The sequence below is a fragment of the Floridaenema evergladense BLCC-F167 genome (assembly GCF_041929205.2).
Classification (GTDB): Bacteria; Cyanobacteriota; Cyanobacteriia; order Cyanobacteriales; family Aerosakkonemataceae; genus Floridanema; species Floridanema evergladense.
In genome coordinates this window covers 4,931,427-4,988,140 of sequence record NZ_CM171625.1, presented here as the reverse complement: position 1 = coordinate 4,988,140, position 56,714 = coordinate 4,931,427, and the positions used below count along the sequence as shown (strand labels likewise).

Below are 56,714 nucleotides of genomic sequence, written 5' to 3'. Positions count from 1 at the left end.
CCCAGGACGTAAGGGGCATGCTGACTTGACGTCATCCCCACCTTCCTCCGGTTTGTCACCGGCAGTCTCTTCAGAGTGCCCAACTCAATGCTGGCAACTAAAGACGAGGGTTGCGCTCGTTGCGGGACTTAACCCAACATCTCACGACACGAGCTGACGACAGCCATGCACCACCTGTGTTCGCGCTCCCGAAGGCACTCGAAGCTTTCACTTCGATTCGCGACATGTCAAGTCCTGGTAAGGTTCTTCGCGTTGCATCGAATTAAACCACATACTCCACCGCTTGTGCGGGCCCCCGTCAATTCCTTTGAGTTTCACACTTGCGTGCGTACTCCCCAGGCGGGATACTTAACGCGTTGGCTCCGGCACTGTGAGGGTCGATACTCACAACACCTAGTATCCATCGTTTACGGCTAGGACTACAGGGGTATCTAATCCCTTTCGCTCCCCTAGCTTTCGTCCTGTGAGTGTCAGTTGTGGTCCAGCAGAGCGCTTTCGCCACCGGTGTTCTTCCCAATCTCTACGCATTTCACCGCTACACTGGGAATTCCCTCTACCCCTACCACACTCTAGCTCTTCAGTTTCCACCGCCTGTCAGTAGTTAAGCTACTGGTTTTAACGGCAGACTTGAAGCGCCACCTACGGACGCTTTACGCCCAATAATTCCGGATAACGCTTGCATCCTCCGTATTACCGCGGCTGCTGGCACGGAGTTAGCCGATGCTGATTCCTCTGGTACCGTCAGTTCTTCTTCCCAGAGAAAAGAGGTTTACAACCCAAGAGCCTTCCTCCCTCACGCGGTCTTGCTCCGTCAGGCTTTCGCCCATTGCGGAAAATTCCCCACTGCTGCCTCCCGTAGGAGTCTGGGCCGTGTCTCAGTCCCAGTGTGGCTGGTCATCCTCTCAGACCAGCTACCGATCGTCGCCTTGGTAAGCTTTTACCCTACCAACTAGCTAATCGGACGCGAGCTCATCTTCAGGCAATTAATCTTTCACCTTCCGGCACATCGGGTATTAGCAGCGGTTTCCCTCTGTTGTCCCCATCCTGAAGCTAGATTCTCACGCGTTACTCACCCGTCCGCCACTTGTACCGAAGTACCCGTTCGACTTGCATGTGTTAAGCAGACCGCCAGCGTTCATCCTGAGCCAGGATCAAACTCTCCATTTGATTACTCTTGACTCTATACTTTTATTTCTTTGACGAGCTTGGCTTTTTTTGGCTTTCAAACTATACTTTTTTCTAGGTTCGGGCGCGTCTTGAGTGCTTCACTTGCGTTTGGCTTTCTCTCGACCGCTTTACTAATCTACCAATCCCTACAGGGTTTGTCAACCGTTTGGGAAAACTTTTTTGGAGAAGTCCTCAAAGTCACATCTGGAGGCAGTTTTAGGGCAGAATGGTTGAGTCAGAGAAGTAGAGGACTTAGGCACTGACACTAAATAGGGCATGGCGCAATGGTGCGTTACGTTAGCACTAACGCACCCTACAAGTAAAATCTTTGCGTAAATCCTAAAGTAGTTAGAGTACTCAGGTAAGGAAAAGTTGTGAATTTTCAATCAATTATTGCTACTCTAAATCGGTTTTGGAGCGATCGCCATTGTCTGATCGCTCAACCCTACGATATTGAAAAGGGCGCTGGGACAAAGAATCCTCATACTTTTCTGAGGGCACTAGGGCCAGAACCTTGGTCTATTGCTTATGTGGAACCTTGTCGTCGTCCAGGTGATGGACGTTATGGGGAGAATCCGAATCGGTTTCAATATTATTATCAGTATCAAGTTCTAATTAAGCCATCGCCAGATAATATTCAGGAAATTTATCTTGATTCTTTGAGAGCTTTAGGGATTCGCCCGGAAGATCATGATGTGCGATTTGTGGAGGATAATTGGGAAGATGCTGCGGTAGGTGCTTGGGGGACTGGGTGGGAAGTTTGGTTGGATGGGATGGAAATTACCCAGTTTACTTATTTTCAACAGTGTGGTGGAATTGATTGTCGTCCGGTTTCGATCGAAATTACTTATGGATTAGAACGGTTAGCAATGTATCTCCAGCAAAAGTCGGCAATCACTGAAATTCAATGGACAGATGACATTACTTATGGAGATGTGCATCTGCAAGGGGAAATTGAACAGTGTACTTATAACTTTGAAGCTTCTAATCCAGAGTTGCTGTTTACTTTGTTTGGTTTGTACGAACAGGAAGCAGAACAGTTGATTGCTAGAGGATTAGTTCTGCCTAGCTTGGATTATGTTTTAAAGTGTTCTCATACATTCAACTTGTTGGATGCTAGAGGTGTGATTTCTGTCACTGAAAGGACTCGCTACATTGGCAGAATTCGGAATATGGCAAGACAAGTGGCACAGCTTTACGTGCAACAAAGAGAAAAACTTGGTTTTCCTTTATTGAGGTCACAACCATCTCTGCAATTACCTGTAGAACTGGTATCCTAATTACTTGGTGAAGTAAGCTGGAAAAAATTTTGGGGAAAGCTACTCACTGTTGGTTATTGATGGGATAGTTAGGAAGTATGGCTAATCTGAATGAGCTTTTAGAACCGATCGCTTCACAGTTTAGAGCATTGGGTATTCCCGAACCGATCGAGCATTGGGGACATCCGGTTATGATGGCGATCGTTATCTTTGTGATGGGTAGCTTTGTCGGGTTAGCGGGATGGCGGGGACGGGTAGTTGCCGATCGAGAAACTGCTCTCAAAAGTCGCTCCGATCATCGTAAACTAGCACCTTGGATGTTTTTATTCTTGGCATTGGGGTACACTGGGGGACTCTTATCACTGGTAATGCAGCACAAACCAATTTTAGAAAGCCCTCATTTCTGGACAGGTTCAATTGTGTTAATTTTATTGGGCATTAATGGCGCAATTTCTATCAGTAAGTTTGGGGGTAACAAATCTGTACTTCGCACAATTCATGCTTACTTAGGAAGTGCAGCACTGTGTTTGTTATTCCTTCATGCAGTGTTGGGATTAAAGTTGGGTTTGTCAATCTAAAATTGAACTTTTTCCATGAATTCAGCCACTATTGCTTTTATTCTTTGTTTAGCCTACATCATTGGCTTGCTTTCTACAATACTTCCTTTACCTTGGGGAGGAATTGTTGTACTAATTTTAGGAATTATAGCAACGTTTTTTGTGCCTAGATTTTGGCGCAAAGGGCCGAAACGTTGGATTTGGTTAGTAGCTGGATTGGTGGGATTAGCAGCAACTTTATATTTTCAGGTGAGAATACCCCGACCTCCAACTAATGATATTAGCCGAGAAACTGGTGCTATGGAACAGTTGGTCACTGTTAGAGGTACTGTGGAAAGTATGCCTCGCCTAACTCGCACCAGAAAGGCGCAATTTTGGTTGGAAGCGACTCAGTTGAATGAGATAATTGGTAAAGATAGACCAGTACAATTGGGTAAAGAAGTTTCGGGAAAATTGTATGTAACTGTGCCTTTGCTACAAGCAACTGGGTTACATACCGATCAAAGAATTGCTGTTATGGGTAGGTTGTATAAACCTAAATTAGTTAGTAATCCGGGTGGTTTTGATTTTCGTAATTATTTAGCACAAGAAGGTGCTTTTGCTGGTTTAGCAGGTCAAAAAGTTGAGTTTTTGACGGAGGAACAAGGCGCTAAAATTGGTTGGTGGGCAATTAGACAAAGAATTATTCGTTCTCATACTCTTGGTTTAGGGGTTCCTGAAGGGCCTTTGGTGAGTGCGATGGTTTTAGGTAGTCAATCTGTTAATTTTTATCTGCCTGTGGAGCTTAAGGATCAGTTTACCCGAATTGGTTTGGCTCATACTTTGGCGGCTTCAGGTTTTCAGGTATCGTTAATTTTATATGTGGTTTTGTTGTTAACTAAGGGGTTGTCTGTTCGATCGCAATTCATCGCTGGAGTCATAGCTTTAGGAATTTTTTTAGCTTTGACGGGGCCGCAACCACCTATATTAAGAGCAGTGGTAATGGGAGTTGCAGCTTTAATTGCTCCCTTGCTGCAAAGGAAAATTAATCCTATAGGTTCTCTGTTACTTGCGGCAACTTTTCTACTTTTGTTAAATCCTACTTGGATTTGGGATTTAAGTTTTCAATTGAGTTTTTTGGCAACTTTGGGATTGGTGGTAACGGTACCAGCAATTAGTAAAAGATTGGACTGGATGCCACCAGTTTTAGCGGCAGCTATTGCTATTCCAGTTGCTGCTTCTATTTGGACTTTGCCTTTACAATTGTATGTTTTTAAAATCATTTCTCCTTATAGTATTCCGATTAATATAATTACAACACCATTTGTAACTATTCTTAGTATTGGTGGCTTTATTAGTGCGATTTTAGGTGTGCTTTGGCCGATCGCAGGTGGTAGAATTGCTTGGTTACTTTATTACCCTACTCATTGGTTGATTGGATTGGTAGAATTCTTTTATGAGTTACCGGGAAATTCGGTTGCGGTAGGGGCAATTTCTCAATATCAACTATTAGTTTTGTATATTTTAATTGCTTTAGTTTGCTTGTTCAGGTGGTGGCGAAATTATTGGTGGTTCGCTGGTTTATTGGCAGCAACTGTGATTGTAATTCCGGTTTGGCAAACGCAAACTGCTTTGTTTCAAGCCACTATATTGGAAGCTGGTAAACAACCAGTTTTAGTAATACAAGATAAGGGAAAAGTGACTCTAGTTAATAGTGGCGACTCGAGTACAGGGAAATATGATATTATTCCCTTTTTACAACATCAGGGAGTGAATCAGGTTGATTGGGCGATCGCTACTAATACAACAAATGATAATAAAAGTGGTTGGTTAACCATCCTTGGATATTTGCCCATTGCTAACTTTTATAGTAATTCATCTGCGGAAAATGGTACGCCGGGACAAACAGAAATTCAAAAAGTTTTGCAAGCACGTAAGGGAAATTATCAACCTTTAATTCCAGGTCAAATTATGACTTTTGGGACAACTTCAGTTCGATTGATTAATGCTGAAGTTCCTATGTTACAGCTTTTAATTGATGGACAAAATTGGTTATTCATTGGCGCATTGAAATCAGAGGAACAAAAGCAGTTATTAATCACAGAAAAATTCCCCAAAGTTGATGTGTTATGGACATCTGGAGAAAGAGTTACAGCAGAGTTGTTAAAGGTAGTACAACCAAAAGTTGTGATTGTTTCTGCGGATAAGGTTGATTTAGAAACCTTAGCAAATGTTAATCAAGCTAAAATTAACTTGTTTATTACTGGTAAAGATGGCGCAGTTCAGTGGAAACCGAGTGGTAAATTTGAAACATCTTTGGAATTAACAGAAGGTTACAATGCTTTGCTGTAAAATCAAGTAAGTTAATGATATAATGGATCAAGCTTGCCTTTGGAGAGGTGGCAGAGTGGTTGAATGCGGCGGACTCGAAATTCGCTATGGCGGCAACGTCATCGTGGGTTCAAATCCCACCCTCTCCGTTGGATTTGAAAATGGGATGGCTCTCTTTATCTAGATGTGATAATTAAATAATATTTCGGATAATAACTTGTGACACCAAGATTTTGAATTATCCCCATGTACAGACAATCTGGTAATGAGTGAAAAACCGGGTTTCTGCAAGGCAAATTTAATTACTGAGTGAGCGATCGCACATACACTACCAAAATCCTATTAAGTCTTAACAATGAAGTGCGATCGCCATTTTGCTCATTATCTAAAAACCCCCGCCTTTTCAAAGATTGAATTGTATTTAATATAATTTCTGGATTGTAATTGTTTGGCTTTTCCTGTAAAATTTGGCTCAAAGTTACAGCTTTTTCTTGTTTAGCTAAATAGTTGATAATCTGCTTTTCTGCTTCAGTTAATCTTACCCAGATTCGCTTTAGTTGTGAGCAAATCTCATTACTTAATATCAACGACGAATCAGATAAAAACTCACTGACACTTCCAGCAAATAATTCTTGAATCATCGTCGCTGTCACTTCTAACCATAAAGGATTACTTTGATATTTTGCAATCAAAATATCCCACATTGGCTCATCTAACAACTCTTTATCCTTTAATATTTCTTTAGCAGAATCGCCCAAACCTGTAAGTTTCAAACAATGGATAAATTTGTGACGATTGGCGTTTATATCTTCTGGTTGTTCGCTAGTAATCAACAACAAACTACTTGCATGAGACAATTTAGCGATTTGTTTAAATAACAGATAATATCCTTCAAATTCTGCTTGATAGTGACCTGCAAATTCTCCAGATTTAAATAACAATTGCAAGTCATCAATAACGATTAAGCAGCGATGTTTGCGGAGGAATTTAAGTAGTAAATTGATTTGGCGATCGATCGTATTAGGAACAGCAGCAGGAGAGACAAAGCTTTGTAGTAAATCAGTTAAAAAACTATCTATACTTGGACAATAGCGAAGACTGCGATAAACAATATATTCAAATTCTGTTGCTACTTCTTCAATTAGCTTTACAGCAAGTGTCGTTTTGCCAATTCCGATCGTACCAAATAAGGTAATAATACGGGTACGCTCTTGGATTAGCCAATTTTTTAAAGTATTTATTTCATCATTTCGTCCGTAAAATTCGGTAATTTCTGGGGCGTTATCTATGTCTAGATGGAGTTTTTCGGATGGTTTAGATATAGGATAAATTTTCGGTACTCGCCTTCGTTCTGAACAAATACTTACTTTATTACCACCAATAAAATCTCCTATTGAAACACTATTAGAAATAATAACTTTTTCTAAAATTTTACGCACATTTAATTTATTAATATTTTCCCCTAAAGCATCCGATAGTTTTTGCCATAATTCCGATGCAATATCTCGAATATGACCTTCACTTAAATGTTTTTCCGAGGCAATTTTCGCGTATCTTTCACCTTGTAAAGTCATTTTAAGAATTGTTTCTTGCAGATTGTCTAGATGTTCGCCTGTATGAGTGAAAAGTAGCTCATCCGCAAGTTTCAAAATTTCTGCAATATCCATAATCAGACAAATAACTACAATTATTGTTACATTATCCGATCTTTCCGACATTTTCCCGATCGATCAGGGATTTTTTGGGGAAAAGTTCCGATGTTCATCCGACTGACAGAGCGATCAGGCTTCGGTTTTGATTGAGTTAAAGCAGAGCAAAAGTATTTCAAACTGTTCGGATTTAAACCGCTGATGTGGGGGATAAGCCGAGCAGAAAGAGTATTGTACTGCAACTGCGGGACAATTAATAGTTAGACCGCTAGGTTATCTGTCAGGGTGCAATTGAAAGTTATCAGTGGGATGCAAACTTAAAGTGAGTAATTCAAACATACACTTAATCTCAAAGCCATATATGCGAAAGAAATCGTTCAGTTATGTTTGGAGAGTTGTGACTTTGGCTATATTAGCCAGCCCTCTAACGGCTCTATCCCCAGCCGAAGCAGTGCCAGCAGGAGTCCCTAATCAACCGTGCGGAACTTTGAGTAACCCAAGACCTGGAACTCTTTGCTACACGGTTACTCCGGGTGGCGGCAAGGCTAGTGCAGGCGGAAGTTCTCAGGAATTCTCAACAATCATTCAGGCAACTGAGCCGGAATACGTCATTGCTTCTGTGGTTGTTGAGGTCACAAGTGCTGCTGGTGAGAGAAACGGTCCGACTGTAAGTCAGATTTCGCCAGGAGGAACTGCATCTATTGTCACTGTAGCTACTAATAAGTTGCGAGAGCTAACGCAAATCAAAGGTGAGCTTCAAGCAAAAGCAACAGTGCTTTCTGGTCCAGCCCTAATTGAAGCACAGGCAAAACTGAGTGCTCTTTCGGAACAAGTACGCACTTTTGAGGAAGTTGTCACAAAAACTACAGCAGCGGGACAGGATGCGGGCAAGTTTCAGGTCACTGGGTCTGCAAGACCTAGAAGGTGTGGAACGTTTAATGCAGACAAGTGTGGCTCATGGATTGAGTACAACATCTACGTAGTCAGGAGGTATGTAGGGAATCCTATTGCCGCATACAATAGAGCGTTTGCAGTCGCTGAGGATGCTAAGAACACAATCAACAGATTAATTGCCAGCCAGTCAACCCCTAGTCAACAGCCGTCACAACCATCCAATTCAGCCTGTGTTACTGTCGATTCAAGAAACGGATGGCAGCATTTTAACTTACCAGGCAGTTTTACTAGAGTCGCAAGTATCAGTGGAGGTTGGAGTGTTGATGCTCGAAATTACTCTCCTGTTCGTTCTGGAGGACATACAGGACAGGATGCTGAACGGCTTGCTCCATATAATCAGTACAAATTCGATCAGAGATTTCCATTCGGTGCTTTGTTAATGGGAACAGGTGGCGGGACTTTATGGGTTCAGAATCCAGTATCTTTCACAAGTGGCTTTGGAGCTGTAGACATGAGAATTAATGATGCTGATAATGCACTTGGCGATAACGGAGGAACTCTTCAAGTGTGCTTCGGTAACTAAGTTATGTATTAGTAGTCCGTAGGGTGCGTCAGATAATCAAACTATTGATTAGATAATTAACTTAAAAATCTAACACACCCTACGACTCTATTTTGAGAGGCGATATGCCTACGTTACGCTACGCTAACGCTCTTTACCTTTTTTCACCCAAAGATCGATCGCTCCTAAGTTTTTTATAGATAGGCGATCGCATCCACACAAAGAGTGCGATCGCCTAGCCAATACCCAGCTTACCCATTAGGATAAGAAGCAGGAGGATTTGCCATGTCAACCACTGTTCAAGAACTTTACGATCGAGTTGTTTGTACCCTTTCACCAACTGAAAGACTGCGCTTGGCAACTCTTATCCTCAACGATTTGGTGCAGCAAAATCTGTCTATCGTCGAGCAAAGCGATACTTGGACTGAGCAAGATCAACTTGATGTAACCGCCTTTTCCTTACAATACGCAGCTACCCTCTTTCCTGAAAATGAGGAGATATAACAGTGTCGTTTAATCCTGGTGATGTAGTGACTGTAGATTTTCCTGGTGTCACAGGTATTAAACGTCGTCCTGCTGTAATTCTATCGTCGGATACTTATAATACAACCCGCCCTGATGTAATAGTTGGACTCATTACTACCCAGACAGATGCTTTAGGTGCAACTGATTACATACTGCAAGATTGGGCAATAGCAGGTTTACGAGTTGCTTCTGTTTTTCGCAGTTTTATTGTTACTCTACCCCCATCTGCTAACTTAGTTCTAATTGGTCATCTTTCAGAACGAGATTGGAAGGAAGTTCGTGCTTGCTTGAAAGTTGCTTTTGCAGATTTAGAATGATGAATAATTTAATAAAGACTCTTTAGGGTGCTTCAGACAATCAAATTTGTTGATGAGATAATTAACTTAAGAATCTGACGCACCCTACCACTTTATTTGAAAAGCGATATGCCGTTCGTCAGCTACGCTAACGCACTTTACCTTTTTTCACCCAAAGAGCGATCGCCCTTTTCTATACAGTTAGAAAAGCTATAATGACAAAAGCCATAAATATTGAAATTGAAAATGCCAGAACCAAAATTAGAAGAAAGAGTTGCTCAATTAGAAGCCGAAGTAGCCCATCTCAAAAGTTTAATTTCCCCCAGCAGTACTACTTCAAATCCTTGGTGGATAAAAATCACAGGAACCTTTGCTAACAGTACAGCTTTTGAGGAAGCAATGCAGCTAGGTAAAGAGTATCGCCAGTCTCAGCAAGAGGATGACGAACAACGAATCCCACCCCCAACAGAGGGCATTGTTATTATTAAGTAAAATATTGAGTCAAGAAATTGCTCTTCAGTCTCAGCAACAAGATTCCGAACAGTCTTCTATCGATTAAAATGTACCTTTTAGATACTGACCATTTGAGCATCTTACATAGTTAAATCCTGATGATTAGTTCTATCCAACAACTCACATTGCAAGACTTCTTGAAGCGTCCCAATATTGAGGAGTCGCCAGCTTGGGAGTTTGTGGAGGGACAAGCAACTCAAAAACTGATGCCCACAGCTTACCATAGCATTTTACAGAAGCGATTGACTGCGGCGATCGATCTATCAAATTCACCCTACGAAGCTTTTCCAAAACTGCGTTGTACTCTCAGCAACAATTCTGTCGTTCCTGATATTACAGTTATCCACAAAAGTCGGATTCCTGTCGAGAATACTGCTGTTGAAGGCGCACCAGATTGGATGATTGAAATCCTCTCTCCTGACCAAAGTACTACTAAATTGATTGCCAAAATTCAAATCTGCTTGAATGAGGGAACAAAGCTAGGATGGTTGATCGATCCTACGGAACAGCTGATATTAATATTGTTACCTGATGGTCGGATTTCTTTGCTCAAAAATAGCGATCGCTTACCCGTATTACCGGAAATAATGTTAGATTTGACAGCTATGCAAGTATTTAGTTGGTTGCGCGATCGATGACAATTGGTAGACTTTCTTTGAGTGTACTTGCTAACCTGGCTGCAATCCCGATCGAAAAACTTGTTCAGCAGTTAAATTAAAGTTAGGAAATCCTGGTGATTGAATCGGATTGTTACCCTGAAATTGACTAACTTGATACTCGTCTTCAACCAATTGATAAACTGAGAAAGTCGGCTGTTTCGGATTACCAATAAATCGCCTACCACCTAAACCCAAATAATCAACAATCCAATATTCAGCAATTCCCATTTCTTCATAATCTCCAGCTTTGACGAAATAATCATTGCGCCAATTAGTACTGACTATTTCTACAATAAGACGCACTGACGAACCCATTGTAATAATAGATTCTTTTGCCCAACGCGGTTCATTAGCTACAGCTTGTCGATCCAAAACAATAATATCTGGTTCGTAACCAGACTCGTCACGAAAAGGTTTAACTACGCATTCTTTCGGTACAAAGCAGTTCAACCCTTGATTTTCAATTGCAACATTTAATTTGTAGGAGAGAAAGCCTCCTAATTCTGAATGTTCGCCTGTTGGTTTTGGCATTTCAATAATTACCCCGTTGTGCAATTCATAGCGATGTTCTGAGTTTTCTGGATACCAGGCGATGAATTCATCAAATGTGACTTTTTTGGGAATAGCTTGTGTCATAGCAAAGGCTTCTTTTTTAGTCAATTATTATTGTAATCTAATTTCAAATTCAATTATCTCTCGATCGTACTTATTCATAAATCTCTGTGTCGATCGCACCTCTCCTTCTCTTTTTCCGCCAAGCACATCTTCACGATGCAAAATTTCTCAACTCAACTCTCCCCAATTAGACGATTTGTTATAAAATTTTAATAAAGGGCAAATGGCGTGATTTACTAACAGCACGCTGCGCGATCGCAAACACAAAAAATAGACCAATGGCTTACTATATCTCTCCCAAGTTTCTTGACAAATTAGCAGTTCATATCACTAAAAGCTTTCTCGAAATTCCAGGGGTAAGAGTTCCCCTGATTTTAGGAATTCATGGACGTAAAGGAGAAGGGAAATCCTTTCAATGTGAATTAGTTTTTGAACGCATGGGTATCGAAGCAATTCACATTTCTGGCGGCGAATTAGAAAGTCCAGATGCCGGAGATCCAGCACGTTTAATTCGGTTGCGCTATCGAGAAGCAGCTGAATTAATTAAAGTAAGAGGCAAAATGGTTGCCTTAATGATTAACGATTTAGATGCTGGTGCAGGTAGATTTGATGAAGGCACTCAATACACAGTAAATACTCAGTTAGTCAACGCTACACTGATGAATATTGCTGATAATCCAACTAACGTACAACTTCCCGGAAGTTATGACGCAACACCTTTACATCGCGTGCCAATTATTGTTACTGGAAATGACTTTTCTACTCTCTATGCACCATTAATTAGAGATGGACGGATGGAGAAGTTTTATTGGGAACCAAACCGCGAAGATAAGATTGGCATTGTGGGTGGTATTTTCTCAGAAGATAAACTTTCGTCTAGAGAAATCGAACAATTAGTTGATACTTTTATTAGTCAATCAATTGACTTTTTCAGTGCTTTGAGAGCGAGAATTTATGATGAACAAATTCGCCAATTTATTCATGAAGTTGGTTTTGATAAAGTCTCTTCTCGTGTGGTAAATAGTTTAGAAGGCCCACCAATTTTTCAAAAGCCTAATTTTAGCTTGTCTCGCTTAATTGAATTCGGTAATTTTATGGTGCAAGAACAGCAAAGAATTCAGGATTTAAGATTGGTGCAAGAGTATAATGTGTTGCGTCGTTCAAGTGGCAATACTATGCCAAATGTAACGATTAGCCCTCAACCACAAACTGAAAAACCAAAAGCTGAAAATGCCAAGGTTGTTAATAGTAATTATGGCAATGGTAATGGTCAAATTTCTAGCAATAAATTGAATTCCGAAACTCTCGAACAGGTGCGACAAATTTTGGCACAAGGTTATCGTTTGGGAATAGAATATGTAGATGAACGACGGTTTCGGATGAATTATTGGCAGAGTACTAATTCGGCAATTACTGAAGAATCGGAGGCGATCGCAGCTGTAGAATCATCTTTAGCTGAACATAATGGCGAATATGTGCGTTTAGTTGGTATCGATCCAAAAGCTAAACGGCGCATGGTAGAAACAATAATTCAACGTCCGAATAAGTAAGTTATTTTGGCTTTAATTAATGTTAGCGATCGCTCCTTTTAATGTGAGATGATGGAGGAGCGATCGGATTTCTTTTGATTATTACCAAATTTTCCACATCTCCAATAATGACTCGCTTTATCCACGATCAATTTGCCAAAGATTATCTAGAGGAATTACTAACTCCTTACGGACAAGTAAAACCAGCTCAAAAAGTTTTATCAGAGACAAGAGAAATAGATGTACTATTCATTCCCAATGCTTCCCCCGAAACCCTTTCCCAAGATTTAGGATTATTGGGAAAATTGGGAGAAACATCTGCAATCTTTGAACCTTTTCGCAATCCCGTCGATCCAGATGAAATTTGTAGTTGTCTCCTGAAAGCATTAGAAGTTAGAGAAAGTATTCAAAGACAAGCAAAGCGGAAAAATGCACCCAATGAACCCATCAGCTTACCTTACTTATGGATTCTTACTCCTACCGCTTCAACCTCTATCTTAGAAGGATTCCACGCTATACTAGAGGAAAATTGGGGTGGAGGAGTTTATTTTCTTCCCTATTATTTAAGAACAGCCATTGTAGTAATTCATCAATTACCCAAAACTCCAGAAACACTTTGGCTGAGAATATTGGGAAGGAAAAAAGTACAACAACAAGCAATTGATGAATTGGAAGCATTACCAGCAGACAATGTATGGCGAGAAAGAATCTTGGAATTGTTTTATCAATTACAAGAAAATTTAAACGTTAATCAAACTTTAGATGCAGACGATCGGGAGTTAATTATGAGATTACAACCTTTGTGGCAAGAAAAGTTAGCCCAAGTTGAACAACAAGGCATTCAGCAAGGCATTCAGCAAGGTATTCAGCAAGGCATTCAGCAAGGTATTCAGCAAGGCATTCAGCAAGGCATTCAGCAAGGTATTCAGCAAGGTATTCAGCAAGGTATGGAACAGGGAGAGCGTTTAGTAGTGGAGAATTTATTAAGAGCAAAATTTGGAGAATTAGATCCAGAATTATCTGCTTTGATCGACTCGATTTTGACCTTACCTCCAGAAGAATTTGCTTTCTTACTATTACAATTGTCTCGTGAGGAATTGCTAAGAAGATTTGGAAATCAATAGCTTTAGTTTGCGCTATTAACTATTTAACTAAAGATTAATTATGAGATTGCGCCGTCTGTATCAGGAAACGCTAACACAGCTTGAACAACAAGCGATTCAACAAGGCATTCAACAGGGTATTCAACAAGGAATTCCTCTAGGAATGCGTTTAGTAGTGGAAAATTTCTTAAAAGCAAAATTTGGAGAATTAGATCCAGAACTATCTGCTTTGATCGACTCGATTTTGACTTTACCTCCAGAAGAATTTGCTCCTTTATTATTGCAATTGTCCCGTGAGGAATTGTTAGAAAGATTTGGAGGTTAAGTAAAAATTGCGATCGCACTTACAAGCAAGTAATACACGCCTCCAATGCTATTGAAGCCACTCAACTTTTTTTTGCTAGAATGTTTCCCCGTAGGTTAAATAACTTGATTTTTTAAAATGGACATCAAACCATTATCTTATCAAACTCTTGAGGAAGCAATTGCCTTAGTGGATAAGATTTTTCCATACCAGAAAGATAGTATGTATGAAAATGCTAGAATCGCCTTTAGCGCCAGCCTCGAAAAAAATAATCCATTATCTAAATCGCTTCTTGAGCAAATGCAAATAATGGAAGCAAATTATTGGGTTTCTATTGATGAAAATTTAGGTAAAGTGATAGGAACTACCGGATTATATACCTACGCTGAAGATGAAGCTGAAGCATATTGGTTGGGTTATACTTGTGTAGATCCAGATTTCCGAGGTCAACGAATAGGAGCAAAATTGGTTGATTTTGCCATTGAGAAAGCGCGAGAAGCAGGCAAAAAGTTTCTCCGATTATACACATCAACTTTTCCAGACCAAGCAGTTGCTCAAATTCTCTACGAAAAGCGTGGTTTACGAATTATTGGTGAAGAACAGATTGAGGGAAGCAAATTTAAAAAGATATACCGGGAACTGAAGTTATAGCACTTTTATTGATTAGCGATTCTTCAACTGTTCGATAAAAGCTTGATGTTCTGGGGTTGCCAAACCTAACTGTAAAGCTGACTGAACTTCAACTAAATTACCCGCTAATAAAGCGGAAACTGCTAACCATAAACCTCTATGATTTGCTGTAATTAATGGTTACTATATTACCCAATAAAAAATCGGGGCAATTTAAAAATTACCCCTACTTAAAAACTTGTAATTATTCTATTACGCAATAGCAGAAATTAGAATCTGCCGGTGTTTGGTTTGTGAACGATGAAGCTGAGAACTTGGCACTGCTTCACGTTATCAAAACCCATCACGCGGATAAAGCAGTTGGAATTCTCAGAACGGCAAGCTTTGATTTCGTTCAAAATTTCATTGGTGCTGTTAGCGTTGAACAAAGGTAGTTTCCACATTGTCCAGTAGTGCTGTTCGGGAGCAGAGCTTTCGCTGAATTCTACACCAGGAATGAAGCCATTATCCAAAATGTATTGGAGTTGTTTGCTGATTTGACCATCAGAGAGGGGTGGCAAATAGGAAAGAGTCTCGAAACGACGCTCTTTAGGTAAAGTTTGCATGGCTGTGTAAAAATCCTTAAATTACGAATGTCTGGAAAACTGTGAATTTAGCGATCGGAATTATCCTAATTTGGCTCAGAAGAATCCCTTTCCTGTTCTGGATAATTACTGGAGTCAGAAATGGTTAGTTGCGTAATTCGCTCTAAATGCCTTCGCCGATGTTCCATATTGGCTTGCTCAATATTACTGCGAACCATCTCCGGTAAAAAGTCTGTCACTTCCTCTGCCAAATGCTGTCGCAAGGTCATTAACCGTAAAGCTAAATCCTGTTTCTCATGCAGCAAAGCTTCTAGAAAAGCTTCCCCATCTTGAACGCTATTTCTAGTGGCAAAGTCGTTCAACCAATACGCTAGAGGAGGATTAGTTTCACTAAGCTGAGCCAATACAGTCCGCAGCGCTTGGTAAGTTAAATAACTACTCAGCACCTTAGCTGTGTCTTTCGCAACTTTTTTTAAGTCCATGTCGTGACCCCAGCCGATAAATTTTAGATTTTAGATTTTAGATTCTAGATTTTAGACTAGGTATTCCTGCCGAGCAACAAAAAATGTTGTCAGATCTAAATATCCCCAAAATTCACCAATCTAAAATCCAAAATCCAAAATTGTTACAGGGTGTCTACGGCTTGGAACTCGAACTTGATTTCTTTCCACAGTTCGCAAGCAGCAGCCAATTCAGGTGACCACTTGCAAGCTTCGCGGATTACGTCGCCGCCTTCACGCATTAGGTCACGACCTTCGTTACGTGCTTGAACGCAAGCTTCTAATGCTACACGGTTAGCAGTTGCGCCAGGAGCATTACCCCAAGGGTGTCCCAGAGTACCACCACCGAACTGTAAGCAAGAATCATCACCGAAGATTTCTACCAACGCTGGCATATGCCATACGTGGATACCACCAGAAGCAACGGGCATTACACCAGGCATGGAAGCCCAGTCTTGGGTGAAGAAAATACCACGAGAGCGGTCTTCTTCAACGTAGTTTTCGCGCATCAAGTCAACGAAGCCCATTGTGATGCCTTTTTCGCCTTCCAGTTTACCGACAACGGTACCGGAGTGCAGGTGGTCTCCACCAGACATCCGTAAGCACTTGGCTAATACGCGGAAGTGAATTCCGTGAATCCGTTGACGATCGATCACCGCGTGCATAGCCCGGTGGATGTGGAGCAGAATACCGTTACGACGGCACCAACGAGCCAATGTGGTGTTAGCGGTAAAACCACCAGTCAGGTAGTCGTGCATGATGATCGGGGTTTTGAGTTCTTTAGCGAATTCTGCCCGTTCCATCATTTCTTCGCAGGTGGGGGCGGTAACGTTCAGGTAGTGACCTTTGATTTCGCCTGTTTCTGCTTGAGCTTTTTCGATCGCTTCTTGAACAAACAAGAATCGATCGCGCCAGCGCATAAATGGCTGAGAGTTAATGTTTTCGTCGTCTTTGGTGAAGTCCAAACCACCGCGCAGACATTCGTAAACCGCACGTCCATAGTTCTTCGCAGACAAACCGAGTTTAGGTTTGATCGTGCAACCTAACAAAGGACGACCATACTTGTTCAACTTGTCGCGCTCAACCACAATCCCGTGTGGAGGGCCTTGGAAAGTCTTCAGGTAAGCGACTGGAATCCGCATATCTTCCAAACGCAATGCCTTCAGAGCTTTAAAACCAAATACGTTACCTACGATCGAGGTAAGCATATTGGTGACAGAACCTTCTTCAAACAGATCTAGAGGATAAGCAACAAAGCAGAAATATTGATTATCTTCACCAGGAACTGGTTCGATATCATAACAACGACCTTTGTAGCGATCTAGGTCTGTCAATAAGTCAGTCCATACTGTTGTCCATGTACCAGTAGAAGACTCAGCAGCTACCGCAGCGCCAGCTTCTTCTGGAGGAACTCCTGGCTGAGGCGTAACCCGGAAACAAGCCAAAATATCTGTATCTTTTGGTGTGTAATCTGGAGTGTAATATGTAAGCCTGTAATCTTTTACCCCTGCTTGATACCCAGATTTGCTCTGAGTCTTAGTTTGAGCGTAAGACATAATCTACTGTTCCTGGGAATGACTTGAATTTTTATCTGCCTTTTTTGGCTGTCGTTTTAAACTATATCAACAAATGTATTCTTTAAACTTCAAATTTTTTTTAGCTTTTCATAACCTAAAGTTATATTATGCTGCTAACTATGAATTTTTGTTGCAAAGTTCATCTAAAAAGTTACATTTTATGGTTAAGCGATCGACGATCGATCAATCTATTTCCCCGACTAAATTAGTGTAGAGAACGAGAATAAACATTTGGTAAAAACATGAGAAAACCGCATCAACTGATGAGTTTAAGTCTTAGCTTGTTAGGGTTAGGAGTGATTTTGGGACAAAGCAACTTTGGTGTATTTGCTCAATCGGTATCTAGAGATCGATCGACCCCATATTATATAGATGGAGCACCACCTCCGGGAGTAGCACCCTTGCCTGTTCAACCTTTACCTGCCAGACAAACAGAATATCGCGTCGGAGCGCTGCAACCAGATTTTACTGGTAGTCTTTGGGTAGGTTCCTGGCGAGGTTTAGCCAGAATTGATCCTAATACAGGGCGAATTTTAGCTAGAGTTGCTTTACCTGATTATGCGATCGCTGCCTTAGCTCAAGATAAAGTAGGTAGAATTTGGGTAGGGACTTATCAGGGTTTACAACGAGTCGATCCTCGCACTAACGAAATTACCGCGCAAAATTATGTAATACCTTCTAAAAGAGTTTTATCACTGTTAATTGACAAAAGAGGCTATTTGTGGGTGGGAGGCGATCGCGGTTTAGCATTAATTAGTCCTGACGAAGGATTATTAATGACAACTCTGCAAAAACTACGCGGTGTCAGTGCTAACGCCCTCAGTCTCGATCCTGAAGGTCAACTTTGGGTAGGAACACTAGATGGTTTAGTTAGAGTTGACACTGCTAGTGCATTTCCCATTGCTGATGTTACTAATCTTCCAGGTACTACCGTACAAGCTTTAGCTTTAGACACTAGAGGTAGTCTTTGGGTAGGAACACCCAGCAGTTTAATTGAACTCGATCCACTTACCGGAAACACGATCCGTGTGGTTCCAGAGTTTAACCAGCGCAATATTACAGCTTTAGCAGTTGACAAATTAGGTAGTCTTTGGATCGGTACAGATAATGGTGTCTTTCGCTACGACCCTTACCGAGCTAGATTGGTTGGTCAAGTGTCAGGTTTACCCGCTGCTAGAGTCCTTTCCCTCTCCCCAGACACAGGCAATAAACTTTGGGTAGCTACAAGCGAAGGGTTAGCTTGGGTAAAAGTAGATACAGGTGTTGCTACCGCCCATCGTGGGTTTAGTCGCCAGTAGGAGATGGGGGGATGGGGAGATGGGGGGATGGGGAGGTGGGGAGGTGGGGAGATGGGGGGATGGGGGGATGGGGAGATGGGGAGATGGGGGAAACTCAAAACTTGCTTAATTCCTAACTCAAAACTCAAAACTCAAAACTCAAAACTTTTATTTCTAATGGCAGTCACGACTCAGCAACTAATTCAATATAAACAGCAAGGGCGTTCAATTGTAACGCTCACAGCTTGGGATTATGCTATTGCTCAATTGTTGGATTTAGCTGGGGTAGATGTGATTTTAGTGGGTGATTCTTTGGCGATGGTAGCTTTGGGTTATGAAACTACATTGCCAATTACGCTTGAGGAAATGATTCATCATGCTAAAGCTGTTCGTCGGGGTGTAAAACAAGCTTTAGTAGTTTGCGATTTGCCGTTTTTAAGTTATCAAGAAAGTCCGCAACAAGCGATGCGATCGGCAGGAAGAATTCTGAAAGAAACGGGAGTGCAAGCAGTAAAATTAGAAGGGGGATATCCAGCGATCGCGCAAACAGTTTCCTTCTTAGTTCAAGCGGGAATTCCTGTCTTAGGTCATGTTGGTTTAACACCGCAATCGGTACATAAATTAGGATATCGAAAACAGGGGAAAAGTGCTGAGGAAGGAGAGCGAATTTTTCAAGAAGCGATCGCCTTAGAAGCAGCCGGAGCTTTTGCTATAGTATTAGAACATATTCCTAGCGAATTAGCATTAAGAATCACCGAAAAACTTTCAATTCCTACCATTGGAATTGGTGCAGGTATTCATTGTGACGGACAAGTTTTAGTCACTGCGGATATGTTAGGAATGACTCTCAAACAACCACCTTTTGCCAAAGCTTATATCAATTTACAAGAAATAATTACTCAAGCCGTGCAAAATTATAGCAATGAAGTCAAAGAGCGAAAATTTCCTTGAATAACCACCACTTTTTTTGAACCACAGAGACACAGAGAACGCTCCAGAAAAGAGAGAGTTTATAGCTTAGATAGAATTGTCCTTTTATCTTAATGTCGCAATTCATCTCCCGTTACAACGAAGTTTAACGGGAGATGAATTGTGACCAACAACTCAAATTGAGCGTAGCGAATCGATATAATTAGTGATATACTGTTAGGTATTCCCGGATTCATCAAGTGATGTTAACAGCTTTAAAGGCAAGATTGTATCCAAATAAAGAACAGCAAATAGCCCTAGCTCAAAACTTCGGCTACTGCCGCTTTGTTTGGAACCATTACCTAAATAAAAGCAACACTCAATACCAAGAAACCGGGAAAGGATTAAGCTATTGTGACATGGCGAAAGATTTGACGCAGCTAAAGAAGCAAGAAGAATTCTTGTGGTTAAAAGATGCGTCATCTTCGGCATTGCAACAATCGCTGAAAAACCTAGAAGCAGCATTTAAAAACTTCTTTGAACAGCGAGCTAAGTTTCCGAAGTTCAAAAGTAAGCACAAAAAGCAATCTCTGAGATACCCAGCAGGTTGCTCAGTAAAAGGCAATGGCATTCAACTCCCTTACTAGACAAGATTTCCTCCATAAACTCTCTCATCAGTTAGTGGGTGATAACCAAGCTGTTGTAGTAGAAAACATGAGTGTAAAGGGACTAGCACGAACCAAATTAGCTAAATCTGTATTGGATGCTGGATTTGGTATGTTGGTTAATTTCTTAGGCTACAAACTGAAAAGAGTTGGCGGAATTCTCGTAGAAGTTGACAGATTCTTCCCCAGTACCAAGCTTTGTAGTTGCTGCAAATACAAGAATGATTCTCTCACTCTAAAAGATAGAGAATGGACTTGTCCAGTATGCAAAACTTACCACGATCGCGATGAGAATGCCGCCAAGAATATTAGGGAAGAAGGCATTAATATCCTGTCAACAAATACCGTTGGGCAAACGGAATTTCAAGCTTGTGGAGAGCAAGTAAGACTCGTTAGCAATTCTGCTAAAAAGCGTTGTTCCAAGAAACAAGAATCTCCCGGTAAGCTACGCTGTACCGGGAGAGTGTCAATGATTCCCCAGTCCCCAATCCCCAATCCCTAGTCCCCAGTCCCCCTTTCGGTTATCCACACAAAGCGCGTTACCCGACAAACCGATAAAATCATATTAAGAAAATTAACAAAAAAAGCAGGCTCAGATGATTCCCACCGTTATTGAACAGTCTGGTCGCGGTGAACGCGCCTTTGATATTTACTCCCGACTCTTGCGGGAGAGAATCATCTTCTTAGGGAAACAAATTGACTCAGACTTGGCTAACCTAATTGTTGCTCAGTTGCTTTATTTAGACTCCGACGACCCGGAAAAACCTGTCTACATCTATATAAATTCTCCGGGTGGTTCGGTAACGGCAGGTATGGGTATTTACGATACCATGAAGCAAATCCGTCCAGAAGTCTACACTATTTGTACTGGATTGGCTGCCAGTATGGGCGCATTTTTACTGAGTGCTGGGACTAAAGGAAAGCGGATGAGTTTACCTCATTCTCGGATTATGATTCACCAACCTTTGGGGGGGGCGCAAGGTCAAGCTACTGATATTGAAATTCAGGCGAAGGAAATTTTATACCACAAACGTCGCTTGAATGAGATGTTAGCAGAACACACAGGTCAGCCTTTAGAGCGTATTGAGATCGACACAGAAAGAGACTTCTTTATGTCAGCGCATGAAGCTCAAGACTACGGTTTGATTGACCAAGTAATCGATCGCACTGCTGCTGGTAGCAAACCTGTAGCTGTCTAATTAAAGAGGTACGTTGTTGCGCTTTAGCGCTAAAGCGCAACTACTTACATAAATTAAGTGGGGTTGGGTTGTGCTTCTAGGTATTCTAGAAAGTCTTCCAACTCTTCTTTTTTGAGGTCGTTACGAGTTTTTTTGCCGTAGGTACGTAACAGGTGATCGCTTCCTTGTTTTTTCGTCCAACCTAAGCGTTTAATTTGCACGTTGGTACGCGCAATTAAATCAGAGAAATCATCGGGACTAGTATCTTCGATATTGTCGGATCGATCGCCAATTTCCGGCGTAAATTCTGAGGATGATGCGATCGCGATTTCCTGCTCGTGACGACGGGAATTAATGGGTGTTACGTTACTCAAGGTAACTGGTGTTTCACTTTCATCGACAAAAGAATTGATCGGCGTTAGCTTGGGTGTTTCCACAAAGCGATTTGTTGGTCGATCGGTAAATGGAGATTTGGGATTTTCTTCTGTATTCTCTGTAACTTCCAGATGAGATTTTGCCGAACTAGTCGTTACTTTACCAGTTGAAAAAGTGTTTCTTTCCGAGAAAGATGAGTTTAAATTGGCGTGATTCGACCAAGTAGGTTCTTGAATAGCTGGTTCTAAATGAGGAGTTTCTGGTTTTTCGGCTCCAAAAACCGCAGGTTTGGAATATTCAGGAGAAACTGAGCGATCGATTGCTTCATGTCCCCATGCTAAATTAATTCCCATCAGTTCCAGCGCCCTAATTCTAGCTTGGTCTTCTGCTAATTCAATAGTGTCAGCAATTGCCATCCCGGTTGCTTTGGTAACACCATCAATTTGAACTAAAGCGCGAACGACAAATTTGCCGTTATAAATCGTTAATAATTCTGAAATCAGACTGCCTGTGGGATAACGAACCCGAAATTGTGCAAACATAGTTGTTAATATCCTGCTTTAAACATTAAGCATAGCTATTTTCTTCACGACCGCTCTAAACCTACAATAGTGAAAGGATGGTTTATCCACACGCTATCAAACCGCAACGCTTAATTGTTGAAGCACCCACCGTGCTTTACCGCTAACACGCTACTAATCGCAAACGCCTATTAGAAGCTTTCTTCAAGACTCTGCACTGAGTCTAAGGGCGATTTACCACCTAAAAAAACTCGCGTGTGACAGCGTGAAAAGCGGCTCAAAGCATGGAAATTGGGCGCACCAGCAACGTGATACAACATACAGAGTCGATACCCTTGGTGAGATCACATATAGTAAAACATCTTGGGGTCAAATTTGGGAACTAGCTTTTCTGATTCCCATGACAATGACATCATCGCACTGTCAGTATGTTCTGCATCTACCCTTCCTTTGTTCTGGCAAGGAGATGGCCTAAGTTTAGCGCAATTCTCGTAGGGCTGGAGTTTAGTGTTTAACAATTTTAGATTGAGAAATTATCTGATTTTCGATTTGACTGAGCAATTATAAATCATTCAAAATCAGCAATCTAAAATCTAAAATTGATTAAGCGTGGAGTGATAGCGAAATGAAAACACAAATAATTTGAGACGCTAAGGACTAGTCGCTACATGGAATTTTCAATCGCTTCATTACTTTCTAATTTTCCCGATGAAAAATTGGTAGCTGCCAAAGTGTTGGAGAAAAAACTGGGTTGTACTGATGAGCCTAGTTTACGGAAACTACAAATTGTCTTGGATGCCTTGGAAAAAGTTGGCGTTTTAGTCAAAGAACGAGGCAAGTATCGACGGATTTTTGAACCGGGAGTAGTGGAAGCAAAACTCCGCTGTTCTAGCAAAGGTTTTTGCTTCGCCATTCAAAACGTCGAAGGTGCAGCTGATATTTACGTGCGGGAAAGTCATTTGAGTACGGCTTGGAATGGCGATCGCGTTTTGGTAAAAATTACTAAGGAAGGCAACCGCAGGCGCAGTCCTGAAGGGGAAGTCAAACTAATTTTAGAACGTGCTAATCCTAGTGTTTTAGCTAGGATAAAACAAAGCATGGATCATACAGGAAAAGTAATTTACAAAGCTGTTCCTTTAGACGATCGCTTATTGTTTGAACTAGATTTAGTCGCCAATGGCGATGATTTAAGTGCAGCGATCGATCATCTAGTACACGCAGAAATTGTTCGCTATCCTTTAGCCTCTAATCCTCCCACTGGTAGAGTTGCTCAAGTCCTGGGTAGCGATGCTGAAGCAGCTGCTGATATTGATATTGTATGCTGCAAACATGACCTCCCCCGAAAATTTTCCGCAACCGTACTCGCCTCACTGGAAAAATATTCCAGCAAATTTAGCAAAACAATATTAAAGAGTCGTCTTGATTTACGTCATTTAATTACTTTAATCGTAGCTCCGACAGCTGGCGGTTATATTGACGAGAAAACTTTACTGGTAGAACAAGCTTTTACCTTGGAGAAAATTGAAGGTGATTTATGGAGAGTGGGGATTCACATTGTCGATATTGCTAATTATGTACCAGTTGATTCTCCCCTCGATCGAGAAACAAAAAGACGTGGCAGATCGACACATTTAGGTGATACAGTATTGCCAATGTTGCCTGAACCTTTGCTGGCTCATTGTTCCCTATTACCCGGACAAGATCATTTAGCTATTTCGGTGTTACTTTCTTTATCTAGTGATGGCGAAGTGGTGGAATTTGAGATTCAAAAATCTGTAATTCAAGTGGACTTTCAATTAACGCAATCTCAAGCACAGGATATTCTCTTACGCCATCACACAGATTTAGATTTACAGCAAAGCGATCTAGAGGAATTGTCTCCAGTTTTTGCTACTCTCGATCAACTATTTGTTTTGAGTCAAAGCATTAAAGAAAAACGGCTGGAAAGGGGTAGTTTTGAATTAAATTTGCCTTATGAAGGTAGCCAATTTAATGATGAAGGAATAGCTGAAGCTGCGATCGCTCTGCCAAATCATCCGGCGCAGTCAATGGTTAGAGAATTTATGATTTTAGTTAACCAAATGGTGGGGAGTCATTTAGTCGCTTTGGGTGTGCCAAGTCTCTACCGAGTACAACCAGCACCTGACCCGGATGATGCTGTTGAATTGCATAAATTGGCAAGTAATTTGGAAATAGATTTGCAACTAGAAAATGAAGAAGTTGTCACACCTTTTGATTTCCAAAAATACATTGAGGATTTTTCGCAATCCAAGGTAGAAAAGGTTTTAAATTCTTTGTTGCAATCAACTTTAAGACCATCTGTTTACAGCACTAATTCTAGCTCTCATTTTAGTTTGGCTTTGTCTGGTGGCTATACTCATTTTGTTTCTCCTGCTAGACGTTATGCAGATTTAGTGGTGCAAAGAATACTGATGTTAGTATTTGATGAAGGACGCGATCGCAGAAGTACTCGCGTTAAAGAAAAGGTAGATTTGCATCATAGTTCTTGTCACGGACAAGTTAATTGGAACGTTTTACCACCCAATGTCCAAGAAGAATTAGAAGAGCAATTGGCATCATTAATTGTGCCATTGAACGAACGAGAAAAAGAAGTACAAGAAGCCGAAACAGATTTAGCTGGTTTGAAAAAAGCTGAACTGATGAAAGAACGCACTGGAGAAATTTTTCAAGGTGTAATTACAGGCGTTCAATCTTACGGCTTCTTTGTAGAAATGGAAGTATCAGTGGCTAATGGCCCACCTTTTTATCCAGAAGGTTTGGTTCATGTATCATCATTAAAAGATGATTGGTATGAGTACCGCTCTCGTCAAGAAGCATTAGTGGGACGCAAAAATCGCAAGCAATATCGGTTAGGCGATCGCGTAGAAGTGCAAGTAAAAAGTGTAGACTATTACCGTCAACAAATAGATTTAGTAACTGTTGGTAGTGATACTGCTTTTGATGATGATGACCGAGATGATTATCCATTTCCCAATTTTGATGATGAGTAACTTTACAGGTCATTTGTCATTGGTTGAGTAACCAAGCTATTAATAAATAATTACTAATGACTAATAACAAATGACTAAACCTTTAATTTTGGGAATTACTGGAGCATCAGGCTTAATTTATGCAGTTCGGGCTATAAAATTTTTGCTAGAAGCTGATTATGCGATCGAACTAGTAGCCTCTAAATCTACCTACATGGTTTGGCAAGCTGAACAAAACATCCGACTCCCCGGCGAACCAACACAGCAAGAACAATTTTGGCGCGAACAAGCCGGAGTATTAACTTCAGGAAAATTACGCTGTCATCCTTGGAGCGATGTCGGCGCAAATATTGCCAGCGGTTCTTACCGCACTCAGGGAATGATCGTCATCCCCTGTAGCATGAGTACAGTAGCAAAGTTAGCAGCAGGTTTAAGTTCCGACCTTTTGGAACGAGCCGCAGATGTCCAACTTAAAGAAGGTCGTAAACTGGTATTAGTGCCCCGCGAAACTCCTTTTAGCTTAATTCACCTGCGGAACTTAACCAGTCTAGCGGAAGCAGGAGCCAGAATAGTTCCCGCTATTCCCGCTTGGTATCACAATCCCCAAACTATTGAAGATTTGGTAGATTTTGTAGTAGCCCGTGCCTTGGATCAATTAGATATCGATTGTGTTCCTTTGGAGCGCTGGCAGGGGAGCAGGGGAGCAGGGGAGTAAGGAAAAACTTTAACTCAAAACTTAAAACTTAAAACTTAAAACATGGCTGTTCGCATCGTATTACTACTAATGGCTCTCGGAGGATTGACAGTATTTGCCCTGCAAAATTCTGTATCTCTGAGGCTGGTGTTTTTGGGGATAAAAACTCAGGCGTTACCCTTGGGATTTTGGATATTAGCAGCGGTTGTAGCTGGGGTACTGACAGCTTTGATTGTGGCTTGGTTGTTACAAATTATTAATTACTGGGGAAATGCGAATTTATTGTCTCGAATTCGCCAGTTAGAGGCAGAAAAACGGACTTATCAAGGGCAAAGTCGAGAATCTACTTCTACGTATCAAAGTTATTCTTATTCAGCGGCGAGTAGCAGTTCTGCAAGTACCGCTGACGCTTCGGCAAGCGATCGCAATAATGAAGAGTGGGAAGAAGAGGATGAGGAAGATTCTGGGGTTTCTGATGATGTGAGCGATCGTAATTATGAAGCCAAACAAGAACCAACCACCAGTTATCGTTCCGGTTCAGTTTATTCTTATGGCTACAAAAATCCTAGTGATTCCGCAGTCGGCAGAACCGAATCAGTTTATGATGCAGAATATCGGGTAATTACTCCGCCTTATCGCCCTATAGATACAGAGAAAGAAGAGGATAATACCCCTAAATCTTCCCCATCTAATCAACAAAATAATGATGCTGATGAAGATTGGGGTTTTGATGATGAAGATTGGGATTTTGATGATAAAGATAAAAATCCCCGATCCTGATAATAAGCTAAAAAATCCTCCCTAGTGATAATTTGAGTTGTATATTTTGAAGTAATGATTCTGATTTTTTATTGTTAAATAGCTTATGAATAGCCCAACTGCAACCTTGCTGATTTCTTGTCCCGATCGAAAGGGATTGGTAGCTAAATTTGCTAACTTTATCTATTCCAATGGTGGTAATATTATTCATGCCGATCAGCATACAGATTTTGCAGCAGGACTATTTTTAACAAGAATTGAATGGCAATTAGAAGGATTCAATTTACCAAGGGAAATAATTGGAGCAGCTTTTAATGCGATCGCCGCTCCCCTACAATCTAACTGGCAATTACATTTCTCCGACACAGTTCCCAGAATAGCCATTTGGGTAAGTCGGCAAGACCATTGTTTATATGACTTAATTTGGCGACATAAAGCCAAAGAATTTACCGCCGAAATTCCTTTAATTATTAGTAATCACCCAGATTTACAGGAAATAGCCGCTCAATTTGGTATTGATTATCATCATATTCCCATTAATAAAGATAACAAAATAGAGCAAGAAGCAAAACAACTAGAATTATTGCAAAAATATCAAATAGATTTAGTAGTACTAGCCAAATATATGCAAATTGTCAGCCAAGATTTTATTAGTAAATTTCCCAAAATTATTAACATTCACCACTCATTTTTACCTGCATTTGTCGGCGCAAATCCATATCATCAAGCTTACGAAAGAGGCGTAAAAATTATTGGTGCTACTGGTCACTATGTCACCGCAGATTTGGATGCAGGGCCGATTATTGAACAAGATGTAGTAAAAGTTAGTCACCGAGATAATGTTAATGATTTAATTCGCAAAGGTAAAGATTTAGAAAGAACAGTTTTAGCCAGAGCAGTTCGCGCTCATCTACAAAATCGCGTATTAGTTTACGGCAATAGAACCGTAGTTTTTGAATAAAAAATACTTTTTTGGGTGCTATTTGTAGGGTGCGTTAGTGACAGCGTAACGCACCTTACGGACGATCGCTCTTATCTCAGATCTTGCACTCAAAGGAGGTAGAACCTCCCAGATCCTCGTTCCCAGGTTCAACCCGGGAACGAAAAATGGAGGCTCTGCCTCTTGGTACAAAATCTGAGTTATGCTTGTGATGTGGGTGAATTAGACACAGAAACATCCTCTTTCGGAGAGAAAAAAATCTGTTTTATCCAAGTAGTAAAAATGTGAGAAAGTAATCCTAACGGGCCAGCAAACAAACAGAGTAAAATAGAATGAGTGGTGAAAATACCTGTTTTTTGTCCTTCCCAATAAATCCACCTGCCGACAAACAAATCCATAACTAAAAAGTGCGTCCATCCAGTTGCAGCTGCTCTTTGGTCGGCAAAAAAGCGAGCAATATCTGCTAAGTGAGGATTAGCTAATGCTTGGGCAGATTCTGAGGTAATTGAACCTGTGAACAAGTACAAATACAGTCCAGCTAACATCACAAACGGAATGTAAGATTCCATGACTCGCCGAGTAATACTCCAGTTTGGTAAGAGAATCATCAGCGCCCAAAAGGGTAGAACAAACAGGTTAGAGAGATTAAACAGCTGTGTCAGCATTAAAATAGAAAAAACTAGGTTTAAAAAATCTTAATTATTCTACCTGGTATCGCTAGGGAATTGCATCTTGTAAAATAACCCAGTTGCAGGATGCCAATTATTCTAAGATAAGTAAAGCTAGTTTTCGTTGCTTGATTAACAAAGAGATTAATAACCAATAGACCCAGCTTTCTGGTGATTCTAGCGTTTTGTCACATCCCAAAGGAGACTGGCAAAGGAATGATACTGATGTCTTTAATTAATTTATTTATTTCCTTAACTTTAGGAATTGCTGCTTGTTGGACTTATACTGAAGCTCAGGCAGAACCACCAACAAATGAAATTGTTTGTGCTTGCGCTGTGGTCATTCTTCTGCTCAGTTTTGTTTGGTTTGTAGTCAGTGCGCCTTGGTTTTTAAATCTTGCCTTATTGGTAGCTTTAGTGGCTATTGGTAAGTAGGGTTGTGGTAATACCAATTCTCTATGAAGATGCGCTTAATTAACCCCACCCCGTCCACAGGGAGGGGCTATGATTAAGCGCAATTTTACGGAGAATTGGTATAAGTTCTATATATAATTAAATAAAGGTGGAATTATTCCACCTTTGTTTAAAAGGATTATTTATTTGTTAATGCTGGCTGTTTTGGTTGAGTCACTACTGAGTTAATTTGCTCAATGGTTTCGGGGTCTTCAATTCCTAAATGTTTTTCCAAAAGTGCTAAGTTGCGAATATTAGATTTATAGTAAGCATCGAATAAGTCACCTACTAAAGGTACAGTACCTACTGCTGCTTCTAATGCCACATTAAAAATCATTTCTCTCAAGATTTGTGGGGGAAGTTGAAAGCGAGCAGCTAAATAAATTAAATAAGCAGAAAAGACGGTGCTAACTAGATCTCCGGCACCTGGAATTAACCCGATAATGGGGTCTAATCCAAAGCGAAAACCAATTAAGGGAACGCGAAAAGCACTATCCATTAAGTAGGTGAATTTGCGAATGCGGTTCAGGGTAGCAATACGTTTGATAGTGTTAGTGGTGTTCATGTTTCGATTTTGGTACGATCGCTTTAATCAATCTTCTACCCCCAGCAAGAAAGAGTTTTCCATCTCTGGAGGTAGCACTGGCAAAGATAAATTAATGTTGCTACTTAGTTGCTAGAAACTGCTTCTACATCTATAGTATTAGGGTCAGAATTAAACTGTTTTTGTTTGTGATTTTTCCGCGCTTCTAGTAACATTTGCGAAACTTCTGTTACTAACAATGTGGCAACTACAGTGTCATCAATCCAGCCAACAATGGGAAATACATCAGGAGAAATGTCCAATGGGCTAACTAAATACAACAATGTACCTAGAACTATTAACCAGCGATATTTAGAATTGCGAATAGTTTGACGATACCAGTTATATATGGTTTCTACGATAGTTTTTTTCATGGCTAATTTTTACTCTCTTTGCCTTTGAGTTAACAAGATCATCTTCTCGAATTGACAAAGGATTTACGAGTCGAGATCGCCGCCCATTTGGTAGTATAAAACCTATCCCAGAAAACCGAATAATATTGAAGGGTTTACCGAATCAATCTAAGACAATTATAATGAAAAGCGAAGTTCAAAGAATGCAAGCTGTGCAGTCACCAATTATTCCCGTAGTTGGCGAGTTAATTCGCAATTCTCCGGGAACTATTTCTTTGGGGCAAGGTGTGGTTTATTATCCTCCACCACCGGAGGCAGTAGAACAAATTGCTCTATTTTTAGCCCAACCACAAAATCATAAATACCAAGCTGTGGAAGGGATTAGTCCTTTGTTAGAGGTAATTACTGCTAAATTGTCAGCAGAAAATCAAATTAAAATCGATCGAAATAACTGTATTGTGGTGACTGCGGGTAGCAATATGGGGTTTATGAATGCGATTTTGGCAATTGCTAATCCGGGGGATGAAATTATTTTACAAACGCCTTATTATTTTAATCATGAAATGGCGATCGCAATGGCTAGTTGTCGCCCCGTATTAGTCAGAACAGATGAAAATTATCAGTTGCTTCCAGATGCGATCGAATCAGCAATTACTAATAAAACAAAAGCTGTAGTCACAATTTCTCCCAATAATCCCACTGGCGCAGTTTACCCCCAAAAAACTCTACAAACAGTTAACAAAATTTGCCGAGAAAAAGGAATTTATCATATTAGCGACGAAGCTTACGAATATTTTACTTATAACGGAGTAAAGCACTTTTCTCCCGCAGCAATTCCCCAAAGTAGTGACTATACAATTTCCCTGTTTTCTCTTTCTAAAGCTTACGGTTTTGCTTCTTGGCGCATTGGTTATATGGTAATTCCTCAACATTTATTAGTGCCAATCAGAAAGATTCAAGATACTATATTAATCTGTGCGCCTGTAATTTCCCAGTATGCCGCTTTAGGTGCGCTGCAAGCAGGAGTTAATTACTGCCGAGAAAAACTAAAGGCAATTACCAAAGTACGAGAAGTTGTGCTTCAGGAATTGCAAGCTATTTCGGAATTTTGTTTAATTCCTCCTGCTGATGGGGCGTTTTATTTCCTGCTCAAAGTTCAAACTGATTTGGGTGCAATGGAATTAGTAAAACGTTTAATTCATGAATATAAAATAGCGGTAATTCCAGGGACAACTTTTGGCATAGATGATGGTTGTTATCTGCGCGTTGCTTACGGCGCATTGCAAGCAGAAACAGCATCAGTTGGTATTAGTAGATTAGTGAAAGGTTTACAAAATATTTTGACTTAAATTCAGGAGGAATTATGACTCAAGAAAAATCGTTACCCAATTGGGAACAGTTATATCAAGAACAAGCGGTTGAGTCTATGCCTTGGTTTAATGCTAATTTAGACCCGGATATAGAAAAAAGTTTAACAAAGTTAAATTTTACTACAGGAAGTGTGTTAGATATTGGTACTGGCCCGGGGACGCAAGCAATAATTTTGGCTGAAAGGGGTTTTCAAGTTACTGCTACCGATTTGTCAGAAACAGCAATTCAAAAAGCTGCTGCTAAAGGGCAAGAAAAAGGATTAAATATTAACTGGCAACAGGATGATATTCTTAATAGTAAAATTTCAGGAGAGTTTGATTTAATTATCGATCGCGGTTGTTTCCACGTATTACCTCCAGACAGCAGACCAAATTACGTTAACGTAGTGTATGATTTGCTGAAACCGCAGGGTTATTTATTATTAAAATGCTTTTGTTATCTGGAAACTAGGGAAGGTGGGCTATACAAATTCACTCCAGAGGAAATGAGGGAAATTTTTGCCAGTAAATTACAAATAATTTCTCTTGAGGAAACTGTTTATTATGGCAATTTAGATCCCCATCCCTTAGCTTTATTTATTATCATGCAAAAGCCTTGAAAGCTAATCTTAACAAGAATTTGTTAATTAGCCGACTATTAACTCTTGGAAAACTCGATCGCAGTAAAATCGCCATCCTGCATCGCTACAAACCTAAGAACAAACTAACTCACGAGACTCTTGCTTAACTTGACCAGACACAGCTGCAAATTGCAGTTTCATGAAAGCATCAAGGTCTTCTGAATCATACTTATTTTTTAGCAAACACCGCAGGCGTTCTTCTGCTGCAATACTAAGATATCCAGTTTTTAGCGCCTGTTGAACTACTTCACGAATGAGGTACATACTAATCACCCATAGGAAATTTTACACTCAAATTAAAACAAGGGGAAAGAACTGAACTACAACAAGCGATCGTAGGAAAAACACAACTTAAATCAGCGCGAAACCTACACCACTAATAAATTTGCGACCTAACTCATCTGCCGAATCAGCTAATAGATTACATATTACTTAGTTTTACTGACTTCTTTACAGAGCGTTGATGAATTTTTAATGAAGTTTTCATGAATTTAATATTAAGTCATATTTAGTGAATCCGTTACTTTACTGATGTTATTAATTACGTTAATATTTACAATTAAATTGATATAAAGCGTTAAAAGCTAACAGATGTTAATTAAACGTTAGTCTGCTTAGTAAACTTATTTACATTAAAACAAGTGCAATCAGGGGAATTTGTAGAAGCTGCTCATACTTGGAAGCTAGAGAAATTATATGTAGATCTTGCTTCAGCTAAAAATAAAGGACTAACACCTGTAGAAAAGAAGATTCTTCGCGGATTACTTTGTGGTTACAGTCCCGGAGAAATCGCAGATATTATTTATAGTAGTACTAATAGTAGTTCCGTAAGAGTTTACCTTTCCAATGGTTTGTATAAATACATTGAAGTAATGTTATATTCCCAGACTAACCAACAGGTAAAAATAAACCATTGGAGTCGGGTAACGAAACTTTTAGAAGAAGCGGGTTATAAATTAGATTCAGCTTTGCCACCGCAAGTTGCGCCAAGTTTGATTGAGAAAAATCATCAACCAGAAATTAAGCAAAATTTTGATTGGGGAGAAGCTGTTGATACGAGTATCTTTTATGGCAGAGAGAAAGAATTAGTGCAATTAGAAAATTGGATTATTAAAGAGCGTTGTCGCTTAGTTTCTTTGTTGGGGATGGGTGGAATTGGTAAAACTACTTTATCGGTAAAATTAGCACAACTAATTCAGCATGATTTTCAATTTTTGATTTGGCGATCGCTACATCACACCCCACAACTATCAGAACTTTTAGCCAATCTACTGCAATTCTTAGCCCAAGCGCAAAGCAGCGAATTCACTTTATCAGAAACTAGCCCTCAGAGAACTAGTCAATTATTAGATTTTTTCCGAAAATCCCGTTGCTTGCTAGTATTAGACAACGTTGATACTCTGTTGCAAACCCAAACTTACACAGGAGATTTTCGCCCAGAATATGAAGAATATCGAGAATTTTTTCAGCGAATTGGCGAAGTATTGCATCAAAGTTGTTTGGTGTTAACTAGTCGAGAAAAACTTAAAGAAATAGCAACTATTGAAGGAGTGAATCTGCCCGTGCGATCGCTACAATTAAAAGGATTAAATGAAATAGATTGCCAAGAAATTATTAAAGCTAAAGGAGTAACTTGTTCTGAGTATGAATGGCGCTTACTAGTTAACCGCTATTCAGGTAATCCTTTAGCATTGAAAATTGTGTTAACCACAATTTTAGAATTATTTGATGGGAAGGTTTCCCAATTCTTAAAGCACAATCTTTTAGTGTTTGGAGGAGTGCGAGAATTAATAGAAGAACAATTAAATCGAATTTCAACGAGTGAAAAGCAACTATTGTACTGGTTAGCTGTGAAACAAGATATTTTATTATTAGAAACGACAGAAGAAACGCCACCAGGAATGAGTAAAGGAGAGTTATGGGAAAACTTAGAATCCTTGGTTAGGCGATCGCTAATCTCCAAACATACTACTATCTTCAAATTGCTACCAATATTTAAAGAATATCTTAATCGAGAACTCGGTAAACAAGATAACCTCCAGACCGAGGTAGTTCCCAACCCAAATCCAGGTAAACTAAGTAGCAGCCCTAAAGTAAATGAAACTTAGAACCTCAACGAGTGAACAATATTCTCAAAAACAGAAGTCTTTACTTAATTGGCATGATGGGTGCGGGGAAAACCACTGTAGGACGCTTACTAGCAAAGGAAATGGGCTACAGCCGTTTTCTGGACACGGACAATATTATCGAATTAGTTAAGGGTCAAACCATTAACGAAATTTTTACAACCGTTGGTGAAGAAAGTTTCCGTGAATTAGAAACGCAAGTACTAGCCGAACTCTGCACTTATACCAGAACCGTAGTTTCCACAGGTGGAGGTATAGTGTTGCGACAAAAAAATTGGAGTTACCTGCAACATGGTTTGATCCTCTGGCTAGACGTGCCCGTAAAATTACTGATGTCCCGCTTGACAGAGGACAACACCCGACCTTTATTAAAAGATGCTGACATGGAGAAAAAGCTGCAAACACTTTTAGCACAAAGACAACATCTTTATAATCAAGCTGACTTACGAATTACGGTTCAACCCCAGGAAACACCCGAACAAGTAACAAAACGCATCTTAGAGACAATTCCCTCGATTTTAAAACCACCAGTCGTTCCCCCCACCTATCTTAACTGATGACAAAATAGGCTATTGGCAATTCCCTGTTCCCAAAACCGATAAAACCTGTACTTTATCAGCCTGAGAATTGCTATAAACTGCATCTAAAACCTTTTAGGATGACAAAACAAACTCATGGTTAAAGAACTCGATTACACTCAAACTAATGATGATGCGACTCGCGTCCGAGTACTCAGCGAAGCATTACCTTACATTCAACAATTTGCTGGACGCACTATAGTCATTAAGTATGGTGGCGCAGCCATGAAAGACAGTTCGCTCAAAGATAAGGTAATGCGCGATATTGTGTTTTTATCCTGTGTCGGCTTGCGTCTAGTAGTGGTACATGGTGGAGGGCCAGAAATTAATTCTTGGTTAGATAAACTAGGAATAGAACCACAGTTTAAAAATGGTCTGCGAGTTACCGACGCACCCACAATGGAAGTTGTAGAAATGGTTTTGGTGGGTAAGGTAAATAAAGAAATTGTCACTTTAATTAATCAAGCTGGTGGTTTAGCAATTGGTTTGTGCGGCAAAGATGGTAATTTGATTAAAGCACGCCCCGAAGGTCAAGAAGGAATTGGCTTTGTGGGGGAAGTTAGTGCAGTGAATATTAACATTTTAGATAGTTTGCTCAAAAGCGGATATATTCCGGTAGTTTCCAGTGTCGCTGCTGATGAAACTGGACAAGCTTATAATATTAATGCCGATACTGTAGCGGGAGAATTAGCAGCGGCTTTGGGTGCAGAAAAGTTAATCTTACTAACAGATACTGCGGGAATTTTAAGAGATTACAAAGACCCTTCGACCTTGATTCCGAAAATGGATATTCAAGAAGCAAGGGCTTTGATTTCTTCTGGTGTTGTTGGTGGGGGAATGATTCCTAAAGTCAATTGTTGCGTGCGGAGTTTGGCTCAAGGTGTCCGCGCTACTCACATTGTAGATGGTCGGGTTCCCCATGCACTACTATTAGAAATTCTCTCAGATGCGGGGATTGGTTCGATGATTGTTGCTTCTGAGTTTATTCATAGTCGCGGTAAGTAATTAGTTGCGATCGGTTAGTTTGTCAGGTGCGTCAGGCAATACAATTGTAGGCGAGTCAAAATATTTTGCAGGTTCTGGCGCACCCTACGGAATATAACTAGCAACTTGCGTTCATTAGTTGTGATTGGTTATGAGTGCAGAAACGTTAGAGATTGTTAAGGAACAATACCAAGCTGGTAAGGCTGCGTTTGAACGCGGTCAATATCGCCAGTCGGTAGAATGTTTGGAAAAGGCTAGTGCTTTGGTCGATCGCAATACCCGCTTCGGTGGGGAGGTGCAAATTTGGTTAGTTACTGCTTATGAAGCAGCTGACCAAAAAAAAGAAGCGATCGCACTCTGCAAGCAATTAGACCATCATCCTAGTTACGAAATTCGCCAACAAAGTCGTCGCTTACTCTACATTTTAGAGGCTCCCCAACTGAATCGTCGCCCGGAATGGCTGACCCAAATTCCTGACTTGGGAACAATTGCTGATAATGAAGGTAAAACTCGTTTAGGTAATGCTGCGGCTGGAAAAAAATCTTCCTCTGGTTCTCTTTCTGGTGCGGAACCTGTAGACTTAAGTCAGGTAAATACAAAAGATAATCGGTTTATTTGGGTAGCATTGATTGGCATTCTGTTAATATTAGGTAGCCTAGTTTGGTGGGGATTTTAAAGTTTTATCGTTAAAAGGAATAGGGACAAAGTGAAGGATCGAAAACTTAAAAGAAAACATCCGCTTTTCGGCATTTTACCTTTGATTTTATGTGTGGTAACTTTCCTGACTGGCTGCGTCCAGTATGATGTAGGAGTTAATTTTTCAGGCGCTCATAAAGGGAAAATAGTTCAAAGCATTAAGTTAGGAGAACGGCTGAAGGATTTCAGCAATGAAACAGTTGACGAATGGTTAAAGAGTATCGAAACTCGCGCCAAAAACTTAGAAGGAAAAGTTAAAAAAGTTTCTGATGAAGAGTTAATTGTGACAATTCCTTTTAATAATGGCAAGGATTTAGAGGAAAGGTATAACAAGTTTTTTAATCCGATCGAGCAGCAAAAACTCGCAAATGTAGCCGAACAAGAAGCGGATATACCTTTGTTTAAATCAGAGTTGAAGTTAGAGCAAGGTAATTTTTTGTTTTGGATACGCAATCATTTGATTTACGATTTGGATTTGCGATCGCTTTCCCCAACCTCGACAAATAGCAAAGTGGCGATCGATCCAGGTTCCTTAATACAATTGGAATTTAGCCTCAGCACTCCCCAAGTTGCACAAAGCATTACCAAAAGCGAAAATGACATTATTCCCAAAATTCAAGCTGAGGGAAAACAATTAACTTGGGAATTACAGCCAGGTAAATTTAACCATTTAGAAGCAGTTTTTTGGCTTCCTAGTCCTTTGGGAATAGGAGCTTTCTTAATCGGTTTGTTTGTGCTACTCGGAAGATTTGTGAAATATCAAATATTAACTGCTTCTTCTACTTACAAACCACCTCAGATCGGCGAAATTTAACTTACTTGAAAATTTGAATAATTCTTTTGCTTCTCTGCGGTTTCATTTAAAAATTAGTTATGAACCACAGATGAACACAGATAATTCGATTTGTAGAGAAGTTAAAGGAAAGGGAAAAGTTTTACCCTTTTGCCTTTAACATTCTTTAGCCGAAGCTTGTTTTCTGTCATGAATTGTTTACTTTTGACGCTCTCTATGCTTAAAAAGCATGAAAGATAACGCGAGATATGGTAATCTCAAACGGTAACTTGTGCCAGCGTAAGGAGCAGGAATGTCTGCTATCAATTCTCTAATCTCTAAAATGCTGTAAATCAATCTCCGCGTCTCCGTGTTCCCGCGTCGTCGCGTTAATCATTTGTAGCAAACTTAAGGAGAAACGATATTAGACTGTAGGATTAGCCGAACTAAAAGATGTCACAAATAGCAGTGGACGACTTAAAATACAAGATTATTTTCAAACCAGCTTTCCCGAAGTAGGGACGGTTTAATGGACATTTCTATTTACTTAGCGACTTCTGTATAGACAGTTCCTAAATCAACCCCCTTGCTTCTTTTCTGCTGGTAATATCTACTAAAAGACGCATGAAACAGTTTTTGAGGAGTTAAGAAATTGAAAAAAATTGAAGCGATTATTAGACCATTCAAACTTGATGAAGTCAAAATAGCCTTAGTTAATGCGGGAATTGTGGGGATGACAGTTTCCGAGGTACGTGGTTTTGGTCGCCAGAAAGGTCAAACTGAACGTTATCGTGGTTCTGAGTACACTGTAGAATTTCTCCAAAAACTCAAAATAGAGGTTGTAGTTGAAGACAATCAGGTTGATACGGTAGTTGATAAAATCATCACCGCTGCTAGAACTGGGGAAATTGGTGATGGTAAAATTTTCATTTCGCCTGTAGAACAAGTAGTTCGGATTCGTACAGGGGAAAAGGATCTCGAAGCAATCTAATAATTTTAGATTTTAGATTTTAGATTTTAGATTTGGGGTTACTTACCCATCTAGAATCTAAAATCTAATTTTTGTAATTTGGGTAGTAAAGTTTGAAATGCTTTTCCCCGATGACTGACAGATTTTTTTAATTCGGGAGTCATTTCTGCAAAGGTCATTTGTTGTTCGGGAAGATAGAAGATTGGATCGTAACCGAAACCATGATTACCTCGCGGAGAGTGTAATATTTGTCCTGGACAAATTCCCTCTGTTTGTAAAGCGATCGCACCGTCAGGACGCGCGATCGCAACCGCGCAAACAAACCTCGCTTCTCGATGCAATTCGTTACCTAATTCAAACAGTAATCTTTCAATTCGGTCGCGATCGGTTTGACCATACCGCGCCGAATAAATTCCCGGCGCACCTTCTAAAGCTTCCACTTCTAAACCGGAATCATCTGCGATCGCCCATTGTCCCATTACTGCTGCAACTTGAGAGGCTTTCAAACAAGCATTTTCGCTAAAAGTTTTCCCTGTTTCTTCAATTTCTAATTCATCAGGTTTGAGTTGCAATTCTAAATCTAAATCTGTTAAGTAAGCTTGCATTTCTAACAACTTACCGGGATTACTTGTCGCAACTACTAATATGTTTGTCATTGATTTTTTGTCATAGATCATTAGTCATTCAGATCTGGCAACCAGAGGAGGTAGAACCTCCCAGATCCTCATTCCCAGGTTGAACCTGGGAACGAAAAATAGGGGCTGCTACCTCTTGGTGCAAGAGACTGAGTTAAACAGATTTTGCCCAATCATTCGCCCAATTTAGCCGTTTATGTACTTCATCAAGGTTGGCAGCTTCGCAATATAAACGCAAAACTGGTTCAGTACCACTAAAGCGAATCATCAGCCAACTTCCATCAGCTAAACGGAATTTGTAGCCATCAATTGTGTTGCAATCTACTACTGATTGTCCAGCAATTTCTTTGAGAGGTTGACTTTGTAATTGTTCTAAAAGACGCGATCGCACATCCATACTAGCTAGAGGCAAATCTATGCGATCGTAAGCCGAACTAAAGTTAGTTTTCTCCTGCAAATTTCGGTACAATTCGCTTAAATCTTTACCCGATTCTACAACTGTTTCTAACACATACAAAGCTGATAACAAAGCATCTCTTTCAGGAATGTGAGTGCCATAACCAATTCCGCCAGACTCTTCTCCACCCAGTAAAACTGAAGTTTCTAACATTCGATCGGCAATATATTTGTAGCCAACAGCCGTTTCAAATAATGGTAGTTGATAATGTGCTGCTACTTTGGGAATTAAATCGGAACCGCTGACAGTTTTTACAACCTCGCCAGTCATGCCTCTTTTAGTTGCCAAATGTTCAATTAAAATTGGGATTAACACTTGAGAACTTAAAAATTCACCTTGTCCATCGACAGCAGCAACGCGATCGCTATCTCCATCAAATACTAAACCAACTGACAAACTATCAGGATTAATTGCTCTATGTTCTCTAATTACCTGGAAAAATTTACCCAAATATTTTGGCAAAGGTTCTGGCGCACCACCTTCAAATAACGGATCGCGATCGCTATTAATTTCGTTAACAGGTATACCCAAAATTTGCTCAAATCCTGTTGCAGCTGCACCGTGCATAACATCAGCAAATACTGTTAATTTACCTTCTTTTATCGCCTGACGAATTTCCTCAATATTTACCTTAGCTCGTAATCCTTCACAATAGCTAGGCCAAGGATTAAACATTTCTAATTTCCCTGGTTCTGCTACTGGCGACAATTTCTCATCTAACAAAGCTTCTATTTGCTTAGTTACTTCAGGAGAAACAGAACCTCCAAAAGCACTCTTGACTTTTAAACCTAAATAGCTGCCAGGATTATGACTGGCTGTAATCACAATAGCACCCAAAGCATTAAGTTTTTTTGCTGCCCAACTAAAAGCAGGAGTAGGAGCAAAAGTTTCTGTCAATAAAACATCAAAACCTACCGCACGAATTGCCTCTGCTGCTGTCCGAGCAAAGGTTTCTGCCATAAAACGGCGATCGTGACCGACAATCACGGTGCGACTATTAGTAAGATTACCATATTCTTTAGCTAGAACTTGAGCTGCGATCGGTGCCACCAAAGCTACACGCTCAAAGGTAAAATCTGCTGCTATTACACCTCGCCAACCATCTGTTCCAAATTTAATTGGATTAACAGTAATTGGCACAAAGGAAGAGCGATCCGTCATTAATTTTGCCTCTCTTACGATTGCGACGCTCACACTTTTTAATTTTATCTAATTGTGTATCCCAGAAGCTATAATTATACGATTTTTACCAGCAAAATTGCAAATATTTTGTAAACTTAAGTGTTTAATAATACCAGTTGCTAGTTATGTTCCTTGAGAAAAAAGCTGTTGCAACTTCCCATTGCTTATTTTAGGTTTGTCCTAAATTAACCGGAATTTCTATAGAAAATTCTGTTCCTTCTCCCAAAGTAGATTCATAAGTCAATTTACCTTGATGTTTTTCCACAATAATTTGATAACTAGTTACTAATCCCAAACCGTTACCTTTACCCACTGGTTTAGTTGTAAAAAATGGAGCGAATAAATGTTCTTTAACATCTTCAGAAATTCCGTTACCATTATCTTTTATTCTAATAATTACCGTTTGCTGAGGTGTTAATTCTGTAGCAATCCAAATTGTAGGCTCAATCGATGTGTTGTTGACTTCTTGCCATTTAGCTTCCAAAGCATCGATCGCGTTATTTAAAATATTCAAAAATACTTGATTCATCAAACTTGCATAACAATTAATTGCTGGTAAAGTTCCATAGTTTTTTTCTACTGTAATTTCCCAATCTTGTGCTTCTGGTTTTAACCTTTGTTGTAATAATACTAAAGTGCTATCAATTCCTTCATGCAAATTGACAGGTTTAATATCAGATTCATTTAACCGAGCAAAAATTCTTAATGCTAAATTAATAGTCGAAATTCGTTCTGCTCCTGTTTGCATCGAACTCAGAACTTTTTCCACATCTTTTGCTAGAAAATTCAGGTCAATCTCTTCTAGTGCGGCTTCTACAACAGGAGTTGGTTCAGGATATTCTTGTTGATAAATCTTGATTAAATTCAGTAAATCCTGTATATATTGACGTGCAAAGTCAATGTTACCAGCAATAAAACCGATAGAATTATTAACTTCATGCGCCATACCAGCAGCTAACTGACTTAAACTAAACATTTTTTCTTTTTGGATTATTTGTACTTGGGCATTTTTCAGTTCAGTTAAAGCCTGTTGTAGTTGTTCATTTTGCGATCGCATCTGATTTTGCAAATTCTTAATAATTAACTGATGTTGAATTCGCGCCAAAACCTCTTCAATTTGAAAAGGTTTAGTAATATAATCTGCACAGCCAAATTGAAAAGCTTTAACTTTATCCATTACATCATCCAAAGCACTAATAAAAATTATTGGTACTGCCCTGGTTTTTTCATCATTCTTTAATTCCTTGCAAACTTCATATCCATTCATCATCGGCATATTAATATCTAATAAAATTAAGTCAGGTAAAACAGTTCTAATTGCTGTTAAAGCCATTTTTCCACTAAGCGCTTTCCGCACGCTATAACCTTGTTCTTGCAGCAGAGTGGATAAAAAACGAATATTATCTGGGGTATCGTCCACAATCATAATATCCGCTTTCGAGGAAAGTATTAAATTACTATTCATTACACTAACCAAAAGAGAAAATAATAAAAAAGGATTTAAAACTCTGCTATTTGTTTAAAGCTAACACAACAGATCATTAGTATGTTATTTCTTTATAACTTATGAACTAAATTAAAATCAGGAAAATTACTGAGGTATTAAGGAAGATATCGGTTAGAGCATCAAATTTCGATCCAAAGGGAGCAAGGACAACAAATAGAGAAATAGTCATGGCAACTGCTGTAACATAATCTATGTAAATTAAACAACCTTCTTCCCTAACCCCGAAAATAAAAAACCCCCAAAATTTGGGGGAGGAGAAAATTTGGTCAGCTTTAGTAAGCATCTTGTAGCTCGTAAAAATCGGGAGAGACATAATCCTTACGTAAAGGCCAACCTACCCAATCTTCAGGCATTAACAACCGCTTCAAATTCGGGTGTCCTTCGTAAATAATGCCGTACATATCGAAAGCTTCCCGTTCTTGCCAATCGGCGCTTGCCCAGATCCAGTAAACTGAGGGAACTGTGGGGTTTTCTCTTGGTAGAAATACCTTTAAGCGCACTTCCTCTGGACGATCGGCATTATCGCTAAGTTTAATCAGATTGTAAAAACTGACCAACTCTTGTCCGGGACCAACATCATAACCACCTTGACACTGAAGGTAATTAAACCCGTAAGCATACAAAGCAGTCGCCAAGGGAAGCAAAAAATCTGGCTCAACTTTAATAATTTCGATGCCACGAGGGTCTGGTTCTAAAGACTCATGTTCAAAACCATTCTCAGTCAACCAGCGAGAAACTTTACCTGCTTCTACCAGCGTGGAAGTTTCTGGTGCTTGAGATTCATCAGCCACGAGAAGCCTCCTTTTCTGTTGCCTTGAGTGCTGGAGGTACAGGCATACCCATAGCTTCGGTCAATTCTTTCGGTGGGTTGTAGCGAGTATCAGATTGGAGATACTTACCGTCTAAGATTGCTGGCACAGCTTTCATTTTGTGAGTAGTGCTGTAGTAACGGTGAGTTTGATTGAGTGCTGCCCGTTCCTGCATGGAATTGTTGGCAATCTTCTTCCGCAGTTTGACGATCGCATCCATAATCGCTTCTGGACGGGGAGGACAGCCAGGGATATAAACATCCACAGGCAACAGTTTATCCACACCACGTACAGCTGTCGGAGAGTCAACGCTAAACATTCCACCCGTGATCGTACAAGCACCCATCGCGATCACATACTTAGGTTCCGGCATTTGCTCGTACAAGCGTACCAAAGCCGGAGCCATTTTCATGGTGATCGTGCCAGCAGTGATAATTAAATCGGCTTGACGAGGGGTAGCACGAGGGACTAGACCGAAGCGATCGAAGTCAAACCGAGAACCAATCATCGCCGCAAACTCAATAAAGCAGCAAGCCGTACCAAACATTAAAGGCCAAAGACTCGAAAGCCTTGCCCAATTGTAAAGGTCATCAACTGTAGTTAAAATGACATTTTCCGAAAGTTCTTGAGTAACAGCAGTACGCTCAACCGGGTTGAGAATCTTTTCTCTTAGCTGTTGCTCAAAATTAGGATCTGTAGTTGTGAGATTTGAATTCATGACCATTCCAAGGCTCCTTTGCGCCATGCGTAAACCAGAGCAACGACTAAAATTGCGATAAAGATCAGTGCTTCAATAAAGGCTAAAAGACCCAAACGATTAAAGGCAACCGCCCAAGGGTAAAGAAAAACCGTCTCCACGTCAAAAACCACGAAGACCAAGGCAAACATATAGTAGCGAATGTTGAATTGAATCCAGGCTCCGCCAATGGGTTCCATCCCCGATTCATAAGTAGTGCGACGCTCTGGCCCACGACGGCTGGGGCGTAGTAGTTTCGATGCAGTCAGAGCTAACGCTGGAACTAGGCTGCAAATGATTAGGAAGCCCAGTAAGTATTCATAGCCGCTAAGAACAAACACAATTAGTTGCTACCACTTTGGCAAAAGGACATTTGTTACTTATTTTTACAGATAATTCGCCCTTCGGGATGCTTTAGCTTGCTTATGAAAACCATAACAAGGGAGATGGGGGGATGGGGAGATGGGGAGATGGGGAGATGGGGGGATGGGGAAGTTTAACTCAAAACTCAAAACTCAAAACTCTCTAACTCCCCCCACCTCCCCACCTCCCGACTTCTTCAACTTCTGAGTCAGGAAGACATCTTATGTCATAATCTGTAACAGATATTTTAAGATTTCTGCCAGCTTTTCTAATAATCAAAGAGAGCAATGACTAACCAAGCTGTTGATCCGAATACGTTGGATCGATATGAGTGTAAAGCCTGCGGCTATATCTATGAGCCGGAAAAGGGAGACGACAAGAACGATATTGCTGCGGGAATTCCCTTTGAGCAATTGCCAGCAAATTGGCGCTGTCCTGTTTGTGGGGTGCGGCAATCTGCTTTCCAAAATATTGGGCCAAAAGGAACTGCATCGGGATTTAAGGCTAATTACGGCTATGGTTTTGGTGTTAATACTCTTACGCCGGGACAAAAAAATCTCTTGATTTTTGGTGGCTTGGCGCTGGCTTTTTTGTTTTTCCTAAGCTTGTATGGATTGCAATGATTAAATTTTGGCGGGATTTCCAGCTAAAGTTAATCGAGTCACCCAATGCCGTAGGATAAGTAATTGGCTGATTTTTAGAAGATTAAAAGTTTGGCAAAAGACTAGGCAAGACAAATTAGAGAATATTGGGCAAAAATGCGATCGCTATTGAGAAGTTTGCAAAAATTAGGAGTGCTGCTAGTAGTTGTCCTCCTTTGTGTAGCTTGTAGTAAAGTACCCTCTATCAGTGAAAATCCTTGGCAAATCCTCGCTATACCCACAGACAGTAATTTATCGGATGTGGCTTTTACAGAGGACAAAAATCATGGCTGGATAGTGGGAAGCAACACAACTTTGCTAGAAACCACTGATGGCGGCGAAACTTGGCAACCGAAAATTTTAGATTTAGGTGAGCAAAAGTACCGTTTCAGTGCCATCAGTTTTTCTGGCAAAGAAGGGTGGATTGCTGGACAACCTGCACTGTTACTACATACCACTGATGAGGGACAAACTTGGTCACAGATTACTTTGAGCGAAAAGCTTCCTGGTAATCCTAACACTGTGGTTGCCCTTGGCCCAGACTCGGCAGAAATGACCACAGATGTCGGCGCAATTTACCGGACAGCTGATGGTGGTAAAACCTGGAAAGCAATGGTAGAAGAAGCTGTTGGCGTGGTGCGAAATATTTCGCGTTCTGCTGATGGGAAGTATGTGGCGGTTTCCTCAAGGGGGAATTTTTACTCAACTTGGGAACCGGGACAAAGTGCTTGGGTACAGCATAACCGCAACAGTTCTCGCCGAGTGCAAAACATGGGTTTCACCAAGGATGGTAGATTGTGGATGTTGGCGCGTGGTGGTCAACTACAATTTAGTGAGGCTGAAAATCCAGAGGCATGGTTAGATGCTGATTATCCAGAATTCTCTACTAGCTGGGGTTTACTGGATTTGGCTTATCGCACGCCTGAAGAAATTTGGGTGGCTGGTGGTAGCGGGAATTTACTTCGCAGCTTAGACGATGGCAAAACTTGGGAAAAAGACCGTCAGGTGGAAAATGTGCCTTCTAATCTTTACCGAATCGTGTTTCTGAGTCCAGAACAGGGATTTATTATCGGTCAGAAAGGCACTGTGCTGAAATATAACCCGAATATTGTTGGCGCAGCTTAAACATTCTCAATCTTGTCTTGTGAGAGTGTTTAATATTTCGTATCATTTGTTTAAGATTCGATCTTGTTGTTGGAGGATGAAGAATGGCCGGGACTACTGGAGAGCGTCCGTTTTCGGACATTGTTACAAGTATTCGTTATTGGGTAATTCACAGCATCACGATTCCGATGTTGTTTATTGCTGGTTGGTTGTTTGTGAGCACTGGGTTAGCCTACGATGCTTTTGGCACCCCTCGTCCTGATGAGTACTATACTCAAACTCGTCAAGAATTGCCGATCATTAGCGATCGATATCAAGCAAAAGACCAAATTCAAGAGTTTTCAGGTAAGTAGTTTTTTAATCATTGGTTGCGAATTATGAATACTCAATCGAATCAACCCGTTTCTTATCCGATTTTTACTGTAAGATGGCTGGCTGTACATACGCTGGCTGTACCTACAGTTTTCTTCCTGGGCGCGATCGCCGCTATGCAGTTCATTCAACGCTAGGAGAGAGTTATGCCTTCTCGTATCCCGAATCCTAATAATCAACCCGTTGAGTTAAACCGGACTTCTCTTTATCTAGGTTTACTCTTGGTTTTCGTTCTCGGTTTATTGTTCTCCAGTTATTTCTTTAACTAACTGGTTTTCAGTGATATTCTTTGGCAAAATTTAGCAAGTTGTTGTTTTAAGAGGAGGTAATACTGTGTCTCAAAGTGGAAGAATTCCTTTGTGGATTGTTGCTACCGTAGCAGGTTTAGGCGTAATCGGTGTTGTCGGCATCTTCTTCTATGGTGCATACGCTGGTTTAGGTTCTTCTTTGTAAGAATTGTCTGAGTTTAAATTTCCCGAAAAAAACCGCTTACCTAATTTTTAGGAAAAGCGGTTTTTCAATTTATTTGGGGGACTGGGGAAGTTTTGAGTTTTGAGTTTTGAGTTAATAAGAGTTGGAGAGTTTTAAGTTTTAACCCTCTCCTGTCACTTTGGACATAGAAAAAGGCTTTCGCCTTGCGATGTCTAGATTTTAGCGATTCTCAATAATTATTGGTGTCGCAAGGCGAAAGCCTTACAAATCAATAACTCCCAAAAATTTTCTTGCGAGAGTGACATGAGAGGGTTAAGTTCTCCCCTGCGCCCCTGCACCCCTGCACCTCTGCTTTTTCGCTACAAACTATTTAGTTCATCGGAGATCTGGGGTATGTCTGGGGGAACTACGCTGCGATTAACTTGGGCTTTGTGGCTTTCTTGTTTGGTGGCAATGTCGGAGGAAATTGCTTCAAAGCGAATTTCTAAGCAACCGAAGGGAACTGTCATTTGGAAGCAGGTTTCTAGGTTTCCCCAAGCGTCGATGTAAAAATCACCTAACCAGCGGGGGCCTTCAACTAGCGATCGCGTTTGTAAATCCACTACCCAAAACTTGACACCGAGTCGGGGTTGCCGCATTGGGACTTTCACTCGCACCCGAATCTGTTGTCCTGCGGTGAGTTCTCCTGCTGGTACATCTAATTCTGGGATTGGTAAAACTTTCACTTCTGTTTCATCGCCAGAACTTTCGCCAAGGGAACTCAGACTATTTTCTGGTTTTGCTGGTAAAGGTTCTGGTTCTTCTACAACGAACTCCATTGCGGCTAATTCGGCATCTGGGCCAGTATAAATAGCGGCAGGAGGTTCACTTTTTGTTTCTACTTCTTCTATTTCTTCAAAAATTGGCTCTTTACTTAATTCGGTAGATAATTCTGCATCTGCGGCGATCGCATTTAAACGCGACCAAAAACGCTCTTCTAATTTCAGCGATTGAAAAGCTGTATCAATAGTAGCTGGTACTGTTTCCGCTACGTTTGATTCTGCATCAGCAGTAATTTGGTCAGAAATTTCCGCTGTTTCTGTCTCTGTTTCAGAAGTAATATTTTCTTCCGTTGAACTTGTTATTAATTCGGTTTCAGTTTCAGTTGTTTCAGTTAAAGTAGTTGCTAATTCTGGTGGTGGTTCGGGATTACCAAAATTACCGAAACTTGGTAATTCTACTTTTTTAATGGGATTTCTGAGCAAGTCTGGTTGATAGAGTTGGGGTGGTAAGATTTGTTTGCCACCGGGTTGAAAAATTGGGACTGTAAGATTTTGTGGTGTGGTTGCTTGGTTATATGTTGCCAAGTCTAAAGCTGCTGATTTGGATTGTGAGGATATTTCCAAGACTTCGGTTTCCTGGAAATTATCTGCGATCGCACTTAACAAATCATTCAAATCCGAGGTAATACTAAAAGACCTTGTTGCCAGAACTAAAGGAGAATCATTTGCCGTTTCTGGCGCATCATAAATATTAACTTCACCTAGTAGTAAATGAGTTTTACTCTGGGCTGGAATATGAATGCTACAAGCAAAATTAAAAGGAATTTCCTGCGTGATTAATTGCTGTTGACGTTCAGCTAAAACTTGTCCACTTTGCGGATCGCGCAGTTGAATTCGCATTTCTCCTGTTAATGCTAGTTCCTCCTCAATTTCCTGATTTGCAATTGCATTTGGCAATTCCACATATCCAGCTAAATTAATTGATTGTCCGGCACGCGCCACATAAGTTTCTTGCTTGAGAGTTAAGCGCAAAGGATAAGGATCGGGACTCGTTGATTTAATACTAGAGGCTGGGATTTTAGATTGATGAGAAATGGTTAGGTCTCCAATTCTCCCCTGTTCTCCTTCTCCCGTAGTATCCTGTGTAGCTGATTCTGGGTGAGGATTTGGTGGCAAAACCTTGATTCGGAGGGTTTGCTGCCAAGGTTCGCCCATTAAATCTTCAAACAAATCTGGCAGACAGCGAAACTCCCAAATTCCCGCAGTGAAGTCAGTAAAAGGAATCAGCACCATTAACCCTTCGGAGTTGATGCGACGCGATCGCTTTTGTAACCTGCGTTTAGGCGGGTTTTCGTAGATCGAGTGGTGAATGATGCGAATGTCTATATCGGTTTCTGTACGGTTGGAACGCACTACGAGACGATACCTGCCTTCAGGAAGTTCAACTTCCGGTGATTTCAGGGATTGCCAAGAGCGATCGTTTTCTTTTTGGATGAGAAATTCCCAGTATTCCATCGGTAGCCGGAAAGATAGCGCCAATCACACTTAATCGTAGACTAGCGAAGGTTACACGGCAAATGTTTGCTAGTATAAGGCGACTGAAGTCGCGGCTACCAGGATTTTCTCGACACAACTGATAAAAATGTTCGGCAGTTAGTTAATTGAATGGAGTTAAATTTAGTGTCACCCCATTCATCATTCTATGAGCCTCCTATTGCTTTGTATAAATAATTTTAAAGTTTTATTACCAAATGTATAGTTTTGTATCAATTATTCGACCCATAGTAATTTGTACCTCTTTAGGGGGATTCCTAAAAGCATGAAGATCGAATAAGGCTTCGATCTTTTTTGTTCTTTCCGCATTGTTGAAACTGGGTGCGACGAAGCAAAGCCAGCTTACCAGGCGGGTGTGAGGAAATTTTGCTCAATTTCTCTTTGTACAGTTAGACGAACTTGCTACCAAGCAGTTATTCCAAAATGCAAACACTCAGTAAACCCTCGGCAAAACCAACTTCAGTTAACGCCACTGATTGGACTATTGTAGAATCTCAGTTCAATCCCAAACTACACCATCAAGAAACAATTTTCACCTTGGGTAATGGTTATTTGGGAACTCGTGGCACTTTTGAAGAAGGTTATCCCAACGATCTGCCAGCTACCTTCATTCACGGTGTTTACGACAATGTAGCAGTAGCACATACAGAGTTAGTCAACTGTCCTAACTGGCTACTCTTAGTTATTTGTTTTGCGGGAGAGCGCTTTCGCCTCGACCAAGGTAAAGTGTTAGATTATGAGCGTCGCCTTGACTTAAAACAAGGATTATTACAGCGTCGCGTGTCTTGGCAAAGTCCAAAAGGGCATATCGTAAATTTGCTATTTGAACGCTTCGCCAGTTTAGCCGATCGCCACGTCTTAGCGATTCGCTGTTTAGTCACGCCAATAAATTTTTCTGGTTTGGTGGAAGTACAAGCGAGTTTGAATGGCTATGCTGATAACCAAGGCGTAATGCACTGGGATTGGTTAGATCAAGGCATCATCCACAATGATAGTGCGTGGTTGCTGATGCGGAGTCGCCACACCAATATTGAATTAGGAATGGCAACTCATCTAAGTGTGTCTTGCGAAAATACCTTGCTGCGAGGTTCAGGTTGTCAGGGTTATCCAACAGTGACTACCTGTTTTTCCGCACAACCGGGAAAAACTGTTGCTATAGAAAAGATTGTTACAGTTTTCACTTCTAGAGATTGCAAAAATCCCGCCCAAACTGCCCAAGAAAAACTAAAAGATTTTTTTTATGGTTGGGATTCTGGGAATAATTGTTATGAGATGCTGCGTCAGTTGCATATTCAAGCTTGGGAACAAGAGTGGCAAACTTGTGATATAGAAATTGAGGGCGATCGCCAAGCGCAATTAGCTGTTCGTTATAATTTGTTTCAAATTTTGGCAGCTGCACCAAGGGAGGACGATCGAGTTAGTATTCCGGCAAAAACTCTGTCAGGTTTTGCTTATCGAGGTCACGTTTTTTGGGATACGGAAATTTTTGTGGTTCCATTTTTAACTTTTACGAAACCGGAGTTAGCCAAGAAGTTATTGACTTATCGTTATCGCACTTTAGCTGGGGCGAGAAAGAAGGCAAAAGAAGCGGGTTTTGCGGGGGCAATGTATGCTTGGGAAAGTGCGGCAACTGGGGAAGAAGTGACTCCACGCTGGGTTCCGACTCCGAGTGGCGAGTTAATTCGGATTTGGTGTGGCGATCGCGAACTGCATATTAATTCAGATATAGCTTATGCAGTTTGGCAATATTGGCAAGCTACGGAAGATGATGATTGGATGTGTAATTATGGGGCGGAAATTATTTTAGATACGGCAAATTTTTGGGCGAGTTGTGTAGAGTGGAATAGCGATCGCAACTGTTACGAACTCAAAAACGTCATTGGCCCCGATGAAAATCACGAACTCGTAGATAACAGCGCTTTTACTAATAGCATGGTGCAATGGCATTTGCAAACAGCTATTTCTGTTTTATCTTGGTTGCGAGAAGAATATCCTGATTGGTCAAACGAATTACAACAAAAACTTAATATTACTGCTGTTCAGTTACAAAAATGGGCAGATTTTATAGATAAAATTTTGATTTTACATAACAAAGAAACAGGTTTAATCGAAGAATTTGAAGGTTTTTTCGATCGCGAAGATATCAACTTATCTGATTATGAACCTCGCACTCGTTCCATGCAAGCAATTTTGGGAATTGAAGGTGCAAATCAAAGGCAAGTTTTGAAACAAGCGGATGTTTTGATGTTGATGTATTTGTTGCGAGATCAATACGATCGCGAAACATTACAAAAAAATTGGGATTATTACGAACCTCGCACAGATCATAGTTACGGTTCTTCTTTAAACCCCGCAATTCACGCTATTTTAGCCTGCGATCTGAATAAATTGGAAGAAGCTTATACGCACTTTATGCGATCGGCTTTAGTAGACTTAGAAGATGTGCGAGGAAATGCTAATGAAGGCATTCATGCTGCTTCTGCGGGTGGTGTTTGGCAAGCCATAGTTTTCGGTTTTGCTGGGGTAAAATTGACTCCTAATGGTCCTGTTGCCACACCAAAATTACCCCCAGGTTGGACGAGATTAAAATTCCGTTTTCAATGGCGCGATCGCTTGTATGAATTCGACCTGAAACCAACTACAATCAAAGGTGTAATTTTTGATTTAGATGGCGTAATTACTGATACTGCTGGCTATCATTATTTAGCTTGGCAAAAGTTAGCTGATGAAGAATATTTAAGTTTTGATTTGCCAATAAATGAAGCTTTAAAAGATTTGCCAAGAAGAGAAGCGTTGTTGTTGCTGTTAGGCGATCGTCAAGTCAGCGAAGCAAAATTTCATGAAATGATGATTTGCAAAAATCGTTATTACTTGGAATTTATTCAAAACTTTTCCCCCGCAGATTTATTACCCGGAGTTAGCAATTTGTTAGATGAATTAAAAGCAAATAACATAAAAATTGCTATTACTTCATCTAGCAAAAATGCCAAAGAAGTATTGCAACGTTTGGGAATTGCTGATAAAGTGGACGCGATCGCAGATGGTTACAGCGTCATTAAACCAAAACCAGCACCCGACACTTTCTTACACGCCGCCTTTCAATTAAACTTAACACCCAGCGAATGTTTAGTAATTGAAGATGCCGAATCTGGAATAATCGCAGCTAAAGCAGGTGGAATGTCAGTAGTAGGTTTAGGTTCGATTGAACGAGTAGGAAACGCCCATTTGGTATTAGAAAACTTAGAACAAGTCAACTGGCAAAACTTAGTAGAAAAATTTTCTCATATCCAAAAATCTCAGCTTCCTTCTCTAGTTGCCTGTGATATAGAAAACCCAAAAATCTCCGTTCTGCACAAAGAAAACAGAAGCAAAAAACACTGGGTTGCTAATAATATCTTGCTACTCAGATAAAATCACCAGTTCGTTGCGAACCCTTCAGTGTTATCTCTCCCCGTCAAAACAAAAAAAGACGGGGATTTTTTGAGCAGAATTATTAAAACTTACTCCGTTCATATAAAGATTATGGAGCAGAATTTTCGGGAGGATTTTCGTAAAGAGATTCTAATTTTTGTCTAGCATCTTCAACTGCGATCGACTTCATAATCAACAAAGGTTCATCAATAAAATTACCAGAATCATCAAGAAATTCTGGATGTGGTATTGGGCGATCGCGACGACTAGATCTTCGATTTGCAGAAGACCTATTATATGGAGAAGTACTGTATTGGTAGTCAGCACTAATCCGAATCAAATTACGAATTAAATTACCCACAGCAAGAAATGCCAAACAAGTAAAAGCTAATATGTAAAGCAAGTGCAACATAGAGATCCTCCTCCTAATTAAAAGATTTTTACGGTACTTTGATTTATAGGGCAATCAACAAAATTTTTTTGAGCAGACATCTTAAATCCAACTATTTAAGAATCACTTTTCTACTCGTTCGCCTGTTCCATCCGAAATCGCATGGCAACCTTCCAACATTCGGCAACTAATTGGTGCCACTGAAACAGCGTAGATGTTTCTACACCTACTTGACTCCCAGTTGCAAGAAACATTACCTGTACCGTATTTACTTCATTTTGAGCCTGCTTCACCCGACTTAATAAGTCCGATTGCTGCTGAGACTCCAAGAAGGGTATAGTTTCTGTTTCTAGAAAAGTGCGCGATCGACCAAACCAATACTGAAAATCTTCCAGTAATGGTTGTAACAGGCTTTTCAGTAATTCCGGTTCTGGCAGGTTAGAGTTAAGCATGAAATCGAGTATTACTAATCTAACTAAATCATAACCTTAATTTCATTTACATTTCTTAATAATGTGGAAATACTTCTTCAGAAAGGGGACAGGGAATAAGAGGTGGGGAGGTAGGGGGATGGGGGGAGATGAAGAGGGGGGTGGGGGGGTAGGGGGATGGGGGGAGAATAAGGCGCTAGATCTATCCCCATCTCCCCATTCCCCCATCTCCCCATCTCCCCATCTCCCCATCTCCCCATCCCCCCATCCCCCCATCTCCCCATCTCCCCATCTCCCCATCTCCCCATCTCCCCATCTCCCCATCTCCCCATCTCCTCTGCCCCTCTGCACCGCTAAGATAGAGGCTATGGGGGAATGTAATCCCCGATCGAAACATTTGTTTATTAGTTTTAAAGATAGTTTTCTCATGGTTAATCAGCCATCCATCAATTCAGAATCACCCGATTCTCAGGAAAAGCCAGCAAAAATCCACTTACCACGTACCAGCGAATCAGAAACCTTAAAGAAAATCCGTCACACAACTTCCCATGTGATGGCGATGGCTGTGCAGAAACTATTTCCCAAAGCACAGGTGACGATCGGCCCTTGGATTGAAAATGGATTTTACTACGACTTTGATAGTCCAGAGCCATTCACCGAAAAAGACTTAAAAGCGATTAAAAAAGAGATGATTAAGATCGTCAATCGCAAACTGCCAGTAATTCGGGAAGAAGTCAGTCGGGAAGAAGCCGAACGCCGCATCAAAGCAATTAACGAACCTTACAAACTAGAAATCCTCGAAGGTTTAGAGGAACCGATTACCATTTATCATTTAGGAGAGCAATGGTGGGATCTTTGTGCAGGGCCGCACGTTGAGAACACCGCAGAACTAAACCCCAATGCCTTTGAACTGGAAACTGTTGCAGGTGCTTACTGGCGAGGCGATGCCACCAAAGCGCAATTGCAAAGGATTTATGGTACTGCTTGGGAAAATCCAGAACAACTAGAAGAATACAAGCGCCGCAAAGAAGAAGCACTGCGCCGAGATCACCGTAAATTAGGTAAAGAACTGGGATTATTTATTTTTGCCGATGACGTTGGCCCAGGATTACCTTTGTGGACTCCCAAAGGAACGGTTTTAAGAAGTACTTTGGAAGATTTTCTCAAACAAGAGCAAATCAAGCGGGGTTATTTGCCAGTTGTTACTCCACACATTGCCAGAGTTGATTTGTTTAAAACTTCAGGACATTGGCAAAAATACAAAGAAGATATGTTCCCGATGATGGCGGAGGATGAACAAGCAAAGGCAGTTGAACAAGGATTTGTTCTCAAGCCAATGAACTGTCCATTCCACATTCAAATATACAAGAGTGAGTTACGTTCCTATCGGGAATTGCCAATGCGTTTAGCAGAATTTGGCACTGTTTATCGTTACGAACAATCAGGAGAATTAGGCGGTTTAACCAGAGTTCGTGGCTTTACGGTTGATGATTCTCACTTGTTTGTCACCCCCGAACAATTAGACGGAGAATTCTTGAATGTAGTAGATTTAATTCTCTCAGTATTCAAGAGTTTACAACTAAAAAACTTCAAAGCCAGACTCAGTTTCCGCGACCCTGAATCTGATAAATATATCGGTTCCGATGACGTTTGGGAAAAATCCCAAGGTGCGATTCGTCGTGCGGTTGAAACTTTAGGAATGAATTACTTTGAAGGCATCGGAGAAGCGGCATTTTACGGGCCAAAATTAGACTTTATTTTCCAAGATGCCTTAGATAGAGAATGGCAATTAGGAACTGTCCAGGTAGATTACAATTTACCGGAAAGATTTGAATTAGAATATGTTGCCGAAGACGGTTCTCGCAAACGTCCGGTAATGATTCACAGAGCACCTTTTGGATCTTTAGAGAGGTTAATTGGGATTTTGATTGAAGAATATGCAGGTGATTTTCCCCTTTGGTTAGCACCAATTCAAATTCGTGTATTGTCAGTCAAAGATGAATTTTTGCCTTACATTCAAAACGTAGTAAAAGAATTGCAAGTTTTAGGAATTCGTGCCGAAGCTGACACCAGTGGCGAACGTTTAGGGAAACAAATTCGCAATGCCGAAACCCAAAAAATTCCCGTGATGGCGATCGTCGGAGAAAAAGAAGTAGAATCAAATTCTTTAAATATCCGCACTCGTGCTTCTGGGGAATTAGGCGCACTTCCAGTTGCCGAAGTAATAGAAAGGATGAAGCAAGCAATAGAAAATTACAGCGACTTCTAAACGTAGGGTGCGTTAACGAAGTGTAACGCACCATTTCCCTAATTTAAATGGAGAAACAAAACCATGCCTTCACCTTTTCCGGGAATGAATCCCTATCTAGAAAATCCAGAAATTTTGCCGGAAGTACACAATCGGTTAATTGTAGCAATCTCTGATTCTTTAGTTCCTCAACTGCTACCGAAATATCGAGTAGCAATTGAAAAGAGAGTTTATCAAATGAATAGTGATAACTCCCTTTTAGTCGGAATTCCTAATGTTACCGTACAAAAAATAACTAATCAGTTAAACTCTCCCACATCTAATGTTGCTGTTGCTGCACCACCCGTAACACCTTTGAAAGTAAGGATGCCGATGTTAATGGAATTTCGGGAAGCTTATTTAGAAGTGAGAGAAATAGCGACTCAAAAAGTAATTACAGTAATTGAACTACTTTCGCCTAAAAATAAACGTCCAGGAGAAGGAAGAGAAGCTTATTTAAATAAACGGCAAAAAATCTTAAGTAGTAGCACTCATTTAGTAGAAATTGACTTGTTGCGTACCGGGGAAGCAATGCCAGTTTTTGGCAATGATTTTACAGCGAATTATCGCATTTTAGTGAGTCGGGGAAATTGCCGTCCTGAAGCTGATTTGTATTTGTTTAATTTGCCAAATCCGATTCCGACTTTTCCCTTACCGTTACAAATTGGAGATACAGAACCTGTTGTAGATTTAAAAAATTTGTTGGATGGAGTGTACGATCGCGCCGCCTACAATTACATAATAGACTACACCAAACAACCATACCCCCCATTATCAGAAACCGAAACCACTTGCTTAGAAACCTACTTAACCGAAAATACCCACCAATAAACCTCTCTTTTCTTTACTCTGCGTCCTCTGCGCCTCTGTGGTTCAAAAAAAACGCTAATTCTGCTATTGTTGATAACTGCATTATATTAACCAATAAAAATGTCTACTGTCTCGATCGCCGTTCCCGCCACAACTGCTAACCTTGGCCCAGGTTTTGATTGCATTGGCGCAGCTTTATCTCTTTACAACGAATTCCAATTTACTCAACTAACTTCAACTGAAACAGCGCTAAAAATTAATGTTACTGGTGCAGAAGCAAAAAGAGTACAAACTGACGAAAGCAATCTACTTTATCAAGCATTTTTGCAGTTTTATCAGCATATTGAAAAAACTCCCCCACCTGTAGAAATTGACATTAAATTGGGCGTACCTTTGGCGAGAGGTTTAGGTAGTTCAGCAACAGCGATCGTTGGCGGTTTAGTTGGTGCTAATCTGCTAACAGGAGAACCTTTGCGTCAAGTGGAATTGATGCAGTTAGCAATTCAAATGGAAGGACACCCGGATAATGTGGTTCCAGCTTTGTTAGGAGGTTGTCGCTTGGCAGCTACGGGGTTAAATTTTGAACCGCAGAGGCACAGAGAACACAGAGAAGAATGGGAGATTTGCAATATTCCTTGGCATTGGAATGTGGTTCCAGTGGTGGCAATTCCTGATTTTGAGCTTTCGACTTTGGAGGCGAGGAAAGTTTTACCAAGCGAGTACAGTCGCGGAGATGCGATTTTTAATACGGCGCATTTGGGTTTTTTGCTACGTGGATTGGAAACTGGTAGGGGAGATTGGTTACGGGTGGCGATGCAGGATAAAATTCATCAACCTTACCGCAAGAGTTTAATTCCGGGTTACGATGCGGTTTATTCGGCAGCGCTGAGTGCTGGTGCTTATGGTGTGGTGATTAGTGGTGCGGGACCGACTCTTTTGGCATTGGTGGATAGCGAGAAAGCAGAAAGAGTCTGTCAGGCGATGCAGTCTGTTTGGCAGCAAGAAGAAATAAAGTCTGAAGTGAAAGCGCTCAAGGTGGATTTTCAGGGAGCACGAAGAACTGATGTTGAGTTTTAGACTTTTTGTATTTATCTTGATTCAGTAACTATGATTAATT

At 40.6% G+C, this 56,714-nt stretch carries 58 protein-coding genes, 1 tRNA gene, 1 rRNA gene and 1 pseudogene (1 of these 61 only partly in view); 40 read left to right on the top strand and 21 right to left on the bottom strand.

Annotated elements, in window-relative coordinates; all coding sequences use genetic code 11:
• A 16S ribosomal RNA gene (locus ACE1CA_RS24400) occupies positions 1–1,167 on the bottom strand; it reaches 321 nt to the left of the window's first position.
• 374 nt (positions 1,168–1,541) lie between these two features.
• On the opposite strand from ACE1CA_RS24400, the gene glyQ reads away from it, so the two are divergent.
• From glyQ to ACE1CA_RS24380, 4 genes are all read left to right on the top strand, one after another.
• Positions 1,542–2,447, top strand: coding sequence for a glycine--tRNA ligase subunit alpha (gene glyQ, locus ACE1CA_RS24395; RefSeq protein WP_413280548.1), 906 nt, complete (start codon positions 1,542–1,544; stop codon positions 2,445–2,447).
• A gap of 77 nt (positions 2,448–2,524) precedes the next feature.
• On the top strand, positions 2,525–3,004 hold the full coding sequence (locus ACE1CA_RS24390) for a DUF4079 domain-containing protein (RefSeq protein WP_413280547.1): 480 nt from the start codon (positions 2,525–2,527) through the stop codon (positions 3,002–3,004).
• Positions 3,005–3,019: 15 nt separating this feature from the next.
• Positions 3,020–5,314: a ComEC/Rec2 family competence protein gene (locus tag ACE1CA_RS24385; protein ID WP_413280546.1), complete on the top strand. Its 2,295-nt coding sequence runs from the start codon at positions 3,020–3,022 to the stop codon at positions 5,312–5,314.
• A gap of 41 nt (positions 5,315–5,355) precedes the next feature.
• Positions 5,356–5,442, top strand: a tRNA-Ser gene (locus tag ACE1CA_RS24380).
• Positions 5,443–5,595: 153 nt separating this feature from the next.
• On the opposite strand, the gene ACE1CA_RS24375 is transcribed toward ACE1CA_RS24380, so the two are convergent.
• On the bottom strand, positions 5,596–7,011 hold the full coding sequence (locus ACE1CA_RS24375; RefSeq protein ID WP_413280545.1) for a helix-turn-helix domain-containing protein: 1,416 nt from the start codon (positions 7,009–7,011) through the stop codon (positions 5,596–5,598).
• 334 nt (positions 7,012–7,345) lie between these two features.
• Here ACE1CA_RS24375 and ACE1CA_RS24370 point away from each other — a divergent pair, with 334 nt between their 5' ends.
• The 5 genes from ACE1CA_RS24370 to ACE1CA_RS24350 all read left to right on the top strand — a co-directional run bounded on the left by ACE1CA_RS24370 (position 7,346) and on the right by ACE1CA_RS24350 (position 10,370).
• Complete coding sequence (locus ACE1CA_RS24370) at positions 7,346–8,419, top strand: hypothetical protein (RefSeq protein ID WP_486517511.1); 1,074 nt, start codon at positions 7,346–7,348, stop codon at positions 8,417–8,419.
• Between the two features lie 264 nt (positions 8,420–8,683).
• Positions 8,684–8,902, top strand: coding sequence for a hypothetical protein (locus ACE1CA_RS24365; RefSeq protein ID WP_413280543.1), 219 nt, complete (start codon positions 8,684–8,686; stop codon positions 8,900–8,902).
• 2 nt (positions 8,903–8,904) lie between these two features.
• Complete coding sequence (locus ACE1CA_RS24360) at positions 8,905–9,240, top strand: type II toxin-antitoxin system PemK/MazF family toxin (protein WP_413280542.1); 336 nt, start codon at positions 8,905–8,907, stop codon at positions 9,238–9,240.
• A gap of 225 nt (positions 9,241–9,465) precedes the next feature.
• Positions 9,466–9,711: a hypothetical protein gene (locus tag ACE1CA_RS24355; RefSeq protein ID WP_413280541.1), complete on the top strand. Its 246-nt coding sequence runs from the start codon at positions 9,466–9,468 to the stop codon at positions 9,709–9,711.
• 119 nt (positions 9,712–9,830) lie between these two features.
• Positions 9,831–10,370, top strand: coding sequence for a Uma2 family endonuclease (locus ACE1CA_RS24350; RefSeq protein WP_413280540.1), 540 nt, complete (start codon positions 9,831–9,833; stop codon positions 10,368–10,370).
• A gap of 30 nt (positions 10,371–10,400) precedes the next feature.
• Here the strand turns inward: ACE1CA_RS24350 and ACE1CA_RS24345 are convergent, their stop codons facing one another.
• Positions 10,401–11,027: a Uma2 family endonuclease gene (locus ACE1CA_RS24345; RefSeq protein WP_413264953.1), complete on the bottom strand. Its 627-nt coding sequence runs from the start codon at positions 11,025–11,027 to the stop codon at positions 10,401–10,403.
• Positions 11,028–11,284: 257 nt separating this feature from the next.
• On the opposite strand from ACE1CA_RS24345, the gene ACE1CA_RS24340 reads away from it, so the two are divergent.
• From ACE1CA_RS24340 to ACE1CA_RS24325, 4 genes are all read left to right on the top strand, one after another.
• Positions 11,285–12,556, top strand: coding sequence for a RuBisCO small subunit-like domain-containing protein (locus ACE1CA_RS24340; protein WP_413280539.1), 1,272 nt, complete (start codon positions 11,285–11,287; stop codon positions 12,554–12,556).
• A gap of 107 nt (positions 12,557–12,663) precedes the next feature.
• On the top strand, positions 12,664–13,659 hold the full coding sequence (locus tag ACE1CA_RS24335) for a flagellar assembly protein H (protein ID WP_486517510.1): 996 nt from the start codon (positions 12,664–12,666) through the stop codon (positions 13,657–13,659).
• Positions 13,660–13,699: 40 nt separating this feature from the next.
• Positions 13,700–13,963, top strand: coding sequence for a hypothetical protein (locus ACE1CA_RS24330; protein WP_413280538.1), 264 nt, complete (start codon positions 13,700–13,702; stop codon positions 13,961–13,963).
• Between the two features lie 117 nt (positions 13,964–14,080).
• Positions 14,081–14,593, top strand: a complete 513-nt coding sequence (locus tag ACE1CA_RS24325) for a GNAT family N-acetyltransferase (protein ID WP_413280537.1) — start codon at positions 14,081–14,083, stop codon at positions 14,591–14,593.
• A gap of 248 nt (positions 14,594–14,841) precedes the next feature.
• Here ACE1CA_RS24325 and ACE1CA_RS24320 read toward each other — a convergent pair whose 3' ends face one another.
• The 3 genes from ACE1CA_RS24320 to ACE1CA_RS24310 form a co-directional block, all read right to left on the bottom strand.
• Positions 14,842–15,177, bottom strand: coding sequence for a ribulose bisphosphate carboxylase small subunit (locus tag ACE1CA_RS24320; protein ID WP_413280536.1), 336 nt, complete (start codon positions 15,175–15,177; stop codon positions 14,842–14,844).
• A 65-nt stretch (positions 15,178–15,242) separates the two neighbouring features.
• Entirely contained in the window at positions 15,243–15,638 is a 396-nt protein-coding gene (rcbX, locus tag ACE1CA_RS24315) for a RuBisCO chaperone RbcX (protein WP_413280535.1), read from the bottom strand.
• 143 nt (positions 15,639–15,781) lie between these two features.
• Positions 15,782–17,212: a form I ribulose bisphosphate carboxylase large subunit gene (locus ACE1CA_RS24310; protein WP_413280534.1), complete on the bottom strand. Its 1,431-nt coding sequence runs from the start codon at positions 17,210–17,212 to the stop codon at positions 15,782–15,784.
• Positions 17,213–17,475: 263 nt separating this feature from the next.
• On the opposite strand from ACE1CA_RS24310, the gene ACE1CA_RS24305 reads away from it, so the two are divergent.
• From ACE1CA_RS24305 to clpP, 4 genes and pseudogenes are all read left to right on the top strand, one after another.
• On the top strand, positions 17,476–18,531 hold the full coding sequence (locus tag ACE1CA_RS24305) for a ligand-binding sensor domain-containing protein (protein ID WP_413280533.1): 1,056 nt from the start codon (positions 17,476–17,478) through the stop codon (positions 18,529–18,531).
• 156 nt (positions 18,532–18,687) lie between these two features.
• A complete protein-coding gene (gene panB / locus ACE1CA_RS24300) occupies positions 18,688–19,461 on the top strand; it encodes a 3-methyl-2-oxobutanoate hydroxymethyltransferase (RefSeq protein WP_413280565.1) in 774 nt (257 codons plus the stop codon).
• A 221-nt stretch (positions 19,462–19,682) separates the two neighbouring features.
• A pseudogene (locus ACE1CA_RS24295) lies at positions 19,683–20,586 on the top strand (RNA-guided endonuclease InsQ/TnpB family protein).
• A 94-nt stretch (positions 20,587–20,680) separates the two neighbouring features.
• Entirely contained in the window at positions 20,681–21,283 is a 603-nt protein-coding gene (gene clpP, locus ACE1CA_RS24290) for an ATP-dependent Clp endopeptidase proteolytic subunit ClpP (RefSeq protein WP_486517509.1), read from the top strand.
• Positions 21,284–21,336: 53 nt separating this feature from the next.
• Here clpP and ACE1CA_RS24285 read toward each other — a convergent pair whose 3' ends face one another.
• A complete protein-coding gene (locus ACE1CA_RS24285; protein WP_413280530.1) occupies positions 21,337–22,179 on the bottom strand; it encodes a hypothetical protein in 843 nt (280 codons plus the stop codon).
• A gap of 647 nt (positions 22,180–22,826) precedes the next feature.
• Here ACE1CA_RS24285 and ACE1CA_RS24280 point away from each other — a divergent pair.
• From ACE1CA_RS24280 to purU, 4 genes are all read left to right on the top strand, one after another.
• The gene (locus ACE1CA_RS24280; protein WP_413280529.1) at positions 22,827–25,169 is read left to right on the top strand and encodes a ribonuclease R family protein; all 2,343 of its coding nucleotides are present in this window, start codon (positions 22,827–22,829) and stop codon (positions 25,167–25,169) included.
• Between the two features lie 70 nt (positions 25,170–25,239).
• Positions 25,240–25,863, top strand: coding sequence for a flavin prenyltransferase UbiX (locus ACE1CA_RS24275; RefSeq protein ID WP_413280528.1), 624 nt, complete (start codon positions 25,240–25,242; stop codon positions 25,861–25,863).
• A 42-nt stretch (positions 25,864–25,905) separates the two neighbouring features.
• Positions 25,906–26,622 carry a LapA family protein gene (locus ACE1CA_RS24270; protein WP_413280527.1) on the top strand — a complete coding sequence of 239 codons (717 nt, stop codon included), beginning with the start codon at positions 25,906–25,908 and terminating at the stop codon, positions 26,620–26,622.
• A gap of 85 nt (positions 26,623–26,707) precedes the next feature.
• On the top strand, positions 26,708–27,562 hold the full coding sequence (gene purU, locus ACE1CA_RS24265; protein ID WP_413280526.1) for a formyltetrahydrofolate deformylase: 855 nt from the start codon (positions 26,708–26,710) through the stop codon (positions 27,560–27,562).
• 179 nt (positions 27,563–27,741) lie between these two features.
• Here the strand turns inward: purU and ACE1CA_RS24260 are convergent, their stop codons facing one another.
• Complete coding sequence (locus tag ACE1CA_RS24260) at positions 27,742–28,206, bottom strand: ABA4-like family protein (protein ID WP_413280525.1); 465 nt, start codon at positions 28,204–28,206, stop codon at positions 27,742–27,744.
• 228 nt (positions 28,207–28,434) lie between these two features.
• Here ACE1CA_RS24260 and ACE1CA_RS24255 point away from each other — a divergent pair, with 228 nt between their 5' ends.
• Positions 28,435–28,644, top strand: a complete 210-nt coding sequence (locus ACE1CA_RS24255; protein ID WP_413280524.1) for a hypothetical protein — start codon at positions 28,435–28,437, stop codon at positions 28,642–28,644.
• A gap of 157 nt (positions 28,645–28,801) precedes the next feature.
• Here the strand turns inward: ACE1CA_RS24255 and ACE1CA_RS24250 are convergent, their stop codons facing one another.
• Together ACE1CA_RS24250 and ACE1CA_RS24245 are read right to left on the bottom strand one after the other, a co-directional pair.
• Complete coding sequence (locus ACE1CA_RS24250; RefSeq protein WP_413280523.1) at positions 28,802–29,227, bottom strand: DUF4112 domain-containing protein; 426 nt, start codon at positions 29,225–29,227, stop codon at positions 28,802–28,804.
• Positions 29,228–29,331: 104 nt separating this feature from the next.
• On the bottom strand, positions 29,332–29,619 hold the full coding sequence (locus ACE1CA_RS24245) for a YkvA family protein (RefSeq protein ID WP_413280522.1): 288 nt from the start codon (positions 29,617–29,619) through the stop codon (positions 29,332–29,334).
• 161 nt (positions 29,620–29,780) lie between these two features.
• Between ACE1CA_RS24245 and ACE1CA_RS24240 the strand changes: the two genes are divergently transcribed.
• Together ACE1CA_RS24240 and ACE1CA_RS24235 are read left to right on the top strand one after the other, a co-directional pair.
• Positions 29,781–30,947 carry a pyridoxal phosphate-dependent aminotransferase gene (locus ACE1CA_RS24240; RefSeq protein WP_413280521.1) on the top strand — a complete coding sequence of 389 codons (1,167 nt, stop codon included), beginning with the start codon at positions 29,781–29,783 and terminating at the stop codon, positions 30,945–30,947.
• Positions 30,948–30,961: 14 nt separating this feature from the next.
• Positions 30,962–31,567, top strand: coding sequence for a class I SAM-dependent methyltransferase (locus tag ACE1CA_RS24235; RefSeq protein ID WP_413280520.1), 606 nt, complete (start codon positions 30,962–30,964; stop codon positions 31,565–31,567).
• A gap of 93 nt (positions 31,568–31,660) precedes the next feature.
• On the opposite strand, the gene ACE1CA_RS24230 is transcribed toward ACE1CA_RS24235, so the two are convergent.
• Entirely contained in the window at positions 31,661–31,852 is a 192-nt protein-coding gene (locus tag ACE1CA_RS24230; RefSeq protein ID WP_413280519.1) for a hypothetical protein, read from the bottom strand.
• Positions 31,853–32,229: 377 nt separating this feature from the next.
• Here ACE1CA_RS24230 and ACE1CA_RS24225 point away from each other — a divergent pair, with 377 nt between their 5' ends.
• The 6 genes from ACE1CA_RS24225 (at position 32,230) to ACE1CA_RS24200 (ending at position 37,735) form a co-directional block, all read left to right on the top strand.
• A complete protein-coding gene (locus tag ACE1CA_RS24225) occupies positions 32,230–33,696 on the top strand; it encodes an NB-ARC domain-containing protein (protein WP_413280518.1) in 1,467 nt (488 codons plus the stop codon).
• An 11-nt stretch (positions 33,697–33,707) separates the two neighbouring features.
• Entirely contained in the window at positions 33,708–34,271 is a 564-nt protein-coding gene (locus tag ACE1CA_RS24220; RefSeq protein ID WP_413280517.1) for a shikimate kinase, read from the top strand.
• 117 nt (positions 34,272–34,388) lie between these two features.
• On the top strand, positions 34,389–35,297 hold the full coding sequence (argB, locus tag ACE1CA_RS24215; RefSeq protein WP_413280516.1) for an acetylglutamate kinase: 909 nt from the start codon (positions 34,389–34,391) through the stop codon (positions 35,295–35,297).
• A gap of 130 nt (positions 35,298–35,427) precedes the next feature.
• Entirely contained in the window at positions 35,428–35,952 is a 525-nt protein-coding gene (locus ACE1CA_RS24210; RefSeq protein ID WP_413280515.1) for a hypothetical protein, read from the top strand.
• 30 nt (positions 35,953–35,982) lie between these two features.
• Complete coding sequence (locus ACE1CA_RS24205; RefSeq protein WP_413280514.1) at positions 35,983–36,786, top strand: DUF3153 domain-containing protein; 804 nt, start codon at positions 35,983–35,985, stop codon at positions 36,784–36,786.
• A 610-nt stretch (positions 36,787–37,396) separates the two neighbouring features.
• Positions 37,397–37,735 (top strand): P-II family nitrogen regulator, encoded by a 339-nt coding sequence (locus ACE1CA_RS24200; RefSeq protein ID WP_413280513.1) that lies wholly within the window; start codon positions 37,397–37,399, stop codon positions 37,733–37,735.
• Positions 37,736–37,785: 50 nt separating this feature from the next.
• Here ACE1CA_RS24200 and rdgB read toward each other — a convergent pair whose 3' ends face one another.
• The 6 genes from rdgB to ndhC all read right to left on the bottom strand — a co-directional run bounded on the left by rdgB (position 37,786) and on the right by ndhC (position 43,381).
• Entirely contained in the window at positions 37,786–38,370 is a 585-nt protein-coding gene (gene rdgB, locus ACE1CA_RS24195; protein ID WP_413280512.1) for an RdgB/HAM1 family non-canonical purine NTP pyrophosphatase, read from the bottom strand.
• A 133-nt stretch (positions 38,371–38,503) separates the two neighbouring features.
• Entirely contained in the window at positions 38,504–39,967 is a 1,464-nt protein-coding gene (locus ACE1CA_RS24190; RefSeq protein WP_413280511.1) for a phosphoglucomutase/phosphomannomutase family protein, read from the bottom strand.
• 190 nt (positions 39,968–40,157) lie between these two features.
• Positions 40,158–41,453 carry a hybrid sensor histidine kinase/response regulator gene (locus tag ACE1CA_RS24185; protein WP_413280510.1) on the bottom strand — a complete coding sequence of 432 codons (1,296 nt, stop codon included), beginning with the start codon at positions 41,451–41,453 and terminating at the stop codon, positions 40,158–40,160.
• 314 nt (positions 41,454–41,767) lie between these two features.
• Positions 41,768–42,286, bottom strand: a complete 519-nt coding sequence (locus ACE1CA_RS24180; RefSeq protein ID WP_413280509.1) for an NAD(P)H-quinone oxidoreductase subunit J — start codon at positions 42,284–42,286, stop codon at positions 41,768–41,770.
• Positions 42,279–43,028: an NADH dehydrogenase subunit K gene (locus ACE1CA_RS24175; protein WP_459563694.1), complete on the bottom strand. Its 750-nt coding sequence runs from the start codon at positions 43,026–43,028 to the stop codon at positions 42,279–42,281. Before ACE1CA_RS24175 ends, ACE1CA_RS24180 begins: the two co-directional genes overlap by 8 nt.
• On the bottom strand, positions 43,019–43,381 hold the full coding sequence (gene ndhC, locus ACE1CA_RS24170) for a photosynthetic/respiratory NAD(P)H-quinone oxidoreductase subunit C (protein ID WP_193981533.1): 363 nt from the start codon (positions 43,379–43,381) through the stop codon (positions 43,019–43,021). Before ndhC ends, ACE1CA_RS24175 begins: the two co-directional genes overlap by 10 nt.
• Before the next feature lie 309 nt (positions 43,382–43,690).
• Between ndhC and ACE1CA_RS24165 the strand changes: the two genes are divergently transcribed.
• The 6 genes from ACE1CA_RS24165 (at position 43,691) to ACE1CA_RS24140 (ending at position 45,973) form a co-directional block, all read left to right on the top strand.
• Positions 43,691–44,026: a rubredoxin gene (locus ACE1CA_RS24165; protein WP_413280507.1), complete on the top strand. Its 336-nt coding sequence runs from the start codon at positions 43,691–43,693 to the stop codon at positions 44,024–44,026.
• Between the two features lie 135 nt (positions 44,027–44,161).
• On the top strand, positions 44,162–45,169 hold the full coding sequence (locus tag ACE1CA_RS24160; RefSeq protein ID WP_413280506.1) for a photosynthesis system II assembly factor Ycf48: 1,008 nt from the start codon (positions 44,162–44,164) through the stop codon (positions 45,167–45,169).
• An 83-nt stretch (positions 45,170–45,252) separates the two neighbouring features.
• Positions 45,253–45,501, top strand: a complete 249-nt coding sequence (gene psbE, locus ACE1CA_RS24155) for a cytochrome b559 subunit alpha (RefSeq protein WP_413262378.1) — start codon at positions 45,253–45,255, stop codon at positions 45,499–45,501.
• 21 nt (positions 45,502–45,522) lie between these two features.
• On the top strand, positions 45,523–45,657 hold the full coding sequence (psbF, locus tag ACE1CA_RS24150; protein WP_459563695.1) for a cytochrome b559 subunit beta: 135 nt from the start codon (positions 45,523–45,525) through the stop codon (positions 45,655–45,657).
• Between the two features lie 9 nt (positions 45,658–45,666).
• Positions 45,667–45,789 (top strand): photosystem II reaction center protein PsbL, encoded by a 123-nt coding sequence (gene psbL / locus ACE1CA_RS24145; protein WP_413280504.1) that lies wholly within the window; start codon positions 45,667–45,669, stop codon positions 45,787–45,789.
• A gap of 64 nt (positions 45,790–45,853) precedes the next feature.
• Complete coding sequence (locus tag ACE1CA_RS24140) at positions 45,854–45,973, top strand: photosystem II reaction center protein J (protein WP_413262380.1); 120 nt, start codon at positions 45,854–45,856, stop codon at positions 45,971–45,973.
• Positions 45,974–46,311: 338 nt separating this feature from the next.
• On the opposite strand, the gene ACE1CA_RS24135 is transcribed toward ACE1CA_RS24140, so the two are convergent.
• On the bottom strand, positions 46,312–48,228 hold the full coding sequence (locus ACE1CA_RS24135; RefSeq protein WP_413280503.1) for a hypothetical protein: 1,917 nt from the start codon (positions 48,226–48,228) through the stop codon (positions 46,312–46,314).
• A gap of 462 nt (positions 48,229–48,690) precedes the next feature.
• Between ACE1CA_RS24135 and pgmB the strand changes: the two genes are divergently transcribed.
• Positions 48,691–51,678 carry a beta-phosphoglucomutase gene (pgmB, locus tag ACE1CA_RS24130; RefSeq protein WP_413280502.1) on the top strand — a complete coding sequence of 996 codons (2,988 nt, stop codon included), beginning with the start codon at positions 48,691–48,693 and terminating at the stop codon, positions 51,676–51,678.
• Positions 51,679–51,787: 109 nt separating this feature from the next.
• Here pgmB and ACE1CA_RS24125 read toward each other — a convergent pair whose 3' ends face one another.
• From ACE1CA_RS24125 to ACE1CA_RS24115, 3 genes are all read right to left on the bottom strand, one after another.
• The gene (locus ACE1CA_RS24125) at positions 51,788–52,090 is read right to left on the bottom strand and encodes a DUF2973 domain-containing protein (RefSeq protein ID WP_413280501.1); all 303 of its coding nucleotides are present in this window, start codon (positions 52,088–52,090) and stop codon (positions 51,788–51,790) included.
• 110 nt (positions 52,091–52,200) lie between these two features.
• Positions 52,201–52,521 carry a DUF2605 domain-containing protein gene (locus ACE1CA_RS24120; protein ID WP_413280500.1) on the bottom strand — a complete coding sequence of 107 codons (321 nt, stop codon included), beginning with the start codon at positions 52,519–52,521 and terminating at the stop codon, positions 52,201–52,203.
• 181 nt (positions 52,522–52,702) lie between these two features.
• On the bottom strand, positions 52,703–52,897 hold the full coding sequence (locus ACE1CA_RS24115) for a hypothetical protein (RefSeq protein ID WP_486517508.1): 195 nt from the start codon (positions 52,895–52,897) through the stop codon (positions 52,703–52,705).
• 30 nt (positions 52,898–52,927) lie between these two features.
• Between ACE1CA_RS24115 and thrS the strand changes: the two genes are divergently transcribed.
• The 3 genes from thrS to thrB all read left to right on the top strand — a co-directional run bounded on the left by thrS (position 52,928) and on the right by thrB (position 56,674).
• Positions 52,928–54,769: a threonine--tRNA ligase gene (thrS, locus tag ACE1CA_RS24110; protein ID WP_413280849.1), complete on the top strand. Its 1,842-nt coding sequence runs from the start codon at positions 52,928–52,930 to the stop codon at positions 54,767–54,769.
• 63 nt (positions 54,770–54,832) lie between these two features.
• Positions 54,833–55,618, top strand: coding sequence for a DUF4058 family protein (locus ACE1CA_RS24105; protein WP_413280850.1), 786 nt, complete (start codon positions 54,833–54,835; stop codon positions 55,616–55,618).
• A 99-nt stretch (positions 55,619–55,717) separates the two neighbouring features.
• Positions 55,718–56,674, top strand: coding sequence for a homoserine kinase (thrB, locus tag ACE1CA_RS24100; RefSeq protein WP_413280851.1), 957 nt, complete (start codon positions 55,718–55,720; stop codon positions 56,672–56,674).
• Positions 56,675–56,714 lie beyond the last annotated feature (40 nt).

What these genes read in the sequence shown, in the direction of transcription:
- ACE1CA_RS24390 (WP_413280547.1), top strand. Translation starts at nt 2,525, where the DNA reads ATGGCTAATCTGAATGAGCTTTTAGAACCGATCGCTTCACAGTTTAGA.
- ACE1CA_RS24385 (WP_413280546.1), top strand. Translation starts at nt 3,020, where the DNA reads ATGAATTCAGCCACTATTGCTTTTATTCTTTGTTTAGCCTACATCATT.
- ACE1CA_RS24375 (WP_413280545.1), bottom strand. Translation starts at nt 7,011, where the DNA reads ATGTCGGAAAGATCGGATAATGTAACAATAATTGTAGTTATTTGTCTG.
- ACE1CA_RS24365 (WP_413280543.1), top strand. Translation starts at nt 8,684, where the DNA reads ATGTCAACCACTGTTCAAGAACTTTACGATCGAGTTGTTTGTACCCTT.
- ACE1CA_RS24355 (WP_413280541.1), top strand. Translation starts at nt 9,466, where the DNA reads ATGCCAGAACCAAAATTAGAAGAAAGAGTTGCTCAATTAGAAGCCGAA.
- ACE1CA_RS24350 (WP_413280540.1), top strand. Translation starts at nt 9,831, where the DNA reads ATGATTAGTTCTATCCAACAACTCACATTGCAAGACTTCTTGAAGCGT.
- ACE1CA_RS24345 (WP_413264953.1), bottom strand. Translation starts at nt 11,027, where the DNA reads ATGACACAAGCTATTCCCAAAAAAGTCACATTTGATGAATTCATCGCC.
- ACE1CA_RS24340 (WP_413280539.1), top strand. Translation starts at nt 11,285, where the DNA reads ATGGCTTACTATATCTCTCCCAAGTTTCTTGACAAATTAGCAGTTCAT.
- ACE1CA_RS24335 (WP_486517510.1), top strand. Translation starts at nt 12,664, where the DNA reads ATGACTCGCTTTATCCACGATCAATTTGCCAAAGATTATCTAGAGGAA.
- ACE1CA_RS24330 (WP_413280538.1), top strand. Translation starts at nt 13,700, where the DNA reads ATGAGATTGCGCCGTCTGTATCAGGAAACGCTAACACAGCTTGAACAA.
- ACE1CA_RS24325 (WP_413280537.1), top strand. Translation starts at nt 14,081, where the DNA reads ATGGACATCAAACCATTATCTTATCAAACTCTTGAGGAAGCAATTGCC.
- ACE1CA_RS24320 (WP_413280536.1), bottom strand. Translation starts at nt 15,177, where the DNA reads ATGCAAACTTTACCTAAAGAGCGTCGTTTCGAGACTCTTTCCTATTTG.
- rcbX (WP_413280535.1), bottom strand. Translation starts at nt 15,638, where the DNA reads ATGGACTTAAAAAAAGTTGCGAAAGACACAGCTAAGGTGCTGAGTAGT.
- ACE1CA_RS24310 (WP_413280534.1), bottom strand. Translation starts at nt 17,212, where the DNA reads ATGTCTTACGCTCAAACTAAGACTCAGAGCAAATCTGGGTATCAAGCA.
- ACE1CA_RS24305 (WP_413280533.1), top strand. Translation starts at nt 17,476, where the DNA reads ATGAGAAAACCGCATCAACTGATGAGTTTAAGTCTTAGCTTGTTAGGG.
- panB (WP_413280565.1), top strand. Translation starts at nt 18,688, where the DNA reads ATGGCAGTCACGACTCAGCAACTAATTCAATATAAACAGCAAGGGCGT.
- clpP (WP_486517509.1), top strand. Translation starts at nt 20,681, where the DNA reads ATGATTCCCACCGTTATTGAACAGTCTGGTCGCGGTGAACGCGCCTTT.
- ACE1CA_RS24285 (WP_413280530.1), bottom strand. Translation starts at nt 22,179, where the DNA reads ATGTTTGCACAATTTCGGGTTCGTTATCCCACAGGCAGTCTGATTTCA.
- ACE1CA_RS24280 (WP_413280529.1), top strand. Translation starts at nt 22,827, where the DNA reads ATGGAATTTTCAATCGCTTCATTACTTTCTAATTTTCCCGATGAAAAA.
- ACE1CA_RS24275 (WP_413280528.1), top strand. Translation starts at nt 25,240, where the DNA reads ATGACTAAACCTTTAATTTTGGGAATTACTGGAGCATCAGGCTTAATT.
- ACE1CA_RS24270 (WP_413280527.1), top strand. Translation starts at nt 25,906, where the DNA reads ATGGCTGTTCGCATCGTATTACTACTAATGGCTCTCGGAGGATTGACA.
- purU (WP_413280526.1), top strand. Translation starts at nt 26,708, where the DNA reads ATGAATAGCCCAACTGCAACCTTGCTGATTTCTTGTCCCGATCGAAAG.
- ACE1CA_RS24260 (WP_413280525.1), bottom strand. Translation starts at nt 28,206, where the DNA reads ATGCTGACACAGCTGTTTAATCTCTCTAACCTGTTTGTTCTACCCTTT.
- ACE1CA_RS24255 (WP_413280524.1), top strand. Translation starts at nt 28,435, where the DNA reads ATGTCTTTAATTAATTTATTTATTTCCTTAACTTTAGGAATTGCTGCT.
- ACE1CA_RS24250 (WP_413280523.1), bottom strand. Translation starts at nt 29,227, where the DNA reads ATGAACACCACTAACACTATCAAACGTATTGCTACCCTGAACCGCATT.
- ACE1CA_RS24245 (WP_413280522.1), bottom strand. Translation starts at nt 29,619, where the DNA reads ATGAAAAAAACTATCGTAGAAACCATATATAACTGGTATCGTCAAACT.
- ACE1CA_RS24240 (WP_413280521.1), top strand. Translation starts at nt 29,781, where the DNA reads ATGAAAAGCGAAGTTCAAAGAATGCAAGCTGTGCAGTCACCAATTATT.
- ACE1CA_RS24235 (WP_413280520.1), top strand. Translation starts at nt 30,962, where the DNA reads ATGACTCAAGAAAAATCGTTACCCAATTGGGAACAGTTATATCAAGAA.
- ACE1CA_RS24230 (WP_413280519.1), bottom strand. Translation starts at nt 31,852, where the DNA reads ATGTACCTCATTCGTGAAGTAGTTCAACAGGCGCTAAAAACTGGATAT.
- argB (WP_413280516.1), top strand. Translation starts at nt 34,389, where the DNA reads ATGGTTAAAGAACTCGATTACACTCAAACTAATGATGATGCGACTCGC.
- ACE1CA_RS24210 (WP_413280515.1), top strand. Translation starts at nt 35,428, where the DNA reads ATGAGTGCAGAAACGTTAGAGATTGTTAAGGAACAATACCAAGCTGGT.
- rdgB (WP_413280512.1), bottom strand. Translation starts at nt 38,370, where the DNA reads ATGACAAACATATTAGTAGTTGCGACAAGTAATCCCGGTAAGTTGTTA.
- ACE1CA_RS24190 (WP_413280511.1), bottom strand. Translation starts at nt 39,967, where the DNA reads ATGACGGATCGCTCTTCCTTTGTGCCAATTACTGTTAATCCAATTAAA.
- ACE1CA_RS24185 (WP_413280510.1), bottom strand. Translation starts at nt 41,453, where the DNA reads ATGAATAGTAATTTAATACTTTCCTCGAAAGCGGATATTATGATTGTG.
- ACE1CA_RS24175 (WP_459563694.1), bottom strand. Translation starts at nt 43,028, where the DNA reads ATGGTCATGAATTCAAATCTCACAACTACAGATCCTAATTTTGAGCAA.
- ACE1CA_RS24165 (WP_413280507.1), top strand. Translation starts at nt 43,691, where the DNA reads ATGACTAACCAAGCTGTTGATCCGAATACGTTGGATCGATATGAGTGT.
- ACE1CA_RS24160 (WP_413280506.1), top strand. Translation starts at nt 44,162, where the DNA reads ATGCGATCGCTATTGAGAAGTTTGCAAAAATTAGGAGTGCTGCTAGTA.
- psbE (WP_413262378.1), top strand. Translation starts at nt 45,253, where the DNA reads ATGGCCGGGACTACTGGAGAGCGTCCGTTTTCGGACATTGTTACAAGT.
- psbL (WP_413280504.1), top strand. Translation starts at nt 45,667, where the DNA reads ATGCCTTCTCGTATCCCGAATCCTAATAATCAACCCGTTGAGTTAAAC.
- ACE1CA_RS24135 (WP_413280503.1), bottom strand. Translation starts at nt 48,228, where the DNA reads ATGGAATACTGGGAATTTCTCATCCAAAAAGAAAACGATCGCTCTTGG.
- pgmB (WP_413280502.1), top strand. Translation starts at nt 48,691, where the DNA reads ATGCAAACACTCAGTAAACCCTCGGCAAAACCAACTTCAGTTAACGCC.
- ACE1CA_RS24125 (WP_413280501.1), bottom strand. Translation starts at nt 52,090, where the DNA reads ATGTTGCACTTGCTTTACATATTAGCTTTTACTTGTTTGGCATTTCTT.
- ACE1CA_RS24120 (WP_413280500.1), bottom strand. Translation starts at nt 52,521, where the DNA reads ATGCTTAACTCTAACCTGCCAGAACCGGAATTACTGAAAAGCCTGTTA.
- ACE1CA_RS24115 (WP_486517508.1), bottom strand. Translation starts at nt 52,897, where the DNA reads ATGTTTCGATCGGGGATTACATTCCCCCATAGCCTCTATCTTAGCGGT.
- thrS (WP_413280849.1), top strand. Translation starts at nt 52,928, where the DNA reads ATGGTTAATCAGCCATCCATCAATTCAGAATCACCCGATTCTCAGGAA.
- ACE1CA_RS24105 (WP_413280850.1), top strand. Translation starts at nt 54,833, where the DNA reads ATGCCTTCACCTTTTCCGGGAATGAATCCCTATCTAGAAAATCCAGAA.
- thrB (WP_413280851.1), top strand. Translation starts at nt 55,718, where the DNA reads ATGTCTACTGTCTCGATCGCCGTTCCCGCCACAACTGCTAACCTTGGC.